This is a genomic window from Brevibacterium sp. UMB1308A (assembly GCF_030230605.1).
Classification (GTDB): Bacteria; Actinomycetota; Actinomycetes; order Actinomycetales; family Brevibacteriaceae; genus Brevibacterium.
Window position 1 is genome coordinate 1 of record NZ_JASPDO010000012.1, and the last position, 57671, is coordinate 57671.

Consider the following 57671-nt stretch of genomic DNA (forward strand, 5'->3'; position numbering starts at 1 on the left):
CGATGATGAAAACAGGCACCCTATACGAGCCCCGCACCCCGGCGGCGGCTTGACAAACACCATAGGGACACCCCCCCGGCGGTGCGTACCTACCAATGCGTAGAAGTGTTCCCCACGCCCGTGGGGATGAGCCCGTGATTTTGAGGCTCATAAGCGTAACATGTTGCGTGTTCCCCACGCCCGTGGGGATGAGGACCTTGCCGTGGCCGTGCCACAGGGTGCCGCGTGTGTGTTCCCCACGCCCGTGGGGATGAGCCCAAAAACAAGACCGTCCAATTCGAATACACACCGTGTTCCCCACGCCCGTGGGGATGAGCCCAAGGTGAAGTTTAACGATTGGTTCTATGGTCGGTGTTCCCCACGCCCGTGGGGATGAGCCCGCTCTACTGGGAATCCCCACTCGACCTTCCCAGTGTTCCCCACGCCCGTGGGGATGAGCCCAAGCCCGGACACGCTTGCTAAGATTCTCCGCGGTGTTCCCCACGCCCGTGGGGATGAGCCTATGCGTGCGAACCGTTTCAACACTTCCACGGCGTGTTCCCCACGCCCGTGGGGATGAGCCCTTCCTCGCCCGTGCCTATCACGGTTCAAACCCGTGTTCCCCACGCCCGTGGGGATGAGCCCGATACCGTAAACAGACTGCGTGCTGACCGTGAGTGTTCCCCACGCCCGTGGGGATGAGCCCAATCACGCTAAGTTAGGGAGTACATGTGGATCGAGTACGTTTCGGGGATTTGAAACCATATGAGGTCGTTGACAGTCTCGACGACTTGAAAGGGCCATTGCACGAGCCTATCCGCCTGCCGATCTGGGTTCGGTGGATTGACGACGGCGACATTGATGTGACTGAGCTCGGCGGAGCGCGCCTCGCCTATCAAGCCCTTCTTGCAGAAGGTACCGCTGAGATCCAGGCGCAACTGATAAACAAAGACAGATTGCTTCAGGTATGGCCACATTTGATTCTCGATTCCCGTGTACGGGACCTTTGGGAAGGGCGCTTCCCTGAGCTGAGGTGCTCCCCACACCCGTGAGGATGAGCCTGGCACTGTATGCACTGCTCTGCATAGTCCTCCGTGTTCCCCACACCCGTGGGGTTGCCCCCACATCGTCGGAATCATCACAGTGGTGAAGTCGTGCTCCCATCGCCTGTGGGGACGAGGTCGCGTTTCTCATGCCAGAGGGGTTTCGGGCGACACCACCAAAATCACCATTGATTAAATTACACATAATTAATTAGAAGTGTTCAACATTCAGGAAATTACACAATAAATGCATCCAGGGTGACGCTATACACAATTATTCCACATTGCACATTTCCAGAATGTTTCAAACGTTTCACAAACGTTTCCGCAGGTCACAGCCCCTCCACTCCAAACCTTTCTCTCAATTTTTATTCGCAAATCTATATACAAGCATCCATTTAGTGCTGTAGTTTTAATCCGTCGACCACGTCGATCAAAAGTATGAAAAGAACCGACGAGACTGGAGGAACAACTATGACACCGGATCAGGTTGCAGCGGCGTCGGGAAACGCGAGCTGGATGCTCATCTCAGCTTCACTTGTGCTTCTAATGACACCCGCCCTAGCACTGTTTTACGGCGGCATGTCACGCCAGAAATCCGTTTTGAACATGATGCTGATGAGCTTTGGAGCAATCGCGGTAGTCAGCATCGTCTACGTGCTGTGGGGCTGGTCAATGTCCTACGGCTCACAATCCATCCTGGGCCTGTTTGCTAACCCCTTTGAGTTCTTTGGACTGCGGAACTCAATCACAGACACTAACGGCAACTTCATCGCGGGAGCCAGTGGTTACGCCAACATTATTGACATTGGCTTCCAGCTGACCTTCGCATCCATTTCCGTTGCACTCATCTCAGGAGCACTAGCCGAACGCGTCAAGTTCAGCACCTGGCTAGGCTTCGTCGTACTGTGGGTGACCTTCGTGTACTTCCCGCTTGCACACATGGTGTGGGGCGGCGGTCTACTGTCACACAGCGCAACCGGGCTTTCTGCGATGCTGTTCGGCTCTAACGGCGAAGAAGCAAACGTCGCCCCCATCGACTTCGCGGGAGGCACAGTCGTCCACATTTCAGCCGGCACCGCCGCCCTGGCGCTTGCCCTCATCGTTGGCAAACGCGCCAACTTCATGAAATCCCCACACCGCCCACACAACGTTCCATTCGTCATGCTGGGTGCAGCCCTACTGTGGTTCGGTTGGTTCGGCTTCAACGGCGGTTCGGCATTTGCCGCCGACGGAGCCGCTGGACTCGCCTGGCTCAACACAACCGTAGCTACCGGCGCCGCCATGTTGGGCTGGCTAGCCTACGAACGCATCACTGAAGGCCAGCCAACCTCACTGGGTGCCGCCTCGGGCGTTGTCGCCGGACTTGTCACCATTACTCCGGCAGCCGGAGACCTCACCCCACTCACCTCAATCACTCTGGGTGTCATCGGTGGCGTACTAGGAGCGTGGGGAGTTGGCCTGAAATACAAGTTCCACTATGACGATTCGCTTGATGTTGTAGGCGTCCACCTGGTCGCAGCCCTCTGGGGGACAATCGGCGTGGGACTCTTTGCCAACGACCGTGGCCTACTGACCGGCGGTGGGATGGAAGGGCTCAAGCTCTTCATCATCCAGGTACTGATTGCAGTCATCGCGATGCTCGTTTCGGGTCTTTTCACCGCACTAATCGCGTTGCTCCTCAAATCAACATCCGGCTGGAGAATTGACCCCAAACAGGAGTTCACCGGCATCGACATCACCACCCACGGCGAGTCCGCCTACGACCGAAGCATCTTATAGGCCGCCCGCTACACCCCCACCTTCATTAAGGAGCTCACATGAAACTCATCACTGCCGTTGTGAAACCGTTCACGGTCACTGAAATCAAAACCGCACTGGAGCAACTAGGCATTCATGGAATGACCGCGTGGGAAGTCCGCGGTTACGGGCAACAACAAGGCCACGTCGAGATTTATCGTGGCGCGGAATACGCCGTCGATTTCGTCGACAAGGTCCGAATCGAGGTCCTCGTTGATGACCCCCAGCTCCAAGGAGCCCTCGAAGCCATCGTGAACACCGCCCGCACCGGAGAAATCGGCGACGGGAAAGTGTGGGTCACCCCCGTTGAAGAAGTCATCCGTGTGCGCACCGGCGAACGCGGAGTTGACGCCGTGTAACGACCACCGTGAGTGTGGGGCAGGGTGCTTACTTGCCCCACATCACGCGGGTGCCCCGCTTCTTGTGGTACACAACTGTTCCGCCTTGGAACTTTTGGCGCACTTCGTCACCTGATTTGTATGGGTCCGTTTTGGGGTAGCCCAGGCGTCCTTGTTCCCATCCTTGTTTGCTCCAGGTGTTTCGAATCGCACCACTCGTGTAGTGCGCACCGGTCTTCTTGGACCAGTGGACGCTTCCGTGTTCAAAGTGCTGGAACGCACCGGGCTTCTTGCCACTGATCTGTTTTTCAGTGCTCACCGGGTTCTTGAGCGTCGCCTTGTTGCGCTCCCAGTTAGACTTCATGCCTCCCCACAGCGGGTGCGTTCCCCGCTTGGAGTGAATAATGGCGCCACCTTCAAAGTTCTGACGCACGCGGTCCCCGCTCTTGAATGGGTCCGAGGTGGGATAACCTAACCGTCCCTGCTCCCACCTGTGTTTACTCCAGGTGTTACGGATCCCGCCGTTCGTGTAGTGCGCACCGGAATTCTTAGACCAGTGAATACTGCCATTCTCAAAGTGCTGGAACGAGCCGGGCTTCTTCCCACTGATCTTCTTTTCAACGCTCACCGGGTACTTCACGGCCCCCTTGCTCCGCTCCCAGTTTGACTGGATCCCGCCCCACACGGGGTAAGTGCCACGCGAATGTTCAATGATCGCGCCACCTTCAAAGCTTTGACGCCACCCGTGACCAAACTTGTAACGGTCCGACTTGGGGAAGCCCAACCGGCCACGTTCCCATCCGTGTTGTGACCAGACTTTACGCATGGGCGCTGAGTACGCAGTGAAGTACACGCCCTGCTTTGACTGGTACACCACGCCGTTCTTGAAGTTCTGCAAAACACCTTTACCGGACTTTCGTTGCGGGTTCTGCGGTGGCCCGGTTTCATCTTTGTGCTTGTTGTAGTACTCCTGAATCCCCTTCGACTCAATAGGCGCCGCGGGTTTCACCGGCTGAGAAATCCGCAACTGTGCCAACTGCCCGTAGAGCCCCGCACCCGGGCAGTCTGTGTTCCCCACGTCCCGGTGTCCAAAAACCCGAGGCAGCGTCCGCACAGTACCCTCTTTGAACTTCGACGTGCCGCCTTTGGACGTCAGTTTCACCGTGGAGCTAGGGTCGTATCCCCACAACTGACCCTGCCAACTCACAATTTTCTTCAGCGAGTTCAGCACCGCTGAGCTCGCCGGCTTGTTGTACGTACCCAGCACGGAAATACCAAACGTACTGGTGTTAAACCCACCAGCGTGTGCACCAATCACCGCATCAGTGAGCCCGCCGGAACGGGCTTCGTAGATGTTGCCCCATTTGTCGACGACCATGTTGTACCCGATGTCGCACCATTTGCGACCGTTCTGGTGGTACCCCTGGATACCGCGCAGAATGGATGGCACCTGCGCTTGGGTGTAGGAATTGGAACCCGCGGTGTGGTGGATGACCACTGCCTTGTTAACTTTGGTTTCTTCCACTGGGCAGCCTTTGCGTGGCTCTTTCGCTCCCCAGTCTTTGCGGGATGTGTAGGTGAATCCGCCAATCTGGGATCCACCTGTAGCATGAGCGGGCGCAGCACCCGCGACGGCCCCACCTGGGCGAACGTTGCCCGTCACTCCGGTTTCTGCAACGTACAGATCAGATTTTTGTTCCGTGCGAATCTCAACAGAGGTGCCCGCTGGCACTACTAGCGGTTCAGTACCCTGTAACGCTTTCCCTGCTTCACCCGTTCCAGCGTCAGGCCCGTCTGCGTCGTCAGCTGGCAACTCTTTCCAAGGACTCCACTGACCGTTGTGATCCTTGGAACGGTATTCGGCTTTTTCAATCCCGGTGTTGCCTTGCCACGTAGCGCCTACTACAGACACTTTGGCTTTAGGCGTTTCCACCTTTTTGATTTGCCCACGTGAAACACTGATTTCACGGGTTTTTGTCTCAGGAGCTTTGGCTTGTGTCACCACTGTTGGTAGCGGTGCAACGACAAGACCAATGGCCAAGGTTACGGATGTAAGAATGCGCGGGAGCGAAGATGGCATAGGTGAAACTTCCTGTCACTCATCACCTAACAACAATTCTTCGATTATTGTAACTTCAGCTCCCGCGCGTTCGCTACGCCGTTTTATGCGCGCGCCAGAATGTTCCGTGCCTGCTGGAGCAACGGTTCGTCAATCATCTGACCCTGGTACGTCCACGCACCGGCATCCGCACTCGAAGCCGCCTGGATCACACCACGCGCCCATTCGAGTTGTTCACCGGAGGGCCTAAACGCGTTCCGCACAACTTCCACGTGCTTGGGGTGGATGAGCGCCTTGGCATCAAAACCGCAGTTGACTGCGTCATCGGCTTCCACGCCGAGGTCGTCCAAGTTGTCAATGTCCGTCCACACCGAGTCGATGGCAAGTTTTCCGTGCGCTTTAGCAGCCATGAGCACCCTGGCGCGGGTGTAGACCGCGGGTGCCCGATAGTCACCGGCCGCCGTGCGGGAGTGGCCGCCACCCAGGGAAGCGAAAAGGTCTTCAGCACCCCACATGAGGCCGGTCACGCCTTCGTGCGCAGCAATGGTATCCACGTTAACGACGCCTTTGACGGTTTCGATCAGCGCGTACACCTTGAGTCCACGGATGTGTTCCAGGGCTTCCGTGTCCTCGACCTTTGGCAGCATGACCGAATAGCCACTGCCCGGCAGCTCAGAAAGTAGCTTGAGGTCCGAGTGGAACCACTCCGATCCCACCGGGTTGATGCGCACCACGGTTTTCGTGGGGTCGAGCGCTTGATCGCTATTCTGAAACTCCAGAAATGCCTTACGCGCGTCAGCTTTGTGGGCAGGTGACACAGCGTCTTCGAGGTCCACGATCACCACGTCTGAGCGTTCTGCGGCCTTGGTGTAACGGTCGTTACGGTCGCCGGGAACAAACAACCAAGCGGGTTTCACTGTTGTGGCCATGTCACTTACCCTTCGTTCTTTTCTGCGTGGTCTGATGTAAACACCATGGTCTGACGCACGGCTTTCGCTACGATTGCGCCGTCCTGGTTACGCCCAATGTGTTCAAGGGTGACAATCCCCTGCCCTGGACGTGACCGCGACAAACGCTTGTCCAGGATCTTGGTTTCCGCATACAGCGTGTCCCCGTGGAACAGCGGTTTGGGGAATGCGACCTCGGAGAACCCTAGGTTCCCCACGATGGTGCCCTGGGTCAGCTGGCTGACAGACAGCCCCACCAGCGTGGCCAGCGTGAACATGGAGTTCACCAACCGCTCACCAAAAGGTTCCGATTCAGCAAAAGCTGCGTCTAAGTGCAACGCTTGCGTGTTCATGGTGACCGCGGTGAACCACGTGTTGTCTGCTTCCGTGATCGTGCGGCCCGGGGCGTGCTTGTAAACCGTGCCCACTTCCATTTCGTCGAACCACAGTCCACGTTGCTGGACCACTGCCGACTCATGTTCTTCATGTGTGTTGTGCGTCATATCTTCACATTACCCGTGCTTAATTGATGACCCCGAATTCGTAGCCCCGCTTCTTCAGCTCCTTGACCAGCGGAGCGATCCCTTCAGCAGTGGCATCGTTATCGCGGAAGTCGTGCATGAGGATGACGGCGACATTCGGGGAATCCGACAAGGTCGACAAAGCTCGCTTGGCCCGACCTTCACCCGTGGAACTCGCCGAATCGGTACCGTCCCCATTTTCAGAGTTCCAGTCGATCCAGTACGAACCCTTCTTTTCAAGGGCTTTATCTGCAGCACCCATTTTGCGCCACCCGTGCCCGCCTGGGTAGCGGTGGCCGTGCACCTCGTAGTCCTCACCCAGCACGTTGCGCACAGATGTGAGGGCCTTGTCGTAGTCCTTTGAGATGTTCTTAGCGTTGGCCTGGCGCCCTGGGTACAGGTACGAGTACTTGTGCGAATAGGTGTGGATGCACACCGAGTTCCCGTCCTCAATGGTCTGCTTGAGGTGTTTATCACCGTCGGGCCCTTCGACCCCCAGTTCACCGGCAATCACGAAGAACGTGGCAGGCGCGCCGGCTTTTTTGAGTTCCTTAAGCACCGTGGGCGTGATGTTCGTGGGACCGTCGTCGAACGTGAGGAAGGCGATCTTCTTCTTAGGGTAGTTGGCCGCCTCGGCTTTCTCCCCGTGCAACCAGTTGTGTACGTCTTTGGCTTCGTATGCGTATTCCGCCGCCTCGTACGAATGGTTGGTTCCCGGCTTCAGCTCGGTGGGGTCGGGAGTGGGCGTTGGGGTTGGGGTGGGCGTGCTTTCGGGGCTCGCCGAGGTGGTTGGGGCTCCCTGCCCGCCTCCCGAGGTGGATTCGGAGCCGTTGGTCCCGCACCCTGACAGGACCAAGGCTCCGACAACTACACTTGAAAAAATTGCGCGTTTCACGCTCTTATTGTTTCCAAAACGGAACGTGCTTTCAAACGCTTATGCCAGGCCCAGTTCGCGAGCAATGAGCATGTACTGGACCTCAGTGGTTCCTTCGCCCACTTCCAGGATCTTGGAGTCGCGGTAGTGGCGGGCAACCAGGTATTCGTTCATGAATCCGTAGCCACCGAAGATCTGGGTGGCGTCACGCGCGTTGTCCATTGCAGCGTCACCTGCGATCAGCTTGGCGACAGCGGCTTCCTTCTTGAACGGAAGGCCAGACTCCATGCGGGAGGCCGCCAGGTAGTACGCAGCGCGGGCAGCTACCACGCGGGCTTCCATGCGCGCGATCTTGAACTGGATGCCCTGGTAGTTGGCGATCGGCTTGCCGAAGGTCACGCGTTCCTTCGCGTACCGCACCGACTCATCTACGCATCCTTGTGCGGCACCCACGGACAGGGCGGCGACTGCGATACGGCCTTCGTCCAGGATGCGCAGGAAGTTGGCGTAACCTCGGCCGCGTTCACCCAGCAGGTTCTCTTCCGGAACACGCACGTTGTCGAAGGTCAGCGGGTGGGTGTCGGAGGAGTTCCAGCCCACCTTGTCGTAGGCAGGTTCAGCGGTGAAACCAGGGGTTCCAGTAGGGATCATAATGGTGGAAATCTCTGGCTTTTCCTTACCGTCGCGACCCGTGCGGATTCCGGTGACGGCGGTAGCGGTGACCAGGCGGGTGATGTCCGTTCCGGAGTTCGTGATGAACTGCTTGGATCCGTTGATGACCCATTCGCCGTTTTCCAAAACAGCCTTCGTCTTGGTGCCGCCGGCGTCGGAGCCGGCCTCGGCCTCGGTCAACCCGAACGCAGCCAACCCAGAGCCATCGGTGAGCTTGGGCAGCCATTCCTGCTTCTGCTCTTCGGTTCCAAAGCGGTAGATGGGCATAGCACCCAGCGAAACCCCGGCCTCCAGCGTGATGGCCAGCGACTGGTTGTTGCGCGCCAGCTCTTCAATAGCCAGGCACAGGGCGAAGTAGTCGCCGCCCATTCCGCCGTACTTTTCATCAAAAGGCAGACCGAACAGTCCCATCTGGCCCATTTTCGCGACCAGCTTGTACGGGAATTCGTGCTTTGCGTCGAGTTCGGCGCTAACAGGTGCGACTTCTTCGTCTGAGAACTTTGCAACCTGCTGACGTAGGGATTCGTATTCTTCCGGCAACTGGCCGGGCATAAATGTGATCATTGTTCTTCCTCTTCAACTACCGTTGCTAAAACTTCGTCCAGGGCCACTTGCGCGCCTGCAACCGTTGACAGTTGCACTACGCCGGTGACCGGTGCACGTAGAACGTGCTCCATCTTCATGGCTTCAAGTACCAGCACTGGCTGGCCTTCTTCCACGGGGTCTCCCTCAGCGACCCGCACCGAGGTCACGGCCCCCGGCATAGGTGCTGTAATCGAGGCGCCTGCACCGGCCGCACCCAGGGTGGTGTCGGCCTGCGGGCGTCCGAACATGAACACACCGCGCGTGCTCGCCACCCACACGTTTGCCGGCGTCGCCCACACGAGCGCCCGGTGGTCGGCCCCGCAGCAGGTGACGACGACCTCGGCGCCGGTTCCTACTGGACGCACCCGCGCGGGCTCCCCCGCGTACACGGCGTCCACGGACTCGCCCTGGTAGGTGAGGTCCACGCGTTCGTTGATGGGGGCGGCGTTGCGCCAGCCGGTGGCGTTCCAGGCTGAAGGTGCCGAGGTGGTTGCCCGCTCCCGCTGCCCTACGCCGTGGGTGACCGCGACCGCTGCGAGCAGGGCGTCGACGGGTTGCGGGGCGTGGGCCAGGTCGTCTTCCGTGAGGCGGTCGATCAGCCCTGTGTCCAGGTCACCTGCGATGACGTCGTCGCGGGTGATGAGCATGCGCAGGAAGTCGATGTTGGTCACGATTCCCGGCACTGCGGAGTGGGCGAGCACGTCGTCTAACTTGGCGAGCGCTTCTTCACGAGTGGGCGCGGTGGTGATGACCTTGGCGATCATGGGGTCGTAGTCGCTCACGATCGTCTGGCCTGGCTCCAGACCGGCGTCGACGCGTAGACCCGTGTCATTGTCGTTGCCGAACACCACGTCGAGCGCGGTACCACCGGTGGGGAGGAAGCCGCGGGCGGGGTCTTCTGCGTAGATACGCGCTTCGATGGAGTGCCCGGTGAGGGTGATGTCCTCCTGCTTCAGAGTGAGTTCCTCACCAGCTCCGATCCGCAGCTGCCATTCCACGAGGTCAATGCCGGTGACTTGTTCGGTCACGGGGTGTTCGACCTGCAGGCGCGTGTTCATCTCCATGAAGAAGAATTCGTCGGGGTTGTCAGCAGATGCGATGAACTCAACGGTTCCCGCTCCCCGGTACCCAACGGAACGTGCGGTTTCGACTGCAGCTTGGCCGATCCGGGCGCGGGTTTCTTCATCGAGCAGCGCACTTGGGGCTTCTTCGATGACTTTTTGGTGCCTGCGTTGGAGTGAACATTCGCGTTCGCCTAAGTGGATGACGTTTCCGTGCTCGTCGGCCAGGACCTGCACCTCAATGTGGCGTGGGGTGGAGATGAGGCGTTCGAGGAACAAGGTGTCGTCACCAAAGGAGCTGGCGGCTTCGCGGCGTGCGGCCTCGAGTGATTCGCGCAGGTCTTCCTGCTTGAACACCGCGTGCATACCTTTTCCACCACCACCGGCAGATGGCTTGATCAGCACCGGCATGCCCACGTCAATTGCCGCCTTTTCCAGCTGGTCGTTACTCAAGCCGGACTCTGCGACACCGGGAACCAGTGGGACACCTCGGGACGCTACGGCCTGCTTGGCCGTGATCTTGTCACCCATGGTGCGAATGGCGCTAGCGGTGGGCCCCAGGAACACGATTCCGGCGTCCTCACAGGCGGCGGCGAACTGCGCGTTTTCGCTCAAGAAGCCGTAGCCGGGGTGGATTGCTTGCGCGCCGGTGGACTGGGCGGCTTCGATCACGCGGTCGATCTTCAGATACGACTCGCTGGCTGCCGCTGGCCCCAAGCGCACGGCTTGGTCGGCGAGTTTGACGTGCGGGGCGTGAGCGTCGGCGTCGGAGTACACAGCCACGGTTTGCACGCCCAAGCGCTGGCACGTGCGGATGACGCGCAGCGCAATTTCACCGCGGTTGGCGATAAGAATTTTGGTAAACATGTCGATGTCACATCCTGAAAACGCCGTAGCCAGCAGAGTTAAGCGGACGCTCGAGTGGGGCGTAGCGTGCGGCTTCGAGGGCCAGTGCTAGCACTTGGCGGGTCTGCGATGGTTCGATGATCCCGTCATCCCACAAGCGAGCGGTTGAGTAGTAGGGGTTTCCTTGGTCTTCGTACTGTTGGAGCACGGGGGCCTTGAACGCGTTTTCTTCTTCGACTGGCCAGTCTTCGCCGCGGGCTTCCATCTGGTCGCGTTTGACGGTTGCCAGAACGCTGGCGGCCTGTTCACCACCCATGACCGAGATGCGCGTGTTGGGCCACATCCACAGGAACCGAGGTGAGTAGGCGCGTCCACACATGGAGTAGTTTCCGGCGCCGTAGGACCCGCCGATGATTACGGTGAACTTGGGCACGCGCGCGGTGGCCACAGCGTTGACCATTTTGGCGCCGTGTTTGGCGATTCCGCCGGCCTCGTAGTCGCGTCCCACCATGAATCCGGTGATGTTTTGGAGGAACACCAGAGGGGTATCGCGCTGGTCGCACAGTTCGATGAAGTGCGCGCCTTTCTGTGCGGATTCCCCGAACAACACGCCGTTGTTGGCGATGATGCCTACTGGGTGGCCGTCAATGCGGGAGAATCCGGTGATGAGGGTGTTGCCGTATTCGGCCTTGAATTCGTGGAACTCGGATCCGTCGACGATGCGGGCGATCACCTGGCGGACGTCGTACGGGGTTCTGAGGTCCGCGGGCACCACCTGAGTGAGTTCGTCCGAGGTGTATTTCGGTTCTTGCGGTTCTGCCCGTTCCCATGCGGGGGCAGGTGTGGCGGGCAGGGTGGCGACGATGTCGCGCATGATTTCGAGTGCGTGGTCGTCGTTGGCGGCGAGGTGGTCGGCAACGCCCGAGGTGCGCGCGTGGAGCGCTCCCCCGCCCAGCTCTTCTGCTGTGACAACTTCACCGGTAGCGGCTTTCACCAAGGGCGGGCCACCGAGGAAGATGGTTCCTTGTTCGTTGACGATGATCGACTCGTCAGCCATGGCAGGCACGTATGCACCACCGGCGGTACACGACCCCATGACTGCGGCGAGCTGTGGGATCCCAGCTGCCGACATGGTGGCCTGGTTGTAGAAGATACGACCAAAGTGTTCACGGTCGGGGAACACGTCGTCTTGGTTGGGGAGGTTCGCTCCCCCGGAGTCCACGAGGTAAATGCACGGGAGTTTGTTTTCACGTGCGATTTCTTGTGCGCGCAGGTGCTTCTTGACGGTCATGGGGTAGTACGTTCCACCCTTGACCGTGGCGTCGTTGGCCACAATCACACAGATGCGTCCGTTGACCAGGCCCATGCCGGTAATGATGCCCGCACCTGGCGAGTCGTCGTTGTACATGCCGTTGGCTGCCAGCGCGGAGAACTCGAGGAAAGGGCTACCCGGGTCGAGTAGACGTTCCACGCGGTCGCGGGGAAGAAGCTTTCCGCGGTCCAGGTGCTTTTGCCTGGATCGTTCCGAACCACCCAGAGCGGTCTGGGCTGTGCGAGCGCGCAGTTCGTCAATGAGCTGGCTGTGCGCGTGCGCGAATTCTTCCGCTGTGCTGGGGTCCGGAGGTGTACCAATGGCGCGCATTGTGAACTCCTGTGTTCTTGTGCCGGCGTTCATCCGGCAATGTTCAGCATTCGACCACTCAGTGAGTGATCATTAACTGAAAGCTATACTAGCTGGCATGGCCACTTCAGACAAGGGAATTTCCCGCCAGCTTGCAAAGGCGCAGCGACGAGAGGCGATCATGGAATCGGCGAAGGTGCTGTTCGCCAGGCACGGCTTCCTGGCGGTGAGCATCGACGACATTGGACACGGTGCTGGCGTGTCTGGGCCTGCGGTCTACCGGCACTTCCCGTCAAAGGAAGCAATCCTGTCGGAGCTGCTGGTGGGGATCTCCAACTACCTCAAAGCAGGTGGTGGGCACATTGTTGAGAACTGGAAGGCTCCCTCGTCCAAAGACATCTTGATTAAGCTGATCGACTTCCACTTGACGTTCGCGGTCACGGAGTCTGAGCTGATTCGGATTCACGACCGCGACTTGGGGAGCCTGCCCCTGGACGGGCAAAACCGGGTGCGGGCGTTACAGAGGGCTTATGTCAACCGGTGGGTGAGCGTGCTGACGTCCATGTCCGACCTGACCCGCGATGAAGCTACTGTGCGGGTCCACGCGATTTTCGGGATGCTCAACTCCACGCCGTACGTGGTGCGACGTAAACCAGAAGAAGTGATTCGCGAACAGTTGAGACGTGCAGCGTTGGCGTCGCTTGAGATCGACCCGGACGAGTGAGGGACTAGCTGTTAGTCGACGATGCGACGGTTGGCCAGACGCGGATCGTCTCGGAAGGACACCAGCATGAGTGAGGTGTTCACTTTGTCGATCACTTGGCTGGCCGTACGGCCCAGCTGAACTGCCATTCCGGCAAACAGACCAAGCCCGCGCTTACCCATGACAAGGAGACGGGCGTTGTCAGACGCTGCGACGAGCACCTCGGCGGCGGGGCCCTGCGCGTACTCAACGGACACGTCCAGACCGGGTACTTCCGAACGCAACCAGGTGAGGTCAAGTTCTGTTTGCGTGTGGGTACGTTCGCTGTCACCCAGCGGGTCGACGCCCACGACCACGCGTAGGGGCAGGCCGGCGTTGACGGCAAAGTCGGCGGCGTCCAGGGCGGCCACGCTGGAGTATTCAGACGTGTCCATGCCTACGACCACGGAATCACCAGCGTCGCCTGGGCGGTAGATGAGCACGGGACACAGCGAGTGGCCGGGGAGTCCGCGGCTGGTGCGTCCGATTCGGCCGGCGAATTTCTGGTCTGCGCCGTGGTGACCGATGACGAGCAAGCCCGCGTCGTCTCCCAGCGTGGCGAGTTGTTCTGCAGGGTCACCTGCCATGACGCGGGTTTTGATGGGCGCCGAGGTGGTTTCTGAGTCCTTGTGCGTGGATTCGAGTTGCGTGCGCAGGTCGTCCAGCATGGCTTCGCATTTCTTGCGGTCTTCTTCGCTGGGTGTTGCTGGCTGAACTGCAGGCAGGGAGCCGGTGTACGGGGTGGTCACGTCACTGGGAGCCGGGAGCACTGGGTGCGCGCCGTCTGGGATCACCGCGACTAACACGATTTCGCGTGCATCTGCGAAGTGGGCTACGGCAAAATGGGCCGCTTCACGTGCGGATTCTGAGTCATCAATACCCACAACTACGCTGTCGCGCGACAGTTTCATGATCCACCTCGAAGTCGAACAACCGGATTATGCCCAGCTTAGCCGAGTGGTGACGATCAAGCTGTGTGGAGTCAAAGAGAGCCCCCTGTCGGAATCGAACCGACGACCTTTTCATTACGAGTGAAACGCTCTGCCGACTGAGCTAAGGAGGCAACCAGACAGATTCTAGTGGGGTGGCTTCGGCTCGTCAAACTTCAGTACCCAACCCAGCCTCGGCGCTCCGCATCCAGCACCTTTGGGTGAAGAAGGGTAGACGCTTCCACGTTCTTCACCGCCCCACGATCACGGTCAGGCGGAAACACAACGGAAGCGCGGGCCACCTCGGGCGTCATAAACGAAAGTCGCGGGGCAACCGCGTCACTGACCTTCACTTCCGGGGCGGCACCCTTAGCAGCCACGAAATACCCCCAGTCCCCAAAACTGGGCACATCCACGTGGTACGGCGTCGTCGCGAACCCGGCCTGCGCAACAGACTCACCTATCCCCCAGTACGCCTCAGGCGCGAAGTACGGGGACCCCGCCTGCACCACCATCCGAGCGCCAGGCGCCATCACGTGCGAAACCAGGTCGTAAAACTCGATCGTGTACAACTTAGCGGTGGGCACATCATCCGGGTCGGGCAAATCCACGATCACCACGTCAAACTCTTGGGATGGCCCGGTGCGCACCCACGAAAACGCGTCCGCATTGGTCACCTGCACCCTCGGATCATTGAGCCCGTCTTGATTGAACTTACGCAACCGCTCGTCGCTCTTAGCCAAATCTGTGACAGCGGGGTCCAGATCAACCAGCGTCACCGAATCCACCTCGGGATACTTGAGTACTTCCCGGGCAGCCAGTCCATCGCCACCACCCAAGATAAGCACCTTTGCGTGCTTCCCGTTCATCACCGGGTGCACCAGAGATTCGTGGTACCGGTGCTCGTCTAGAGATGCGAACTGCAGATCACCGTTGAGGAACAAGCGGGTGTCGGATGTGCGCGGGTCCTTCGTCAGTACGATCTCTTGGTAGTCGCTTCGCTCCGCCGCCACGATCGGGTCCCGGTAGAGTCTTTGCCGTGCGGACACCTCGATCGTGTCCGCCAACGCCCACGCAACCGCCAGAAAACCTAACGCCACCACCAGGCAGATTGAGACCGCAACTTTGGCGCGCCGCACCAGGCTACGCCGAAACAGCCACAGGACGACCACCACACCCGTCAGCGCATTAATCGCACCAGTCACAATGGTGCCCCGCACCAACCCCAGCAGCGGCAAAAGCAGGAACGGGAATGCCAGCCCGCCCAGCAAACCGCCCACGTAGTCCGCCGCAAACAGATCCGCGACGGCACTCGATGCGCGTTGTTTGCGAATGGACTGGACCAACTCCATAAGCAACGGGATTTCTGCACCAATCAGCGCACCAATAATGAACGCACACACCACCAGCGCCACCATATATAGATCCATGTAGGCGAACGCCATGTACAGCAGGAGCACACTCAGCCCACCAATGACGCTGAGCAGGACCTCGATGAGAGCAAACGACACTGCCGCCCACCTGACCAGGCGTTTGGTAGCAACCGAACCCACGCCCATGGCGAACACCATCACGGAAAGGACAATGGACGCTTGAACAATGGTGTTACCCAGCAGGTACGAACCTAACGCGATGAGCGCAAGCTCGTACACCATGCCACATGCGGCACATAGAAACACCGCAAAGAGAACCGTGAACCGCGCCCAGCCCGGTTTTACTGCAATGGGTGGGAAAGTGGGTTCGGGAGACTGCGGCCGTTCAGTAGTCACAAAAGCGCCACGCTAATGATGAGCGCCACCCCGAGGTAGGTCGCAGCTGACACCCACGTGGCAGGGTGAAGTTCAGGGTCGTGCACAATGTCACCCAATTTGCCCGGCGTGAACAGGTCGATCAACAGGAAGCTCACTGCCATCACGACGATGCCCATAACCCCGTACACCAGCGTTGAGACCAGGCCCGCAAGCAGGTCGTGGGCGCTTGCGTAAATCGCTGCACACACAATGATGGACACGCCCAGCGCTTTTGACCCCACAAGCAGGGCCGCGTTCTTCGAGCGTTCTTCCCACAGCAGAGTTCGCAACTTGCCCGGAGTCAGCAGATCAACGATGAAGAATCCCGCCATCATCAGCAGCAACCCAATCACCGCGTACATCGCCACGCCCGCACTGTCGCGGAGTAAGTCAATTACCATAGTTCCTCAATCTCTTTACTTGCAGTCCTTGTAACCTCGGGCTGGTTCTTTCTCCCCTTATTTACCAGTCCCCGGGCCACCACCTCGGTACCCGGAACCGGACCCGGATCCCGAACCGGGGAACCCAAAGAACCAACCACCACGCGCCTTCTTACACCCGACGTAAAAGTAGCTGGTGCCTTCTCTGTCGTATTCGCCTCGGCCTTCGGTGTAGATGTAGCTTCCGTTTTTCAACGTGTAGTCGCCGCACTGGTTTGGGTCGGTTCCAGGCGTAAATATGACCCCAACGGCGACATATGTGGCCACCACGATCACGAGGACAGAAATCCAGATACCTTTCTTTTCCTGTCGGTTGAGGTAATCGGGTAGCAGACGGTAAAGAAAGTTCATCGCATGTGCCCGCTTCCCTGATCGCGGTCCCGGAACAGCTGCGTGTCAAGGCTTAGCACGGACCGTGTTTTCACTACTTCGCCACTTTGCGGGTAGCAGTGCCACGTGCACCATACGACCCCGTTGCGGTTCGTGGCGCATGTCAGAGCCGTAACTGCGCCAGGCTGGCCGGGAAATATCACGCTGCACTGGGCGGGAGAGTCCGCGAGTTGGCTTTCGATCCGGTCGACCTCGCGCAGGAAGTCTGCCGGCTTCACAACAGTGGAGTCGAAGGTGAGCTGGCCACCGTGGGCAACCGCGCAGGAGTCGTTTGCTGGCACCCACGGTTCGCGGTCAGGTAGGCATGCCAGGGTTTCCCGCACCCACTCATACCCAGCACTCCGCACCGTCACTTGGTGTGAACACCCCAGTACGGCGAGTTCAACCTCCAGTGGCACACCCGCGTGAGTAAACGTAAAGTCGCGTGCCAGCACGGGCGTGATCCTGGGCTCGTCGAGAGAATAAACCAGCTGATCAGCCCTAGTGTCAACGAAGTCAATATGAGCAGGGGCCGTGTGTATGCCCGTTGCTTTGCCCGTCGCTCTGCCCGTCACCAAACCTGTCACTGTCATATCAGGACCCCGGGTAAATGGTGAAGCTTCCGCGTGGCAACGGCCGTCCAATGCTCGCTTCCCACGCCCCGTTACCAAACCGCTCAAAGCTCAAGAGCGTCCCGTCGTCCGATTCGTAGTCGGCATACTGTGCGACTCCCGACTCTGGCAGACCCGTGGTTCCTTCTGTTCTGAAGTTCGCCTGCCCCGATTCGTCAAGCCGGAACTGCATATTGTTGTACGTCACCACTGACGCACCAGCTTGTGCGCTTAGACCAGGCGCGTCCTGCCACAGCACCATTTGAAGATCGGGGTCAGCTTCGACCGACAGCCACCGCCGCGTAGCGTTCGCATCCGCCTGAAAGAAGTGTTCATGCCAGGTGTACACACCTTCGGTGAAGTGGATGGAACCGCGAACAAAGTACTTGTCATCACCGAACTGGAGCATGTCCCCGGCCCGGATTTTGAACGGGTCGCCGGTTGTGTCTTGCTCGGTGGCAAAGGGGTCCCGAGGTGTCCGTTGAGTTTCCCCGTATGTCTCCCCGCGGTTCCGAGCCTTTTTCACCGTGGCGACGATGTAAATCACTGCGCCGATGATGAGCGCAATAAGGAAAATGAACGCGAGGAATTTCATGGCTGGCCCGATCCTGTTTGTGGCTGGCTGTTTCATAACCAATTTACTCTGTTGCTTCGTGACTCACCCGCAGGCGAATGTGTCACATTAGGTACAGTAATGATTAATGTCTGCTCATCCGAACCTCTCTACGACCACTGACCTGGAACTATTCATTCACCAGTTCCACCAAGCAGTGGAAACCGAGTCCCCTTCAAACGACAAGGCCGCGCTTCACCGTTCCGCGCGCCTTTTGAGTGCGTTGGGCGAAGGTTTAATGGGCGAGCCCGCACAGATAGATGTCATCGACGGCTTCCCCCACCTGGTGTGGCGCTTTGGAAACGGCCCCCGGCGCGTAGTGCTCATTGGCCACCACGACACTGTGTGGCCACTGGGAACCATCGACGATATGCCTTTCACCATCTCTGGTGGGATCATTCGCGGACCCGGTACCGATGACATGAAAGGTGGCGTGCTCATCGCGATGCACGCACTCAAGAAAGTCAAAGAGCAGCTGGGCACTCTGGACGGTGTCACGCTTTTAGTCACTGCTGATGAAGAGCTAGGATCCCTGACCTCCCGGGACCTCATCGAACACGAATCTGCTCACGCACGCGCGTCCCTGGTTTTTGAATCCGGTGGACCCAACGGTGAGGTCAAGGTAGCCCGCAAGGGTGTGGCCATCTACCACCTCAACGTCACCGGGCGCGCCGCCCACGCTGGCGTTGAACCAGAAAAAGGCATCAACGCCACCGTCGAAGTGGCCTCGCAAGTCGTCAAGATCGCAGGGTTACACAAACCTGAAGCCGGGACGTCCGTGGTCCCTTCCTTTATGCACTCCGGAACCACCACCAACACGGTGCCAGCGAACGCTACCTTGTCGATCGACTCACGGGCCACCTCGGCCCGCGAACAACAACGCGTAGACCAGGCGCTGCGCAGACTGCGCCCTGTCATTCCGGGCGCTCAACTCCGCTTAGACGGCGGGATCAACCGCCCACCGTGGGAACGCAAAGTGTCAGCGCACCTGTTCGCCCGAGCCCGCAAAGTAGCGCAGGAACTGGGACACGACGAACTCAAACCCATCATGGTGGGTGGCGGTTCCGACGGAAACTTCACGGCGGCCTTGGGCACACCCACCCTGGACGGTTTAGGCACTGTGGGCGGCGGATCGCACGCGGTGGACGAACACGCCCGCATCGATTCGATTCTGCCCCGCGTCGACCTCACCGCAGGCCTGGTGGTAGACCTGCTGACTAGCGACCAGTAGCCTGAGCGGCAGGACTCCACGGGCGAGACAATCCAATGAACGCGGCTTCCACGATAAGGAGTGGGGCCGTGTTTGTTTGCAGGCGGGCCCGGGCCAGTTGCAGGACTTCGATCTGTTTGAGCGTGGTCACGGGGTCTGAAGAGTCAGCGATGCTCGAGATTAGCTGTTCATCCCCCACGTTGATGAGGTTTTCTTTTTCGCCCATCCCCCACATGAGGACATCCCGGTAGAGCGCGAGCAACTCGAGGAAGACAGCGTCGAGTTCGTCATTGCGGGCTCGTGAATCGCGGCGCTTTTGTTCGTCTTCGAGCCGTTTGATCTGGGAACGCACGGCCGGTGGCGGGTTCTTTCCCGGTTCAACCCCGAGCGTGCGCAAGAGTTCTTCTTTTTCTTGCGCGTTGCGGTCCTTGGTGCGGTCACTGGCACGTGTTGTTGCTTGCTCGAGCGTTTCGCCAGCGAGCCGAACGGTGGCACCCAAGGAGTCGAACTTGAGTGGGATGCGCAGAATCTGTTCACGTACCTGGCGTGCATCAGCGTTGGTCGCTAAGTATTTGGCACGCCCAATGTGATTCTGGGCAGCCGAGGCCGCCCACGTCGCAACCTCTGGGTCGATACCGTTACGTGTGTTGAGCAGTTGTGCGATCGCTTTGACCGGCGGGATGCGCAGGTTGACGTTACGGCACCGTGAGCGGATGGTCATCAGAACGTCTTGGGGGCTGGGGGCGCACAGGATCCACACGGTCGCCGGCGGGGGCTCTTCAATAGCTTTGAGCAGCACGTTCGATGTACGTTCTGTCATGCGGTCTGCGTCTTCAATGATGACCACACGCCAGTCGGCGTTCACGGGTGCGGCTTGGGCTTTGCCCACAATGTCGCGGACCTCGTCGATTGAGATGACCGACTTTTGGGTGGAGATCACCGTCATGGATTCGTGGTTGCCTGCCAGCGCTCGTTTGGCCTGTGCGCTTAGCGTTGCGCCGTGGTCAGGGGTGAGAAGCGCGGCGGCGAAGGCTTTGGCGGCGTTCGACCTGCCCGACCCAGGCGGCCCTGTGAGCAACCACGCGTGCGTCATGGACTGCGGGTCACTGGCCGCGCGCGCCAAGGTTGCGATCGCTGCGTCCTGACCCACGAGGTCTGCCCACACGGTCCCGGACATTCCGGAGCTTGTCTCAGCCGTCATGAATTCCGTCGCGCATCACGCAGACGTTGACGCGCCTGCTGTTCGATCAAGGACTGCCGCTGTAACTTAGCCCGGTAGGTTTCAGGGTCGGGCTCTGCCGTGTTTGAAGGCTTATCTTGAGTCTCTGACGCTTCTAGCGTTTCTGGCTCTGCCGTAGCGCGAGTTGATCCCTTTGATCCCTCAGGTTTTGGCGCGCCTTCAGCTTTGGGACGTTGCGGCAGAACGGTGGTTGCAGCGTTTTCTGTGTCTTCGGCACTTTCAGCGCCTTCAGCATCTTCAGCGCTGTCCGGGTTGTCTTTATCTTCTGTGCTGTCAACACTTGCTGCGCTGTCAGCGTCTTCAGCACCATCAACTTTGATTGGTTCGGTTAAGAACTGTGGCGGCTCAGCGTATCGGTGTTCTTCGACCGCTTTTTGGGCGTCTTCAGGAGACATCCGTTCTGTGGGAACCCCTTCGAACACACCTCGGGGTGCGATCGGTTCAAAGGTGTCGGCGACGTCTGCTGACTCTTCACCGTCGATCATGGCGTCAACCACGCGCTGAATGTGTTCTGCGACCTCGTTGACTGAGCGTCCCGCTGGAATCACTGCGTACCGGTCAGGCTCAGCTTCTGCCAGCCGGAGGAAACCTGCGCGCACGCGGTCCTTAAACTCAAGACTCTGTTTGTCTAGATGGTTAGCGTCCTCACGGTTCCCCATGCGTTCGGCGGCCACGCGTGGGTCAACGTCCAGAACCAATGTGAGGTTTGGCACCAGCCCCGAGGTCGCCCACCTCGACAAGGCCAGCACATCGTCTTCAGACAGCTCACGGCCTCCGGCCTGGTAGGCAAGCGAAGAGTCAATGTACCGGTCAGTGACAACCGCACCGTCCTGTTCCAGGCTCGGTGCCACGAGGGTCGCAACATGGTGTGCACGGTCAGCTGCGTAAAGGAGCGCTTCTGATTTCTTTGACACCGCTTCACCGTCAAGCAACACGCTGCGAATGGACTTCCCCGCAGGCGTGCCACCGGGTTCGCGGGTCGCAATAACGGGGTCAAAGCCGCGGGATTCTAGGTGTTCGACCAGTTTGCGAATCTGGGTGGTCTTCCCGGCCCCGTCCCCGCCTTCGATCGCGATAAACAGCCCGGTGGAAGGCGTTACGGGTTCTGGAACGGCAAGGGAGTTGGCACCGGCATCCTGGGGTTCGTCCGCCGAGGTGGTCGCCGCTGGCAGCACGCGTGTTTCCTGATCTTCAGCGACTGCGAAGGCTGGTGCTGTGGCTCTAGGCGAGTTGTCGCCGGAAACTTGGAACGCGTTCATGAGGTCGACGCCCATTCCGCGCACACCCATGGGTGAGAAAAAGAAGATTGCCAAGATTCCGGTTGCAAAGGCCAGAAGACCGATCGCACTGAAGGCCACGCCGGATGCGGACAGCACCCACGTGGTTACTGCTGACAGGTGGATGTCGAACGTGAGGTCAAGACCACAGAGCAGAGTAGCCAACAGCGCACCTACAGCGAGGCCCACGCGGCGTGAGAATTCATATTTTTGAGCGCGCACACCCACGCCCACGCAGAACGCGGTGAGTGCCATGAGTACGGCTTTTCCGGAAAGCTCGTCAATCAAGCCAGCGCAGATCATCAACAGCCCCGCTGCGACCAACGCGAACGCGGTAAGGCGTGGACGGGTCATGCCGGGAGCGAAGGTGGGACCGGACTCGTATCCGGCAGCCCAACCCAAAAGAACCGCCGCAGTCATGAGTCCGATAGCACCCTGACCGTATCCCCCATCCACAGTGGCAGGAAGAGGAAGTAAGAACAGTGCGCCCAGTACTGCGAACAGTGCGTAGCAGGCCCACGGAAAAGCGATCGACATGTGACCGCGGGAGCGTTTGATGGCCAGGGTGTGAGGGAACGTGTGAAGGTCATCGATGTCGCGGTCAGACGACAGCGGGAACACCAGTACCATCAGTGCTGCCACAATGAGGAGGATCGCCCCGACAAACAGGAGCCAACGTAACGCGTGAGCACCGGCCGGAACCCCGTGTTCCAGCTCAAAGTAGTACGTGACCAGCAGGAAGATTCCAACCGCCAGGCCACCTGTGCGCCACGGTTTGGTGTGAAGTTCAGGCGCGTGGGCAGCAAGTACGCCCACCAACATGCCCAGCAAAGCGGCCACGATCAGGGTGAGCCAGAAAGTAGGAATGAACACAACGACGACTGACACGCACGCAGTCGCGGCTGCAAAAAGTGTGAGGAGCTGGGAACGGACCGACTCTTTGAGCTGTGTCAGCTTTTTAGGTGGAATGAGGACACCCGCCACCGCGAGCGCAAAGAACGCGAGTAGTCCTGGAACCGCGAAAGATGAGTTGAACCCGCCGTCGCGTTGGATCTGGGTGAGTTCGCCGTAGCGGCTGATGTCCATGGCCCCGCCGAAGCCGTGGATACCCACAATTGCGAAGGCAATCGCCGCTGAGCTCAGCGCGACGAGCCACGCCCCTACTTCGAGCGCAGCGTGGCCAATGGTTCCGGCGTGTGGCTTAGAGAGAACAGTTTGAGTATCCACATGGCTAAGCCTACTCGCCCAGCCCTCGTTACCGCGTAAGGTTAAGCAGTGATGTCACACCACTTGGAATACATAGCGGACACCAGCGAGGGAGCTGTTCGCGACCTCGGCGTTGCCCGGGCCCTTCTTGACGACGTCCGCAACGGAACCCGCGGACCTACCCTGCGGGTCTATCAGCCGCAACCCACGGTGGCGTTTGGTGCCCGCGACCGGTTCGCAGAGGGTTTCCCACAGGCAACCCAGGCGGCCCGCGCTCACGGTTTTACTCCAGCACTGCGGACCCTTGGGGGACGCGCGGCGGCGTACCACCTCGGGAGCTTGGTGCTTGACCACATGGAACCGGCCAGCACGCTGTACGGCAAGACTCAGGAGCGGTTCACTGAGTTTGGTGAGCTGTACGCCTCAGCTTTGCGCACGCTGGGTGTGGATGCGCGCGTTGGTGAGATTCCTGGCGAGTACTGCCCGGGCGAGTTCTCAGTCAACGCGGCCGGGCGCATCAAGATCATTGGGACAGCGCAACGGGTGACCAATAAGGGGTGGTTGTTTTCGTCCTCGGTGATTGTGACGGACCCGCAGCCCATTCGTGCGTGCCTGACCGAGGTCGAAGCCGCCCTGGGTGTGGAGTGGGATCCGCAAACGGGTGGAGCGTTGAGTGAGCTCCACCCGGGGATCACGGTTGAGGACGTCAAAGACGCGTTTTTGACCGCGTACGCAACGGAATGGGACCTGTGCGAAACCGCGCTCACCAGTGAGGTTATCGAAGCCTCCCGCGCATACGACGAGAGGCATCGGCTAGCCTAGTTAGCTCTTCTTGGCGGTGGATTTCTTCGCCGTGGTCTTCGAGGCGGTCGTCTTCCGGGTGGTCGTCTTCTTCGCGGTGGTGCGCTTCTTGGCGGGTCCCTTGGCACGTTTTTCGGCCAGGAGCTGGAACGCGCGTTCTGCGGTGATGGTCTCTACCGAGTCGTCTTTACGCAGGGTCGCGTTGGTGGTGCCGTCGGTGACGTAGGGGCCAAAGCGACCGTCCTTCACAACGACGGGCTTCTTGGTTTCGGGGTCTTCGCCGAACTCCTTGAGCGGAGCCGCCGCTTTGCGCCCGCCGCGCGTCTTGGGTTGCGCGTAGATCGCCAGCGCTTCTTCGACTGTGATGCTGAAAATCTGGTCTTCGGATTCCAGCGACCGCGAGTCGGTTCCCTTCTTCAGGTATGGCCCGTAGCGTCCGTTTTGCGCGGTGATGTCCACGCCTTCTTGGTCCTGGCCAACGACCCGGGGCAGGCTCAGAAGTTTCAGCGCTTCTTCCAGCCCAACGGTCTGCAGGTCCATGGATTTAAACAGCGAGGCGGTGCGTGGCTTGGGCTTCTTGGTGCCGCGTTTGGCGGGGGTGTCTGATTCTGGTAGCACCTCGGTGACGTAGGGGCCAAAGCGCCCGTTCTTGGCAACGATCGTGTGCCCGGTTTCCGGGTCCACGCCAAGTTCGCGGTCGCCGTCGCCCTGGGTTTCGATGAGTTCGCGGGCTTTTTCGGCCGTGAGTTCATCCGGGGCCAGGTCGTCTGGAACTGATACGCGCTTGGGTTTTTCGGGGTCGTCGGTGGGTACTTCAAGGTATGGTCCGTACCGGCCCACGCGCAGGGTCACGTCGTCCGCGATCTGCACGGTGTTGACTTCGCGGGCGTCAATGTCGCCCAGATCGTCCACGGTTGGTTTGAGTCCCGGGTGGTCGCTGGCGGGTTGGTCACCGGTTGGGCCGTCGGTGACTGCGGCTCCGGCGGCACCGGTTCCAAAGTAGAAGTCGGAGAGCCACTGTGTGCGGTCGAGTTCACCTGCTGCGATGTGGTCGAGTTCCGTTTCCAGGTCAGCAGTGAACTGGTAGTCCACGAGTCCGCCGAAGTGCTCTTCAAGCAACCTGACCACGGAGAATGCGAGCCAGCTGGGCACCAGCGCGTTCCCGCGCGGGCGTACGTATCCGCGGTCTTGGATCGTGGAGATGATGGCCGCGTAGGTGGATGGGCGCCCAATTCCCAGTTCTTCGAGCCGTTTGACCAGGCTGGCTTCTGTGTACCGAGGTGGTGGCGCGGTTGTGTGCCCCGCGGCTTCTGCGGAGTGGACGGCGAGTTCTTGGCCTTCGGTGACTTGTGGGAGGCGAGAACCGGCGTCACCGGAGTCGTAGCGGCTTGCGTCGCGGCCTTCTTCGTAGGCGGCAAGGAATCCGCGGAAGGTGATGACCGTTCCCGAGGCGGTCATGCCTGCCGTTGCCCCGTCCCCGAGGTGGGTGCTGAGGTCGGCGCTGATTTTCATGGTGGCGGTGGAGCCTTTTGCGTCGGCCATCTGGGAGGCGACCGTGCGCTTCCAGATCAGGTCGTAGAGTTTGAACTCGTCGCTAGACAGTTTGCCTTGCACTTGGGCGGGCGTGCGGAACGAGTCACCTGCGGGACGGATCGCTTCGTGTGCTTCCTGCGCACCCTTCTGCTTCTTCGCGTAAACCCGCGGGGAGCCGGGGACGTATTCGGGCCCATAGAGTTCGGTGACTTGCTTGCGGGCGGCGGCGACGGCCTCGGCGGACAGGGCCGAGGAGTCCGTACGCATATATGTGATGTACCCGTTTTCGTACAGCGACTGGGCAACGCGCATAGCTTGGCGGGAGCTCATGCGCAGTTTGCGGCCGGCTTCCTGTTGCAGGGTTGAGGTGGTGAACGGGGCGGCGGGCCGGCGTGAGTACGGCTTGGTTTCAAGCCCGGAGACGCTTAAGGGCGCGCCAGCGTTGAGCACGGAGGCGAGTTTGGTGGCGTCGTCCTTACCCAGTACCACGACCTCAGAGCTGGCCTTTTTCAGCTGACCGGCGTCGTCGAAGTCACGGCCGGTGGCCACTTTCTGGCCCAGGTAGGTGGTGAGTTTGGCGGCGAATTCTTCACCGTCGGCGGCATCTGGCAGGGCCAGTGCGAGGTCGAGGTCCCAGTAATCGGCGGGGATGAACTTCATGCGTTCACGTTCACGCTCAACGACCAGGCGGGTGGCAACAGACTGGACGCGACCGGCCGACAGCCCGGCACGGACCTTGCGCCACAGAACCGGCGACACTTCGTAACCGTATAGACGGTCGAGGATGCGACGGGTTTCTTGGGCGTCGACGAGGTTGGTGTCGAGTTCACGCGTGTTTTCTAGGGCGCGGGCGATGGCTTCCGGGGTGATTTCGTGGAAGACCATGCGCTTGACGGGGATTTTTGGTTTGAGCACTTCGATGAGGTGCCACGCGATGGCTTCACCTTCGCGGTCCTCATCGGTTGCGAGGTAGAGTTCGTCGGCGTCCTTGAGGAGCTTCTTAAGTTCAGTGACCTTTTTCTTCTTGCCGGGGTCCACCCGGTAGTAGGGGTCGAAGCCGTTGTCCACGTCCACGGCGAACTTGCCGTAGGGGCCCTTCTTCATGTCGGCCGGGAGCTCTGACGGCTGAGGCAGATCACGGATGTGGCCTACGGACGCTTCCACATCGTAGCCGTCGCCCAAGTATCCAACGATGGTGCGGGCTTTTGTGGGTGACTCCACAATAACGAGGCGACGTGGCTGAGTGGTTGGCACGAGAGTCCTTTCTCACGCAAGTGTGTACGCGTCCACTTGAATGTAGCACTTGTGATGTGTGCGGTTTTATGAGTTGGGGTACAAGATACCACTGACAACCGCTTCACGAACCTGCGCTACGAGTTGCGACGCGAGCATATCAGGCTCCACGTCGAGCAACTGGGCGAGGGCGTGAGCCACGGCCCGCAGGGTGAGGCTGCCGTCAGCAACTCCGATGCAACCGGCGAACGCGGTGTCGACAGTCATTTCGCGGGCGAACCCGGTTCCCACTTCGATGGTGATGGTGGTGGGCGATTCGTCGCCGGGGGTGAAGTGGCGGTGTTCGACAACGCCTTCGTTGCGGATGAACGCGGTGTCGAGCAGTTCGTTGTCGTCTGCCTGGTTGAGCCACTGGATGAGGTCGAAGCGCACATCGAGGAACTGTGCGATTCCACCGGGGTTGGCTCCCAGCGGGCCGGGGCGGGATTCGAAGTGACGGATGGGAGGCGCTGGCGGGTGCCCGTCTGTGGCGGCCTCGGGTTCCTCAGCCCGGGCCCGCACCTGGATCCACCCGAACGCGATCCGGGTGACACCTCGGGAAGCGAAGTCGTCGAGCCACGCGGCCGTGTCTGCGTTCCAGCGGGAGCTGCCGGGCACCACTCCCCCGTCGCGGATCCACGTTTCAGCGTAGTGGGCGGGGGTGAGCTGTTCGCGTTCGATGACGCTGATGTCGACGGTGTTGGGGACCCAGCGGGTGGGGTCTGTGGGGGTTTCGGGGTCTTGGGTGGGGTCTTCGCTAGTGGCGTGCGTGATTTCCCAGTTGCCCAGCAGACATGCCGTGCCCGAGGTGGTCAAGTGGTTTGGCAGCTGGGCGAGCAGGGTGCGCATGAGTTCGTCACCGGTGTGGCCGCCGTCGCGGTATTCCAGTGTGGCCGTGTGGCCTTGTGGCGTGATGACGAAGGGCGGGTTGGAGACGATGAGGTCGAACTGTTCTGGGGTGGGTTCGAAGAGGGAGCCTTCGCGGGTTTCGATGTTGTGGGCGCCGTTGAGCGTGGCGTTGGCGCGGGTGAAGGCGAGCGCGCGGGGCGAGATATCGGTGGCGATGACGTGGTCGCAGTGGCGGGCTAGCGCGATGGCTTGAATGCCACACCCGGTACCCAGGTCAAGCGCGGTATGCACGGGGGTGCGCGGGGTGATGTTGAGGAGGGTGCGCCCGGCACCGCCCACACCTAACACGAAGTCACCGGCGACGGGTTCGTCGCGGACGAGGGTGCCGTGGTCGGAGAAGAGCCAAATGTGTTCGGGGGCGGGGTCAGGGGTGGGTTCGTTTGCGTGGTCGCTTAGCCCTGGGGGCACTTCGACGGCGCGCAGGGCGAAGGGGGCGAGTATGGTTCCGGCGCGTTCGAGTAGAGCGCCGGCTTTGGTTGCCGCGTCGAAAAGGTGGGTGCCTAGGGAGATGCGGACGACCTCGGCGTCCATGGTGGCCGCGCACACGAAAAGGTTCGCCAGCACCGAAAGCGGGTCCGTGCGGCCTGTCAGGAACCAGCGGGCGGGGGCGGCGTTGTTGCGGGTGAGGGCGTCGTCGATGTCTGCGCCCCACAGTTCGTGCAGGCCAGCGGGGGTGAACCGGTGGTGGTTCAGGGCGTGGCGCAGGGTGTTGCCGGTGGTCTGATCAATCGTGAGCACAGGCACTACTCTACGGGCCGGTTTGGGCTGCGGGCTACGGGGTTGTGTTGAGCGTGACCGCTAAGGTTGGGGTGTGCTGATTGATCTGGTGACCGCGTTTGGCGAGCGGGCTGACCGTGTGACGCATGCGCGCAGTTTTCCCGCCCGCGAGGCGCAGTTCGCGGATTGGCCGGAGTGGGTAAGTCCCGAGGTCGTTCACGCGTGGCAGGTCACGGGTATTGAGCGTCCGTGGCGGCACCAGGTGGAGGCGGCGCAGAGGGTGTGGGCAGCCGGGGCTGGTGCGGGTGATGAAGCCGGCGCGGGCGACGAGTCTTGCGTGGACACAGTCATCGCCACGGGCACGGCCAGTGGGAAGAGCCTGGGGTTTTGGTTGCCGGTCACGCAGGCGGCGTTTGAGAGTCGGGATGCGTTGCCTACCAAGGTGGCGACGACTCTTTATATTTCTCCCACGAAGGCGTTGGGGCATGATCAGTTGTCGAAGCTCGTGTCGCTGCCTCTGCAGGGGGTGCGGGCGGGCAGTTTCGATGGGGACACCTCGGAGGCGGACCGGCAGTGGGCCCGGCAGCACGGCAACATCATTTTCACCAACCCCGATATGTTGCACCGCAGTATTTTGCCTGGTCACGAGCGGTTTCGCCGGTGGTTTAAGAACTTGCGGTTTGTGGTTGTTGACGAGGCGCACAGGTACCGAGGCGTGTTTGGGTCGCATGTGGCGTTGGTGTTGCGCCGGTTGTTGCGGGTGGCGGCGTTGTATGGGGCGCGGCCCACGGTGGTGGGGGCGTCTGCGACGATGGCTGACCCGGCCGCCGCGTTTAGCAGGTTTACGGGCCGGGAGGCGTATGCGGTGACGGAAGATACGTCGCCTAAGGCTGCGGGCACGTTTCTTTTGTGGGAGCCGCCGTTGGTGGCTGGTGAGGAGGCGCAGCGCCGGTCGACCATCAGTGAGGCCACGAGCATGTTGGTGGATACGACGTGTGCTGGGGTTCGGTCGATTGCGTTCATTGCGTCTCGTGCGGGAGCCGAGGCGTTGGCGGACTCGGTACGTAGCCAGGTGGGGCGGATAGCGCCGGAGTTGACCACCTCGGTCGCGGCCTACCGGGGCGGGTACTTGCCCGAGGAGCGCCGGGCCTTGGAGACGGGCTTGCGCGGGGGCAAGTTGCGGACGGTGGCCTCGACGAACGCGCTGGAGTTGGGGATCGACATCAGCGGGTTGGACGTGGTGGTGATCGCAGGCTGGCCGGGCACGTTGGCGTCGTTGTGGCAGCAGGCCGGGCGTGCGGGCCGAGCGGGGCAGGAATGGTTGGCGGTGTTGATCGCGCGGGATGACCCGTTGGACACGTATGTGGTGCACAACCCGGAGCATGTGTTTGACGCCCCGGTTGAGGCCGGGGTGATTCACCCGGAGAACCCGTATGTGGTGGCGGGGCATTTGTTGGCGGCGGCTGCTGAGGAGCCGTTGACGGAGGACGACTGCCGGTTGTGGTTTGGTGAGCGGGCCGTTGAGGTAACGCGCGAGTTGGCCGAGGCAAAGTATTTGCGCGCCCGTCCCACGGGGTGGTTTTGGGCGAAGGCAGAGTCGGCGGCGGCGTTGACGGATATTCGCGGGTCTGGTGGCGCGCAGGTGCGGTTGGTGGATCAGGCGACGGGCATGTTGTTGGGCACGGTGGATGATGCGGCTGCGCCCCGGCAGAGTTTTCCGGGTGCGGTGTATGTGCATCAGGGTGAGACGTTTTCGGTGTTGGAGTTGGATTTGGCCGAGCGGGTGGCGTTGGTGGCGCCCGCGACGGTGGATTACACAACGCAGGCGAGGTCGGTGACGGAGATTCGCGTGGTGGGCACCGAGGGGTCGCGTGGGTTGCCCAGCGGGTGCCGGGTGTTTCATGGGGCTGTTGAGGTGACGACCCAGGTGACGGGGTACATCATGCGACAGAACGGCACGGGTGTGGTGTTGGGTGAGCGGCCGTTGGATTTGCCAGCACAGACGTTGCGCACGCATGCGGTGTGGTGGACGGCGCCGGATTCGGTGGTGGAGGACGCCGAGGTGGTTGCCGGCGATCTGCCCGGCGCTGTGCACGCGGCCGAGCATGCGTCAATTGGGCTGTTGCCGTTGTTTGCTGGTTGTGACCGGTGGGACATTGGCGGGGTTTCTACCGCCCGGCACGCCGACACCGGGCAGGCGACGGTGTTTGTGTATGACGGTCAGTCAGGTGGCACCGGGTTTGCCGAGCGTGGGTTTGAAGTTTTTGAGGAGTGGCAGCAGGCGACGCTTGATGCGATTGACGCGTGCGAATGTGCTGCTGGTTGTCCGTCCTGTGTGCAGAGCCCCAAGTGCGGCAACGGCAACGAGCCTCTTGATAAGGACGCGGCGTTGCGGTTGTTGCGTGAGGTGCTGGAGTAAGACTGTTACTTCGGCAGGGGCACGCCACTCAGTTCGCCCTGTCCAGTTCAAAGACAGGGCCCATGTTCGCAGTTCACCATTTACACTCCCCAGCCCGGCACCAAGCTTCCCACCCGACGAGCCTTCGCAACATCAGCTTGTTCTCCAGCTCAGTTTCTTCAGATCCGTCCCGAGATCCGTCCCGGCTGGCCCGACCGTCCTACGGCTAACTGTCTTCCCTGCAGTTGGCCTTTTCTCAAAACGGCGGGAAGTCGCCTACAAGCTCTCCCGACCTCGGATTCCCCTAGCCCAGGTCGCTCAAGTCCTACAGCTGGCGACGCCCGACTGAGGCAAACTGTCTTCTCAGAACTACGGGAGGCCACCAGCCCTGCTTTTACTACCGTCAGAACGTCAGAACGGTGGCGCGTCACCAACCAGTTCTCCCGGCACCGGCGCATACTCCCAAACAGACCGCTCGTCGCACTCAGTTTCACCCTCACGGGTAGCCTGCTCGTCGCCCGGCTCACCCTCAGCGTCAGCCGACTCATCTGCCTCTTCTGTCTCAACGGGCCTAGTGATTTCTTCCTGCGTCACGAACTGCTTCGAAGCCGCAACCCCCGCCTTTGCATGTTCAGCGTCCAGAAAGCCATCCACCGAGCGACTCACATCCAACTTCCCCGCGTCGAAGAACTGGACCAACTGCTCGAACTGCTCCTGATTAATTCTGGACTCCGGCGGATACACCAGCGTCGTGCCGATCCGTGGGAACTCAACCGCCAGTCCTCCGTCGTCACGTGTGGTGATGCTGATGCGCCTGTTGGTTTTCTCCTGGTGATGCTTCTTACACAACGGGTGCAGGTTCTCCAGCACGGTTTGCCCGCCACGCTTAGGGTCCGTATGGTTGAACGGCTCTATGTGGTCCTTCTCGCACACCCGTGCCGGCACCGGACACCATGGCACCGAGCACATCACTGACCGAGCTTCAATCACGCGCTTGAGTGGCGCTGTCACGCGGTACTTTGTGGGGGTTGATTGAAGCACAACACCAGTGTCTGGGTCGGTAAACATCCGATACACCCACGTTGCCCGCGAGATCAGTTCATCAGCAGTCTGGTCATCAATCGGAGTGCGATTATTCACCATCGCGGGCACATTCAGACGTTCCCGTACCAAAACTGGGCGAGCCATGTTCCCGTCATTTTCGCGCGTCGCGGTCTCGTGCGAGCCATCTTCTTCTGGCGGTCCCGCACCTTGGGCATTTTCATTAGGCGCTTTGCCACCTTGCGCACCTTCAGTTCGCGCATCTTCATTCGGCGGATATCCAGCTGGCGGGACTCCACTTAAACCACTTCCATCCGGAGGATCGTCACCTTGTGGTTTACTGTCTGCGTTCATTCCGACTGGTTGCTCTACGCCCGGCGGTTCACCACCCGGATCTGTTCCGCCCGGGGGCCGATCTTCCGTTGCCTGACCGTCACCACTAGGCACTTTCACACCGTTTGCTGCCAGATCCAGCTCAATGAGTCCCGGCATTTGATCCTTGAGGAAGTGGAGCACGGGGACCGTGACGTTGATGTTGGTCTGAGCTTTTAACCATTCCTCGTTGATTGGCATGGAGATGCACAGCTCCATTTCATACACGCGCTGCGCATTGTTGGCTTCCCATTTGTCGTTAAACACGGGAACGCTACTTAGCCCCTTGACTCCTTCACCTGCAGAGTCAACGCTTTCGTCATGCTCCACACTGGCCGGTTTCCGTTGCCCTGTGGGTACGACTTTTGCGTGTACTTCAGTACTGGGAATAGCGCCGACAGCCATGTCGAATAAGAGTTGGTCCATCAACCGGTCGTCGTCGATTTCCACGTCACCCAGGTCACCGACCCGGAGTTTAACCTTTTCACCAGATTCGCCGGGGACAAGGATTTCGCGGTCTTTATCCGAAAGCGTGGCGATGAACGGATCGATATCGTTTTTCTTCACCGCCCGCGCGCAACCACTTAAACGCGCGAAGTACGCGTGCATTACCAGGGTGGGGCCGGTCATCGTCACCGTGGACGTACCGTCTCCGTTGTCCCAGTACCGCACGCACCGGTTTCGCACCGCGTCTTCGTTTCGGCTCTTTGGGGTGGTCAGCATCGCAATGATCTCATTGACGTGTTTTCTAAACGTTTTGAAGGTCACGTCCAGTCGTCGCGACGTGAGAAGCTCATCGAATAGTGGAACACAGATCCCCAAGTGCGACAGCCTTCGGGCGACATATGACACCCGGTCATATCCAACGACACCGGCTTTCGCTAATGCCCACAGCTTGGGCATAAATAGTGCTCCCGTCACCACCCGACGGGTCTCAGTGATCACCTGCGGTCCAGTGCAGTCCATGAACTGCGAAAGCATCCCCACCGTTGGAGAAGGCAACGAGTCCAGCAACTGTTCTACGTCTTTTACTGAAACCACACCACCGTTAGGCGTGGGCACGCATACGACAGTGTCATCAATCGATACCCTGGGTGCTTGTTCGCGCACTTGACCAAACGCATCAACCCGAGTTTCACCAGCGAAACTGGGGACTTGCCCGACGACAGTCGGAGCTGCTCCCGCCTCGGCATCAAAAACTGTGCGTAGCTCCGACGAGTCATCTGTCAATGGGTCGAGGTGAGCAACGACCACAGAAACCAAGGCTTCCGCGCGCTTAATAGTCGCATCGTTGACCTCACACTCAACTTGCCCGAAAGCCTCAAACACCGCATCACTGGGTTCGCGGTAAAGGTCCATGTCTTCCTCTAAGCCTGGATTAAGCATCGTTGCTCACCTCCTTTGTGGTTCTAGCCTACCATCATTCGAACACACATTCAATATCACTTGAAGTTTTTATTTGCTCAACTTCGATATATGTTCTATCTTTCAGCGTAAAGGAAAGTCACTGAGCCACATCGAACTCCCGCGCTCCACTGGGCCGCCGTAGCGCTCATGGCGAACCCGCCCCCCGAGGTCGTTCAAGCTACCGCTCACCACCAACGTCAGGATCCCGGGGCCGTTCGAGTTCCCGCACAATCGGCGCTGTCCATCGGAAGGGCTACCACCTACTTCGCAGCACTCAGGTTTCGCACTCATTTGACGCAGCCTGGTTCGACTTCTTCTCCCTCCCCTCCCCCTCCCAAAAACACTTGAAGTGAAACTCGTATGTGTAGCTAGTTCCAGCGCACAACCCACCCACCAACGCCAACACAGGAAGCACCACAGCAAACTCAGCAGTCACCGTGCCACCTTCACTACTCCGGGCTCTTACCCTGCGTTCACCCGACCCGCACATCCACCTCGTCGAATCCGCGCTCAAGTGGGCGCGCACTCGCGCTTCACAATCTCGCGCCGAACCACCGTCGCCGCTCCCCCAACTGGACTGATGGACCGCGTTCAGCAGACCCTCACAGCAGACCACCCTGAGCACACCAATCCCAGCCTTCTGCGATCTCAGCACTCCCGCACTTCACATCGCGCCCACACACTCAATACCCTTGCGGGTTACCGGCCACCGCGGTCACCTTGATCGCTTTCAGAGGTTTGGGCATCTCAGCTTTCACTTCCACCTTCACCGTGCCCAGATCCGTGCGCGCAACACAGTCGGCCAGGTCGAGCCCCTCACGCTCCACCATCTCCTTGGCCACCTTGCACGGTTCACCAGGCACCTTGCCGCGCACCGCGTCAGCCGCACCCAACGCAGCCAAGTCCGCTGTCCCCTCGGCATGCGCCTTAATCAACGCGCTTCGCCCAGCGAACCCCACCGCGCCCATCAGCACCAACGCACACGCAGTCAACGCAACCGCCATCACCGTCGCGGTCCCCCGCTCGCGCGCGCCATAGTCTCGCTCACGCATGCCATAGTCCCGCTCACGTGCGCCACGCCCCTGTTCGCAAACCCCACACACTCGCGTCACAGAGCCCGCGCTACACACCTCAGCCTCAGCGTCCACCAATCGAACCATCACTTTGACCCTCCGTCCGCGCTTCAGCCGACGCCTCCACATCCTTCATGATCGGATGCAACGCTTTTGGCAACGTCGTCTTCACATGCACCTTCGCAAACGCTCCACCCTGCGACACCGTCACGGTCGAGCCAGGCCCCGCTTTACGCTTAGCCGCCTTCTCAATGTCATGTACGGGCTCGCCTCGGGCAGCTTCCCTGGCACCCGCCCGAGCCGCCTCATACACCCGCACCTGTGCAATCCCAATAACACCCGCACCCACCACGAGGATCAGCACCAACACCAACGCAGGAAGCACCACAGCAAACTCAGCAGTCACCGTGCCACGTTCACTGCTCCGCCCCCTTACCCTGCGTTGGCCAGAGCCTGTTCGGCGCTCACCCGACACACTCCTGCGATCGCCAAGCACACTGACCGACGTCACAGTCCCATGCCCGTCGAACCCAGCACAGCGCCCAATATGTTCAACTCTTTCCTGCACCGATCCCCGCAGTGGAGCGAGCCAACGCATTACTGCCCCATTCTCAAAGCGACTTGCATGAGATCCAGCAGAATGTTGTTGATCGGATCGCTCTTGAGCAACACCACCAACAGCGCCGCAAAACCGCACGCAGCCAGAGTTGTAATCGCGTACTCTGCCGTAGTCGCCCCGGTCTCATCACTCAGATCAATACGAGTAATTTCTTTCGACTCCATCGTCTTTCCTTTCTCTTTGTCTGCGATGGACTTTGAGCGTCTCGCACCGCACTCCCCCTCCGAAAGAGACCCAACCACAACTGTGGAAAACGCCGTTTCATCCACATGCCACCGGCCACTCCAACACGTTCACTGTCCACAGGCTCCGCGCCTCAGCAACAACCCAAACCTCACCGCACAAAAATCGCCGACATGTCGCCCACCAACGTGATCACCACCGGCACCACACCCGTGAGAATCACCGACGGCAAAACGCACACTCCCAAAGGAATCACCAGGTGAACGCCTAGTTTCGCAGCCGCCATCTGTCGACGCCGGCGTTCTGCCCTACGCATATCGGACGCCAGGCCCGATAAAAGCGGCGCCAACGCCACACCCGTGGACCTCGAGAATTCCACCAGCGAAACCACCGTGCGGTGCTCGCCAACCGGATCCTGCACTCCCGCAAACGCGTTATCCACAGACCCAAGTGCCAAAGAACGACCTAACCGACCCAACCCCGACCGGTCCTGCGTAGCCCTCGCCGCCAACTCAAACGCCCTCGGAATCGGCAACCCCGCCCGCAAACAAATCGCCACCAAATCCAAGTCGAACGCCAACTGCTCAACCCGACTCTCCCCCAGCGTGAGCTTCCCAAACGCCCACTTCCACACCCGCACAAACACACTGCTCCGGTGCACCCGCCTCGCCTGCGACAGCTGGCTCAACCTCCCAGACGATCTGGGCCACAACAGCCACACCACGCACCCCGCGCAGACCCCCACAATCAACACAGCCACAGTGCTCACCTCTACCTCGCACTCGACAGCATGGAACGCATCCAAATCCGCCCCGCCACTAAAAGCACCAAACCACCACAAATACTCAGCGCACCCGGTAACGACGTCACCAACTCCACCAAGTCAGCCCCCACCAGCACCGCCAACCCCAACGACATGATCGGTAACCAGCTCAACACCATTACCGTCGAAATCGGCCCCGCCAACGCCACATCGCGCTCCCGCATCGCATCCGCCCGGTCCCTACACGTCGACGCATACGACTCCAGCATCTCGGCCGCCGGCGCACCCGCCTGCTCCGACACAAACCACACCGACGCCATTCCAGTAAGAATCCGCGCGTCCTCATCGCCCAGCTCACCGGCGTACATGCGCAACGCCTGATCCGGCTTCTCACCCAACTCCATGGCCCGCGCCACCTTGCGTAGCACCCGCTCCACCACCTCGTTATCCGGCAGGTCCGCCACCAGCGTCATCGCCCGCGCCGGCTCAATCCCCACCTTCAACAACTGCACCGCCCGGTCAATCACCGCGATCATGGGCGAATCCTCGCTCCCATCGACCGCAACCGCAGCATCGCCCCTACCACGCACCCGCATCACGAACGCGCGCACGCGGTCCCGGAAACGACCTCGGCCCCCTTCAAGAGCCCCACCGCCCCGGCCGGCCCCGCTCCCACCGAAGCCCCCGCGAAAAGCCCCACCAACACTCCCACCAAAAATCCTGCGCACCCGCGCCCCCGCGCCGGGCCCCATAAACAGCCACACTGCAGCCGCCGCGCACAGCCCCGCACCAAACGCCACCACAACAAACACAACAATCACCAAGCCCTAGCCCCTACCGCCAAAACCCACTAACCCCGCAACCGCGCGGCCAAATCCGCCCAGCCGGGACCTCGGCCACTGCCTAACTCCCACGCCGGAACCGTCGAAATCACACCACTGTCCAACACCGGAACCGCCACCTGCGACACCACCCGCCCCCTGGGCCCCCGCGTCACGTGCACAATCACATCCAACGCCGTACTCACCTGCGACGTCACCGACTCCGGCGTCATCCCAGCCAACGCCCCCAGCGCCTCCAACCGGGCAGGCACCGCACTGGCCGCATTCGCGTGAATCGTGGCGCACCCGCCCTCATGCCCCGTGTTCAACGCGGTGAGCATGTCACGAACCTCGGCCCCACGACACTCCCCCACCACCAACCTGTCCGGCCGCATCCGCAACGCGTTCTTCACCAAATCAGCCATGGACACCTCACCCATGCCCTCCACATTCGCCTGCCGTGCCGACAACTGCACCACATGCGGATGCGCCACACTCAACTCCCGCGAATCCTCCACAACCAACAACCTCTGGTCCGGATCCACCTCGGCCAACAACGCCCCCAACAATGCGGTCTTCCCCGACCCCGTCCCACCAGAAATCAAGAAATTTTTCCGCCGTTCCAACACGTGCAACAACAAGTCAGCCACATCCGGCACCACCGTCCCCGCCCCCACCAACTCACTCAACGTGAACCCCCGGTGCCGCGGAATCCTAAACGACAACACCGTCACATCCCCCGACAACGGCGGGATCACCGCGTTCAACCGCACCCCATCGGGCAACCGCACGTCCACCAGCGGCTGTGAGTCATCCAACCGCCGCCCGCCCAACGCCGCCAGCCGCACAGCCAGCGCCCGCACATCCGCCTCGGTCCCCAACGACACCGGCACCCGGCACAGCCCCTCACCGTGGTCGGCCCACACGTCCCGCGGCCCGTTCACAAACACGTCCGTCGTCGACACGTCATCCAACAACGGCTGCAACGGCCCCGCGCCCGCCAACTGTGCGGAAATCTTCGCCACCAGTTCCAGCACCGCCGCGGACCCCAAAACCCTCCCGGATCGCGCAAGCGCGCTCGCCACCGCCGAGGTCGTTACCGGCCCCGGATTTTCCAGCAAGTAGTCGCGGACCTCGGCTACGAGATCGTCATCAAGCCACTCCTTCATGACCACTCACCGCTCCTCCGCGAACACGTCATCAAACAGGTAACTCGCGAACTTCGCCAGGTTCGTGCGCCCGCGGGGCAGCCCTTCACCTCGGTCCAGCTTTTCGCCCAACGCCACGTCATCCCGGAACGTGCCCGCCAGATCCACACCCACCGCTTTGGCAAGCAACTCAGCGTCCACCCCACCGCGGCCGCTTTCCCGCACTGCCACCCGGATCGAGGAGTGCACCTGAGTGAGTCTGCTCGCCACCGCCGCCGTGGCTACCGCGGCCCGCACCCGACCCGGCGTCACCACAGTCATGCTGTGACACGTGGCCGCCCACTCGATCGGCGCATGCCGGGGCAGGTCAATCACCACGAAGTCAAACGCCTGCTGCGACGCCGCGATCACCGCATCGAACACGCCCTCCGTGATCTTCGACGTGTCCTCATCCAACGTGCGATCCCACGACAACACCGACAAGTTCCCCTGCCTGGGCAACGCGTCCTGCAGCGTCGAAGGTCGCAAACGCCCACGTGAACTCGCCAACGCGGGCCACCGCAGTCCCTCGATGTTTTCGCACCCCAGCACCACGTCGAGCCCGCCACCCAACGCATCAGCGTCGACTAGCACCGTGGACACCCCGGACTCCGCACTCTGCCGCGCCACCGCGCACGCCAGCACCGAGGCGCCGGCCCCTCCGGTTCCCCCAATCACCCCGTGGGTCAACGCAGGCGCCCGAGGTGGTTCGACCGCCTGAATCATGCGTTGCGACAACCATTCGGCACCGGCGGGCAGCACCACCACGTTGTCCACCCCCAGCCTGGCGGCTGCCCGCCACACGTCATCCCCGGCCCCTTCGGCTCCCACCAGCACACTGGGTATCCCCGGCGTTGCGGGCGCATGGGTGACGTCCTCGCCTACCAGAATGAGGACGGCGTTTTGCCAGCCACCGCTGTCGGGACTGCGGACTTCCAGAGTCACCCCCACCCCGTCGGCCAGCGCGGAACAGTGTTCGATCAGACTTTGCACGTGCGTGAATAAAACTATTTGCATAGCTTCACTGTGTGACGCCGTACACCTGCGTTCCAGAGCCGGTCACGCATCTGTGGAAAACCGCAGTAACGACCCCTGGCTGTGTACAAAGGTGGTCAACCTGTGTCGCAGAGTTACGCGTGCCCCGGCCCGTAGCGGGTCACCCCCTCACACACGCACACACAAAAGCACCCGCACCGGGAGTTATCCACAGTGCGGGTGCTATGAGTGCGTGTCTACGGGAGGATCACATCGGACACATTGTGCAAAACGCCTTCCTCTTGTTCACTGTTGTGCACAACAAAAGACGTGCCACGGTTCTGAACCGCCAGGAACCATTCACCTGGCGTGACCATAAATACGGTATTCCCCGTGGCCTCATCCACCGCCGGGCGAGGGTCCGGCACCGCAAACCAGAACGCTTCAGACGCCGGCGGCTGAGCCTGCTCTTCGGCTTCCTGTTGCGGCTGCACGGCCTGCGAAAGTTGCGTCTCCTGGTCCGCGGACGCCACCTGCTCACCTGCTGCCCCGTTTGCTCCCTCATTCACCGGTTCGAAGCCCTGCTCCGAGTATTCGTACGGCCGGAAGTACTGCGTGGGCTCGTTGTCATCGACCACTCCGGTTTCCGCGTCACCACGCGCGTCGGGCTCACGGCGCGAGTCACCCTGAGCGCTCGAACCCGCCTCCGAGGTGTCCTTCACCGTGCTCTCACTGCCGGCTTCGGTCGACGCGTCTGGCTTTGCCCACGGGTTCTGCGACTGCGCTGTTCCCGCGCCAGCTGTTCCCTCATCGTTGGCCACGCCTGCTCCAGCTACTCCTGCAGCTACACCGGCGCCTGCGACGCCTGCCGCCACTCCGGTCGCACCAGCGCCGCTGTTACCGCGGCTTTCGTCCGCCCGGTTGGGTTCCGCCGCCGAGGTTGTCTGCCCCGAACCATTCACATCACCCGCGCCTTGCGCCCAGTTGGGCTCCGGTGCAGATTCAGCCTTCTGTGGTTCGTCAGATTTCTTCGGATCGTCTGCCTTCTGCGACGTACCGGCATTCTGCGGTTCTTCCGCTGCGCTACCTGATGCGGACGAGTTCTGCGCCCACGGTCCACCTGGCTGTTCGCTTGCCTGGTTTTCCTTACCACCAGTCACGAACGCCTGAGTGGGCTGGTTTTGGGCGTAGCGAGGTTTCTGCGCACTGTGACGCCCCAGGTACGTCTGTTCGTCATCAGACGTGTGGAACGTGTCATCACTCTTCTGGCCCTGCTCCTGATTCTGCGGCGCACCCGCACCGTGTCCCGTGTTACCGCCCGCGGTCACTGACTGACCACTGGGCGCCGCCCACGGCTGCTCTTGTGCGGAACCAGGCTGCGACGCCGACTCGTGCGCACCAGCACCTGGCTGCGACCCCTGTCCCGGTGCGAACTGTGAACCCGGCTGTGAACCAGGCCCCGCGTGTGTTCCAGGCTGTGAGCCGTGTCCACCAGCAGACTGCGATCCTGCCTGCGTTTGATCAGGAGCTCCAGCCACTGAACCCTGCCCTGGTGCGAACTGTGAACCCGGCTGCGCGCCCTGCCCTGGTGCGAACTGCGAACCCGGCTGCGAACCGTATCCGCCAGCAGGCTGCGAGCCCTGCCCACCGTGATTCTCAACAACGGGTGCCTGTGCTCCCTGCGCCACCTGTGCGGCCGGCACAGCACCGCCCTTGGTGTACGGACGAGCCTTGGGGTGTGCATCAACAGCTGGACGGTGCGCAAACTCTTTGCCAAACACCGGAATAACAGTCAGCGTTCCTACGAGGAAACCAATGATCGAGGCCAGAACACCAAACACGGCACCCACATGGAAATACGTCACCATTGTGGCCAGCAACACCATGTTCATCGCGAGCGCTACCGCGCACAGCACCGAAATCAGCTGATCCACACTCAGCGATCCGATCAACCGAATGCTTCCCGTGAGCTTGTTAACCAAAGTGAGTACAGCGGCCGCCAAAATAGGCAGGACACCCAGCACCACATAACCAATCGTGGCGGCCGACCACCGTTGCACGAACCATTCGGCACCAGCCGAAACTCCCTGCGCACGAATGGCGTACCCCGGCGTGGCCAGCGCTACAAGCGCAAACAAACCGGCCACCAAAAGCAAGATGTCTCGCAGAGTCAACGGTCCAATTAGCCCTGCACCCGGAGCCTTCGACTGCTTTGGTTTTTTAGCTTTCTTGCCCACATTTTCCGGCATGGGCACGCCTGCGTTCGCACCGCCGAAGCCACCTACCTGCTGTGGCGCGCTCCCGTATCCAGGTTGCCCGGGCGCTGATCCAAACCCAGGCTTCTGTGGCGCATTTCCATATCCAGGCTGACCACCCAGCCCCTGGTTGAACTGTCCCTGACCACCCGGTCCGGAGTTCGGCTGGCCCTGGTGCGCAGGCGCGCTACCGTACGCCGGCTGCTGGGGTGCTGACCCTTGGGCCTGCCATGACCCACTGTGCTGTGGTCCTGATCCCGAGGCGCCCCACGGGCTTCCGCCGCCTTGTTGACTCTGCTGGCCTTGCCCTGGCGCCTGTTGCCCAGGAGCCTGCTGGCTGTGACCCGGCGCCGGTTGGCCGTAGTGCCCACCGGGGTATGAAGCGTTGGGCGCGCTACCGAGGTTCGGTTGCCCGCTAGGTTGCCCACCAGGCTGGCCGTGCTGCCCAGGAACCGGGCCACCAGGCTGACCGTACTGCCCGTTCGGCTGCCCGCCCGGCTGTCCTGCGCCGGGATACTGCTGCCCGCCCGGCTGCGGCCCACCAGGTTGCCCACCTGGTTGCGGTGCGCCCGGTTGCTGTCCTTGACCCGGTGCGCCCCACGGGGATGGAGAGTTTGGATGACTCATACAGGGATACTCCTTAATCGGACTTCAGTCTCATACTGTCAGAATTTCGGCGGTCACACTAAGAAATCTTTCAAAAGTTTCGTTATATGGTGACTACGCACGCCCGCATTTGGCCCCATGTATTGTGACTATGCAGGCCCAACTCACCTCAATGACGAAGGAGAAACCAGTGGCAGCGAACGACGACGTTAAGCAGAACACTTCCAGCTTGATGGACGAAACCCGAACCTTCCCGCCTTCGCAACAGACCACCTCGGCCGCGAACGTCACCCAAGACGAATACCAGCGCGCAGAAGCAGACCGACTCAAGTTCTGGGAGGACAACGCGCGCGAACTCGTGTCGTGGGATAAGCCGTTCACAGAAGTCCTCGACTGGTCCAACCCGCCTTTTGCCAAGTGGTTCGCCGACGGCACCCTGAATGTCGCCTACAACTGCCTTGACCGTCACGTGGAGGCCGGCAACGGCGACCGAGTGGCCATCCACTTCGAAGGCGAGCCCGGCGACTCCCGCTCCTACACATACGCTCAGCTCACGGAAGAAGTCTGCAAGACCGCCAACGCGCTCGCCTCCCTGGGTGTCAAAAAAGGTGACCGGGTTGCGGTTTACCTCCCCATGATTCCCGAGGCCGTCATCACCATGCTTGCCTGTGCCCGCCTGGGTGCCGCGCACTCTGTGGTGTTTGGTGGGTTCTCGGCTGACGCTCTGCACTCCCGCATTGAGGACGCCCAGGCCGAGGTGGTTGTCACCGCTGACGGCGGGTTCCGTCGCGGAAAGCCCTCGGACCTCAAGGGCACGGTCGATGCCGCTTTGAGCAAGTCGGAAACTTCCGTCAAGCACGTCCTGGTCGTCAAGCGCACAGGCGAAGACACCAACATGGTTGAGGGCCGCGACCAGTGGTTCCACGACGTCGTGGGCGACCAGCCCACCACTCACACCCCCGAATTTTTCGAAGCCGAGAATCCGCTGTTCGTCCTGTACACCTCGGGCACCACCGGCAAGCCCAAGGGAATTCTGCACACGTCAGGTGGATACCTCACGCAGACCGTGTACACCATGCGCGCTGTATTCGACATCAAACCTGAAACCGACGTCTACTGGTGCACGGCTGACATCGGGTGGATCACGGGCCACACCTACGTCACCTACGGTCCCCTGGCCGCAGGCGCCACACAGGTGATCTACGAAGGCACCCCGGACACCCCACACCAGGGCCGTTGGTGGGAAATCGTGGAGAAGTACAAGGCCACAATCCTGTACGCCGCGCCTACCGCCATCCGCACGTTCATGAAGTGGGGCGAAGAGATCCCGCAGAAGTACGACCTGTCCAGCCTGCGTTTGCTGGGCTCCGTGGGCGAACCCATCAACCCAGAAGCGTGGATGTGGTACCGCCGCGTGATTGGCCGCGACGAACTGCCCATCATGGACACGTGGTGGCAGACCGAAACCGGTGCGCACATGATCGCGCCTCTTCCTGGGGTGACCTCACTTAAGCCCGGTTCCGCACAAACCCCACTTCCCGGAATCACCGTGGAAGTCGTGGATGACAACGGCCAGAAAATCGGACCCAACCAAGTTGGCCTGCTGGTCATCAAGGAACCCTGGCCGTCCATGGCACGTACCGTCTACGGCGATCCTGAACGGTTCAAGGAAACCTACTGGTCCCGTTTCGAAGGCATGTACTTCGCCGGCGACGGCGCCCGCTATGACGACGACGGCGACATCTGGTTCCTGGGCCGCGTCGACGATGTCATGAACGTATCCGGACACCGCTTGTCCACCACAGAAATCGAATCCGCACTCGTCAGCCACCCGTCAGTTGCCGAAGCCGCAGTTGTGGGAGCAACCGACGAAACCACCGGTCAGGCTGTTATCGGGTTCGTGATTCTGCGTGGAAACGTTCAAGACACCGACTCGATCGAACAGGAACTCCGCGCCCACGTAGGCCAGGAGATCGGTCCCATCGCCAAACCCAAGCGCGTGTACATTGTGGACGAACTCCCCAAGACCCGCTCGGGTAAGATCGTGCGCCGACTTTTAAAGAACCTCGCCGAAAACCGCGACGCGGGAGACGCCTCCACCCTGGCCGACGCCTCGGTCATGGACGCGATTGCAGCCTCGGTTAACCGCGACAGAAAGTAAACCGACCATTCACGTTGGTTTCAACACAAAATCAAGCGCGGTTTCACCTCGAGGGTAAATAACGCCTATCCTTGAAAAAGAAACTCTCTAGAAGCCGTCTGCAGGAGGACGCTCCATGACCGAACGGTCCCTGTCTCAGCTCATCCAGGACATCAAGGATGACAGTCAAGCACTTGCGCAAGAGGAAATCGCTCTGGCGAAGACCGAAGCGCAGGCCGGTGCCAAGAACCTGGGAATCGGTGGCGGGCTGGCCGTTGCAGCCCTGTTCCTTCTGTTCCTGTCGAGCTTCATGGCAATTTTTGCTCTGTCCGCGGTATTCCACGAGGTCGCTAACCTGCCTTGGTGGGCTAGCTTCCTGATCGTGTTCGGGATCCTGGTGGTCATTGCCGGAATCATGGTGGGCGTGGCAATTCCGCTTCTCAAGAAGGGCAACCCCACACCTACCGCCGCAATTGACCGTGGAAAGTCTGTCAAGGACGCCATTGTGCGTGCCTTGAAGAACCCCACCGGCCCGCGTTACTGATCATCAAGCAACGCAAAGCGAGCGTGACGGCGCGTTAAATCGCATCGCCACGCTCGCTTTCTTTATGCCGTTTTACACGTCGATGTGCATGTAGGTGCGGTCGTCCCAGTCGGTAGCCCAACCCAGCTCCGTAAACGCAAAGTCCAGTAGCCCGGCCGTAAAACCCCAGACCTTCAGTACGCCCACATCGAACACCGGCGAGGTGTACGCCCGGTTTGCTGGGTAAAAAACCCCACGGTTGGCAGGCGCCACCAGATCCGCGACGGACACTCTGTACACCCGCGTCGACTCCGCCGTATCAACCACTTTGACCGGCCCCGGCTCAGTCCACACACCCACCACAGGCGTGACGTTGTGCCGACTCACAGGCACCGCAATCGGGTCGATCTGCGTCAGCACATCCACCGACCCAGGTTCCACACCCACTTCTTCCTGCGCCTCCCGCAGAGCGGCAGCGACAGCTGAAACGTCCTCGGGATCCTTCCGTCCGCCGGGAAACGCCGGCTGTCCCGCGTGCTGACGCAAGGTCGCCGCGCGTTGCAAGATCAGCACGTCCACATCCCCCACGCCGAGGTCGTCCAACCTGGCGACCTCCCGCTTGCCTGCCAGCGTTCTGGGTTTCTGCCCGCGTGCGAACAGCATGAGGACCGCGGCGTCGCGCAACTCGGACCCGCCTCGGGCCAGGCGGGCGCCCAACCAGTGTGGTTCGGTAATGGTGGTGGGCAGCGCACTCAGCAGCGAACGCAAATGCGTGTCGTCAGTCAAGGTTCCACCCACCTTCGGGGTACTCCAGCCCGTAAGCAAACAGAGACGCGGCCGTCTGCTCGTCAAGCTCACCCTCACCGTAACTAGGGCACAGGCGGGCTATTGGGCACGCGCCACACGCGGGCCTGCGCGCGTGACAGATCCGACGCCCCATGAAGATCAGGCGATGCGACACCAAGGTGAGATCCCGCGGGTCGTAGAGGTCTTGCAGATCAACTTCGACTTTGAGCGGGTCGGTGTGTTTGGTGAAACCCATGCGCCGCGCCAAGCGACCCACGTGCGTGTCAACGGTGAGCCCCGGGGTGTCAAACGCGTTGCCCAACACCACATTCGCGGTCTTCACACCCACTCCGGGAAGCTTGACCAGCTCCTTTTGCGTGCGCGGCACCTCACCGTCATACACCTCCACCAGCTGAACGGCCAGCGCAATGATGTTGGCTGCTTTAGATCGGAAGAAGCCCGTGGGTCGGATGATCGCTTCAACGTCTTCGCGCGTGGCCACCGCAAGTTCGTGCGCACTGGGATAACGCGCAAACAGCGCAGGCGTCACCTGGTTGACGCGCACATCCGTTGTTTGCGCTGAAAGCACCGTGGCAATGAGAAGTTCAAACGGGTTTGTGAAGTCGAGTTCCGCCCGCGCATCCGGAAACACCTGTGCAAGAATCCTGTCGATCTTGCGCGCACGACGCACTTTCGCCAAACGAGTCTCCTGAGCGAACTGGCGTCGTTTTCGGGCAGGGATGACTGGCTTCATTCCTCCAGCTTATGCAATGCGCAGATCAAAGACATGAGACAGGTGCCCCAGCGCCACGCTTTAAACGCTTAAAAGATCGTTACACTTCGTCTGTTGAAGTGTGACAAGCGCCTCAAAACGGGTAGGTTTGTACCAAAGGCATTTTCCCATGGAGGTAGATAGTGGACATCGAAGTCGTCCGCAACGCGACCCTGTTCGCCGGACTAGATGAAGAATCGACCAGCGCCCTCATGAAGTTCATGAAACCGCGCAGTATTCGCCGTGGCACTCCCCTTTTCCACGAAGGTGACAGCGGAGACGAGCTCTACATCGTGTCCACTGGAAAACTCAAAGTAGGTCGCGAATCCTCTGACGGACGCGAAAACCTGCTGTCGGTTGTGGGCCCCGGCGAAATCATTGGTGAGCTCGCACTGTTCGATCCGGGCCCGCGTTCATCCACGGTGACCGCTGTTTCACAGTCGGAGGTTTTGAGCCTCAAGCACGAAGACCTGCTCCGCTGGCTTGAAGAACGCCCGCAGGCCGCTATGAACCTGCTGAAGGCGCTTGCACAGCGACTGCGTCGCACAAACGAAACTGTTGGCGACCTGGTGTTCTCCGACGTTCCTGGCCGCGTTGCTAAAGCCATCCTCGACATGAAGAACCGTTTTGGGAAGCCTGCCCCAGACGGCATTCTGGTGCCCCACGACCTCACCCAGGAAGAACTCGCTCAGCTTGTTGGCGCTTCACGTGAAACCGTGAACAAGGCACTCGCCGATTTCGCTGAACGTCGCTGGATTCGCCTTGAAGGCCGCTCGGTTGTCATCTTGGACCTAGAGCGACTGACACACCGCGCGCACTAAACCCGCGCACGCGCAAACACAGTGGAAGCGCGTCTGGCTTGTGTGCCAGGCGCGCTTCTCGTTATCTCACCCTCGCCTTACCTTCGGGTAACCACACTGTGGACACGAGTTCAGTATTGGTGGACCGCATACGTACCATGAATGCACTTAACGTCCACGTGAGGAGAGAAAGGCAATGGAGCCACATATCCGTGTGACAGCGAATAACCCGTCCCCTATGACGCTTGACGGCACAAACTCGTACATCGTGAAGTCAAGCGATCTGAGTACTGTCGCCTTGATTGACCCGGGCCCTGAGCTCGCGTCGCACAAGCAAGCTCTTGAAAACGCCGTCGATTGCGCCACGCTCACGGCTATCGTGCTCACACACCACCACGCAGACCACTCCGAGATGCTTGGCACCGCGCACGAATGGGCCCCCGGCGTACCTGTTTACGCGGTCGATGAGACCTTTGCACAAGGTGCACCAGCGCTAACGTCACTACAGCCAGAAGGACACGTGGTCGAATTCGGTTCGCACGCAAACGACTGCCTCACGCTCATCCCCACACCTGGGCACACGGCGGACTCCATCAGCGTGCTCCACGGGAACACCCTTTTTTCCGGCGACACGATCCTGGGAGAGGGAACCACCGTCATCATGTACCCGGAAGGTTCAGTGGGACAGTACCTGGACTCCATGCAGCGAATCTCTGATCTGGTCGATCACACCGTTGAGACCATCCAACCTGCTCACGGCCCCACCATCAAAGACCCCCGCGCAGTTGTTGACTACTACATTTCCCACCGCAAGGACCGCCTCAACCAAGTGAGCAAAGTGGTTGAGCAGGTGGGCCAGATCGAAACCGACTCGACCGGAGCAATCTCACAAGAGTACGCCGGCCGAATTGCCGACGTCGCCTACGCTGACGTCCCGCAGAAACTCCGCCCCGCCGTCTTGTCGTCGGTATCCGCACAGCTGGAATACTTACTAAACAGCTGACCCCGCTCACACTTCGCTGGAGGAACTCGACGGGCTGTCGACTTCCTCCAGGTCGGAAGTCAAGGATTGCGGGTCCTCGCCTTCTTCGTCGCCCGAGGTGTCAACCACCTCGGTCTGTCGCGTGCGTCCCCGTTCGGAAGGGTCAGCGCGCGGATCCAGGGATACCCACCAGGTGCCGTCTTTTTTAAACACCTCGGGAGTAATGGGCGTGACGTCGCGGATCTTACACATTGCAGCGGCCACACTTGGCACGCCTAACAGCGATTCGCAAATGAGGCGAACGGGTCCACTGATGGAGTCGCTGGAGTGGTCACCGCACATCGACAAGACTTCCGCTGGGCTCACCCAACCACCCCAGGCGCCTGTGACCGATTCAAAGTTCACGGTCTGGTCTGGTGGCATCACGGCTGTGAAATACACGGTGTCATAGCGCTTGAGCTGCCATTCGGTGTTGACCCAGCGTAACCACGGACGCAACATGTCGGGGCGGAACTCCAAATTGCGAGTTTCCAAAACATCCCCAAACGCCACCTTCTTCTGAAACAGTTTGGCACGCGCGTCACGCACGTAGGTCACGTCAGTTTCGGTTGCGATTGTTCCTTCAGCGGTCTGCGCAACGAGCACGCCGGTGAGCTCTAAAGCAACGCGGCCGGCGGCCACAAAGTACGCGAGTGAACGCGTGACATTGGTTTTCCGTAACATTCGCGCACACCGTTCAGGCGCCACTCCGGCCATAGGCAACCAGCGTGAATCCGACGGGCGCACCTGCCCGCTAGGGAAGTCCCACCGGTTGCGGTCGTCCTGCCCAGGTTCGTCAGCGTTGCGTGTCATGAACATCTGGACGCCGTGTTCCGAATCGCGAATCAGAACGATCGCTGAAGCGGGTAGCGGTTGAGGAGGTGTCAGCGCTCGCTCTCCACCTTCAAACATGTTCAGGATCTTTGTGAGCCCCTGGGATGCGGGGATCGTGTGCGAACGGTGTGGCAGTGGATGTCCTTACGTGTGACTTTACGTGTGTAACTCGGCGCGAATCCTAGATTCGGACTGTGACCTCAACTTCGACCGAGGTGCCAAGAGGTAGCGCTGACACCCCCACTGCCGAACGTGCGTGTTGGCCACGCTCGCCGAACACTTCGCCCAACAGTTCGGACGCTCCGTTGATGACACGTGGCTGCTGGTCGAATCCGGGGGCAGAGGCTACAAACCCCACAACCTTTACCACCTGCTTGACACGGTCCAAGTCGCCCACAACGGACTGGATCGCTGCAAGCGCGTTGATGGCGCACAGCTTCGCCGCGTCATAACCGGCCTCAACCGTAACTGAGTCCCCCAGTACACCGGGGTTGACCAGTTCACCGCCTACAAACGGCAACTGTCCCGAGGTGTACACGTGGTCGCCATCGACCAGGGCTGGAACATACGCACCAGCAGGTGCCGGAACCTCGGGCAGTTCAATGCCGAGTTCCGTAAGCTTCTCCGCGACTGTCACTGTTAGCCCTCCTGCTTAGGACGCTTGAAGTACGCGACCAGTCCCTGACCGTCGGGACCGGGTACAACCTGGACCAGTTCGTAACCATCTTCGCCCCACATGTCCAAGATCTGCTTGGTGTTGTGGATCAGAAGAGGAGCAGTTACGTATTCCCACTTTTGCATGTTGTCACCTTTCATCGCGCACCCTGCGGTGCGCTCAGTTTGCAGGGTTAAGCGGTCCTAGCCGCCGATGGTGTTGACGCCACCGCCACCACCATTGCCGCCGCCTCCGCCGTTATTGCTGGAGCCACCGCCGCCGTTGTTTCCGCCACCACCGTTCTTAGACGGTTTTTTCTTAGGCTTAGGGGCAGGGGCGTTGTTGCTACCTCCGCCGCCACCGCTGTTGCCGGAGCCGCCGCCACTGCCACCGCCGGAGCCCATCATGGAACCGGGTGCGCGGAAACCTTCATTACCCTTGGTGTGTTTGATGGCCTTGTTCATGTATGCCTGCCACGACGGACCAGAAATGGTTCCACCGTAAACGCGTCCGCGGACTTTACCCTTTGAGTTCTTACGCCAGTCGCGCACACCGTCTGGGTCACCTGTCCACACAGCGGTCGACAGGGTAGACGTGAAGCCCAGCAACCATGTGTGACCAACTTCGAAGTTCGTGGTACCGGTTTTGGCACCTGCGGGAGCGCCGATCCTCAAGCGTGAGGTCGTACCTCCGTTGAAGGTCTGCGACAACGCGTACGCCACTGCTTTAGCTACATCAGGCTCGACTGCCTCGTGGCAGTTGGGGTCTGGAGCCTTGACGTCTTTGCCTTCTGCGTCCTTAATGCTGTCGATTGGGGACGGCTTGCAGTACGTACCGCCTGAGGCAAACACCGCATATGCGGCAGCCATGTCGATTGGTGCCACCGGTGTGGTGCCCAGAATCGAAGAAGGCATGGTGGAGATGTAGAGGTTTCGTTCCTTCTTCCAGTTTTCTTGTGGCTCGTCCAGCGGTTCACCGTTTCCGTACTTGAGCCCCAATGCTTGTGCGGTCTTCATGATTCCGCACATGTTGAGCTGGTTACCCATAGCCGCGTATCCCGTGTTCACGGATTTCTTGGTGGCTTGGAGTGCAGTCATCGAACTGGATCCCCCACCGTCACCAGCGTTGTTGGGGTTCCATTTACCACCTGCAGCCGGGCAGCCGTCGTACTTCCACGAACCAGCAGAGTAGGTTCGTTTCGTCGCGTTCACCGTGGTGTTGAGTTTCTTGCCTTCACGTAGCCACTCAGTCAGCACAAAAGGCTTCCACGTCGAACCCACCTGGAACCCACTCGCACCGTTGTGCTTACGGTCCACGTTGTAGTTCAGCTGTGTGTCGACGTTCTTTTTACCTTCAGCCACGGAGTAGTTACGGTTCTGGGCCATCGCCAGGACCTTTCCGGTCCCGGGCTCAACCGTCACAATCGAGTGACCTGCGCCCGATGGGTCCCCCACTGGGATCCGTTTCTTCACGGTGCTATCTGCAGCCTTTTGCATATCCCGGTTGAGCGTCGTCTTGACCGTCAAACCACCTCGGGCAAGGACGTTGGCGCGCTCTTCTTTTGTCTTACCGAAAACCGGGTCATTTTCAATTACACGCTGCACGTAGTCACAGAAGTAGGCAGCGTCCTTAGCCGCGGCACAACCGTTAGGCGTGTTGTGGATTTTCAGTCCCAGTTCAGTTTTGACAGCTTTGTCGTATTCTTCCTGCGAGATGTAGTCGTACTTCAGCATCTGGCCCAGCACAATGTTCCTGCGTTGCAACGCACGGTCAGGGAAACGTTCTGGGTTGTATGCTGCCGGGTTCTTCACCACACCAGCCAGCAACGCCGACTGTTCAATGTTGAGGTCTTTAGCTTTAACGCCCCAGTAGTGGTGAGCGGCAGCTTCCACACCGTACACTCGCGGAGAACCCGAATAGTTGTTGATGTTCAAGTACCGGTTGAGGATTTCAATCTTGGGGTACTTCTTTTCAAGCGCGGTCGCCAACTTAATTTCGCGAAGCTTACGCGCATACCCCGCGGCACCGTCTGCTTCTGTTGCTGCTTCCACGCCCTCTGCGTCATCTTCCGAGTGAGCATTCTCTGACAGCACGTTCTTCACGTACTGCTGTGTCAGCGTGGAACCACCCTGCTTGGAGTTAGAAAACGTGTTGTGCACCAGCGCGCGGAAAATACCCTGAAGGTCCACGCCACCGTGCTCGAAGAAGCGTTCGTCTTCCACCGCAACTGTTGCGTCCTGCATGTGTTGCGAAATGTCGTCGATGTGGACTTCTTTACGGTTCTGCCAGTAGAAGCTCGCAATGAGTGAGCCGTCGGCAGCCAGCATCTTGGACTGTTCTGCCAGAGGACGTTCTTCCAGCTCTGCTGGGAGCGAGTTGAAGATATCGGCAGCGTTCTTAGCACCGACCGAGGCGACACCCACTGACGGGATCGCCAAACCGGCACCCACAATCCCAGCGATTGCACTGACTGCGATGAACTGCAGGAGCAGAGATAAGCGGTTGGGTTTTTTGTTGGACGCAGAAGACACCATGGCAACATTGTACCGATGGCCGCAAGCCACAGGTTCAGCAGAAACTGAGTATCCGCTCAGGATTCGCGGGTCACGAGCTTCACAAGTGTTACTTCGGGCGGGCAGGCGAATCTCACCGGCGCAAAAATTGAGAACCCCAGCCCTGCGCTGACGTGAACAGGTACACCTAATCGGGTGAACAGGCCGCGTGCTTCGTCCCGAGGTCGGTCACAGTTGGTGACGGGCGCCCCGTATCCGGGAATGCGGATCTGGCCGCCGTGGGTGTGGCCTGCGAACACAATGTGGGCTCCCGCGTCGATTAGGGCGTCGACCGAGGCGGAATAGGGTGAGTGGGTAACGCCCACGTTGAGATCGGCGCCGGGTTGGAAGCTGGGGTGTTGTGCGCTCAAGTGAGCATTGTTCATGTGCGCATCCCCCACGCCCGAGGCGCGAACTGTCAGACCGTTTGCCTCAACGGTTGCGTTGCGATTGTCCACAAAGTTCCAACCGCGCAACGTCAGTGCCCGGCGCAGGTCGTCAGCGGGCAGATCCGGTTCACTCTCTTTCACCTCACTGGGCCCCATGAGATACCTGGCCGGGTTCTTCACAGCTGGGCCGTGGAAGTCATTCGACCCAAAAACAAAGATCCCGGGAAACGCGGTGAGTGGATTCAGCGTATGAATAACGGTTTCGAGCGAGTTGAACCCAAAATTGTCGCCGGTGTTAATCACCAAATCTGGCTGGAGTTGTGCAAGCGAACGGACCCAGTTGATCTTGTGCTTTTGCCACGGCGCAACGTGCAGGTCACTAATATGCAAAACGCGTAGTGGCCTACTGCCGGGAGGCAGAACCGGGCACGTCTGGTGTCGCACAGTAAAAAGGTGCGGCTCAATACACGCGCCCCACACACCAGCTGCGACAGCACCCGTTACCCCCGCACCGGCAATCACGCGAAGAATCTTCTTTGTGTCCACCCTTTTACGCTACCGTGAAACACACGCTTCCACGACAAGCTCGGCGTGTTCTTACACGCGGTGTTCCACATCGAGCTCAGCCAACCGACGGTTGCGCTGACGGGCGTACCGCTTTTCGCGACTACGGCCAATGAGCCGGCACACCGCATAAATGAGGAAGCTGATGGTCGTGACAAACGGACTGATAGGCACCACAGGCGAGCCAAGAGCAATCAGCACACCGCCCACCGAGGACACCGTGGCAAAAACCACTGACAGAACCGGCACCAGGTACGGGTTCGCAGAAATCTGCGTGGCTGCCGCTGCCGGGGTGACCAACAGCGCCATCACCAGCAACACGCCCACAACCTGCACGCTCAACGCCACAGCCAAACCCAACACCAGCATGAAGGTGATCGTCAGAAAGCCGATCGGGACACCTCGGGCGCGGGCGACCTCGGCGTCAATCGAAGCGAAAGCCAACGGACGCCACATCACTGCCAAAGCAACAACCACAACAGCGGCACACACCATAAGAACTTTGAGCTGGCCAGGGTTGACCGCCACAATCTGACCGGTAAGCAAGCCGAACTTGTTAGCCGCCCGGCCCTCATACAGCGCCAAGAACAGGATCCCCAGGCCCAACCCAAACGGCATAAGAACACCAATGATCGAGTTCTTATCAGACGCGCGAACGCCTCCAGCCCCAATGAGAAACGCGGCGATCAGCGACCCAATAATGGACCCAAACACCACGTCGAAACCCACCAATAGCGCGAATGCTGCACCTGCGAAAGACAGTTCCGCAACACCGTGCACAGCAAACGGGATATCGCGGATGATGACGAAGTAGCCCACCAGGCCACCCACCATTCCCAGTACGGCCGAGGCCAGAATGGAGTTGCGCAGAAGAACCACGAGTTCGCCGTAGTCTTCGAACGTAAAAAGTTGAGTCAACTGTTCCACTACTGTTTGGCGCTTTCTGGTTCCGGGTGATGGTGCTGTTCATCGCCACCAACAACAACTAAACGTCCGCCTATTTTGAGCACTTCGACCTTGCTGTCGAACAAGTGCGAAAGGGCCTCAGAGTTCATCACTTCGCTAGGCGTACCCACTAAGAAGTGTCCGCCCACAATGTAGATGATGCGGTCTACGTAGGGAAGAATCGGGTTGATTTCGTGAGTGACAAACAGGATTGCGGTGTCATTTGCTTTGCGTTCTTTGTCCAGCAACGAGGCAACCAAATGCTGGTGTGGGATGTCCAAACTCAGAAGAGGTTCGTCGCACAGAAGCAAGCGCGGACTGCTGGCCAACGCGTGCGCCAAACGCAGGCGCTGCATCTCGCCACCGGAAAGGGTGCCTACCGGTGCGTCTGCGTAGTCCCCAGCTCCCACAAGGTCAAGCAGGTGATCGATACGTTTCTTAAACTTCGACGACGGCAGGCGTAGCCCCCAGCGGTGCCCGTCTACCCCCAGGGCCACGATGTCGCGGGCGCGCAACGGTGTAGCCGGGTCAACGGATCGTTGTTGAGGCACATAGCCAATGTCTGGGTCGCCTTTGCGCACGCCGTGGTCGCCCACACGGATCGAGCCACCAGACAGTTTGTACTGTCCGAGTAGCACTTTGAGCAGGGAGGTTTTGCCACTGCCGTTTGGCCCTAGAACGGCGATGAACTCCCCCGGCTCTACTTCGAGGTTGAGGTCATGCCACAGGACGCGCTCGCCAAATTTGAGGAGCCCGTCGCGAATCTCTAAGACAGAGTTTCGCGACGGACTTTCATGCTTATTTGAGGGCACTGTTTACTTCATCGACGTAGCCAGAAATCCAGTCGACATAGTTGGAATCTTTGGGCATGGTTTCTGCCATGTCCACGACAGGAATGCCGGCGTCGTCCGCTGCCTTCTTCAGAGATTCGGCCTGTTCGTTCGTTGCCTGCGTGTTGTAGCCAAGGATGGCAACTTCTTTGTTCTTCAGCTGGTCTTGAGCTTTTTTGAACACCAGGGGAGGCGCGTCGTTACCTTCTTCAATCGCCGACAAGAACTCTGGCGGGGTCACTGGTTCGAGCCCCATGTCTTCAAACAGCCACAGTGGGACTGGCTCAGTTGCGGCCGCCTTTTTGCCTTTGTTCTGTGACTGCGCGTCAGTGATTTTCTTGTTCAGCTCTTCAAGCTTGCCACGCAAGTCGTCAGCGTTCTTTGTGAACTCGTCTTTGTGCTCAGGCGACTTCTCGCTCATGGTTTCGGCGACTTCGTCAACCAGTTTGATCATGGTAGGCACGGAGTACCACACGTGCTCGTTAAACGCACCGTGGTCGTGGCCTTCGTGGCTTTCCTCGCCATGCTCGTGGTCGTGACCTTCGTGGCCCTCTTCGCCATGGTCGTGACCTTCGTGGCCTTCTTCGCCATGCTCATGGTCATGACCTTCGTGGCCATCTTCGCCATGCTCATGGTCGTGGCCCTCGTGACCTTCTTCACCGTGATCGTGGTCGTGACCTTCGTGGCCCTCTTCGCCATGCTCGTGACCGTGGTCGTGAGGCTCGTTGCCCAGTCCTTCCGAACCAGGGAGGCCGGAGATCGAAACCGCGTCAACCACCTCGGGCTTGGAGTCAGAAGCCTCCAACAGCGTGGTCATGAAAGCGTCGTAGCCGCCACCGTTTTGCACAACCACATCTGCCTTGGACAGTTTCAGCTGGTCTTGTGAGGTCGCCTCATAGGAGTGAGGGTCCTTCGACGGGTCGTCAATAATCGGCGTGACATCTACAGCGTCACCGCCAACCGTCTGAGCAATGTCAGCATAGACGTTGGTCGATGTCACCACATTGAGCTTGTCTCCACCGGAATCACCAGACTGAGATCCACACGCGGACAAAACGAGGGCACCAGCTGCACAAACGGCAACAGAAGCCATGCGAAGCGACTTCATAGAAGACCTTTCTAGCTAAACGAAACAACCAGAAAGTATCTGCGCACCGCAATTATTGACAAATAGTTATATAAGCATTTCTCTATGCGTGGGACTCTATTTGCGCTGGTCAAGCAGAGCCGCAATCTGCACAGTGTTCAAGGCAGCACCCTTGCGCAGATTGTCGTTCGACACGAACAACACCAAGCCTCGGTTCCCTGGAACTGACTGGTCTCGCCTGATTCGGCCCACCAAGCTTGTGTTACCACCGGCGGCCTTGAGCGGCGTAGGCACGTCTTCCAGTTCCACGCCTGGGGCCTGGGCCAAAATCTGGGTCGCCTCATCAGGTGTAATGTCGCGGTCAAATTCCGCGTTGATGGACAGCGAGTGACCGGTAACAACCGGAACGCGCACGCACGTACCTGACACCAACAGTTCAGGAATGCTCAGAATCTTGCGGGATTCGTTACGCAGTTTCTTCTCTTCAACAGTTTCGCCTTCACCGTCGTCCACCATGTCACCAGCGAGCGCAAGAACGTTAAACGCGATGGGTTCGGTGTACACAGTTGCTTTCGAGCCGGCTGCCTTACCGTCCAGAGCTAAACCACGTGCGTTGGGAACGGCGGCCTCGGCTTCACTCACTAGGCCGTCCACACCAGCAACTCCCGAACCCGATACCGCCTGGTACGTGCTGATGATCAGACGGGACAAACCAGCCGCATCGTGCAGGGGTTTGAGTACGGGCATAGCCGCCATGGTGGTGCAGTTTGGGTTGGCCACGATCCCCTTAGGGATACGGTCCAGTGCGTCTGGGTTCACTTCCGAAACCACCAGGGGCACATCGTCGTCAGACCGCCATGCGGACGAATTGTCGACAACCGTGACCCCAGCTTCTGCAAAGCGAGGTGCGTGAGCTTTAGAAGTCGCGCCCCCGGCTGAGAACAGAGCTACGTCCAAACCTGACGGATCAGCAGTCGCAGTGTCTTCAACGACGATCGAGCGACCGTTGAATTCCAGCTCGCTGCCAGCTGAACGTGCAGATGCGAAGAATCGGATGTCGTCAATGTCGAATCCGGGGTCGTTGGCCAAGAGTTCGCGCATGACGCGCCCTACCTGACCGGTTGCGCCGACTACACCAACTTTGAGGCTCATCGTCCGGTACCTCCGTAAACAATCGCTTCGTTTGAGTCACTGTCCAGGCCATATGCCGTGTGCGCGGCCTTGACTGCTGCATCCAGCAGATCTGCCCGGGTGACAACACTGATCCGAATTTCTGATGTGGAAATCATGTCGATGTTGATGTGAGCTTCCGACAGTGCATTAAAGAGCGTGGCAGTGACTCCCGGGTGGGAACGCATTCCTGCTCCAACCACTGACAGCTTTCCGATCTGGTCGTCATAGCGCAGGTGATCAAATCCGATGCTTTCTTGCACATCGTTGAGTACTCGTGTGGCAGTCGCACCGTCAGTCATAGGCAGGGTGAAGGAAATGTCCGTGCGGCCTGGGTCGCGTGTGGAAATGTTCTGCACGATCATGTCGATGTTGATTTCGTTTTCCGCGATGACTCGGAAAATTTCTGCCGCCTTGCCCGGGATATCGGGAACGCCCACCACGGTGAGTTTCGCTTCTTGTCGGTCGTGGGCAACACCGGAGATTACAGCCTGTTCCATGCTTGTTTCCTCTTCTTCAGGAGCGAATGTAGGGGGAATGGGCGAGTCACTGACCCAGGTTCCGCGGTTGTGGCTAAAGGATGAACGCACGTGCAGTGGCACATCGTATTGGCGAGCGTATTCGACGGCTCGCAGGTGCAAGATTTTCGCACCCGAAGCTGCCATTTCGAGCATTTCTTCGTAGCTCAAGTGGTTGATGCGGCGGGCAGTTGGCACGATCCGCGGGTCGGCGGTGAACACTCCGTCGACGTCGGTGTAGATTTCGCACACATCCGCGTCGAGCGATGCGGCGAGCGCAACAGCGGTCGTGTCCGAACCACCTCGGCCCAGGGTGGTGATGTTTTTGGTGGCGTGCGAGACCCCTTGGAACCCGGCAACGATTGCGATGTTGCCGTTTT

At 60.1% G+C, this 57671-nt stretch carries 49 protein-coding genes, 1 tRNA gene and 1 CRISPR repeat array (1 of these 51 running past the window's edge); of the genes, 11 read left to right on the forward strand and 39 right to left on the reverse strand.

From position 1 onward, the window contains the following. The first annotated feature begins 105 nt into the window (after positions 1–105). A CRISPR array of direct repeats spans positions 106–685; the repeat unit is 29 nt; unit sequence GTGTTCCCCACGCCCGTGGGGATGAGCCC. 25 nt (positions 686–710) lie between these two features. The 3 genes from QP868_RS06615 to QP868_RS06625 all read left to right on the forward strand — a co-directional run bounded on the left by QP868_RS06615 (position 711) and on the right by QP868_RS06625 (position 3181). Continuing rightward, positions 711–1031: a transcriptional regulator gene (locus QP868_RS06615; protein ID WP_284925810.1), complete on the forward strand. Its 321-nt coding sequence runs from the start codon at positions 711–713 to the stop codon at positions 1029–1031. 465 nt (positions 1032–1496) lie between these two features. Beyond that, positions 1497–2804 (forward strand): ammonium transporter, encoded by a 1308-nt coding sequence (locus tag QP868_RS06620; protein WP_284925811.1) that lies wholly within the window; start codon positions 1497–1499, stop codon positions 2802–2804. A gap of 38 nt (positions 2805–2842) precedes the next feature. Further along, positions 2843–3181 carry a P-II family nitrogen regulator gene (locus tag QP868_RS06625; protein ID WP_284925812.1) on the forward strand — a complete coding sequence of 113 codons (339 nt, stop codon included), beginning with the start codon at positions 2843–2845 and terminating at the stop codon, positions 3179–3181. A 28-nt stretch (positions 3182–3209) separates the two neighbouring features. Here QP868_RS06625 and QP868_RS06630 read toward each other — a convergent pair whose 3' ends face one another. From QP868_RS06630 to QP868_RS06660, 7 genes are all read right to left on the reverse strand, one after another. After that, entirely contained in the window at positions 3210–5240 is a 2031-nt protein-coding gene (locus QP868_RS06630) for an N-acetylmuramoyl-L-alanine amidase (RefSeq protein WP_284925813.1), read from the reverse strand. A gap of 83 nt (positions 5241–5323) precedes the next feature. Next, positions 5324–6148, reverse strand: a complete 825-nt coding sequence (locus QP868_RS06635) for an HpcH/HpaI aldolase/citrate lyase family protein (protein WP_284925814.1) — start codon at positions 6146–6148, stop codon at positions 5324–5326. 5 nt (positions 6149–6153) lie between these two features. Continuing rightward, positions 6154–6669: a MaoC family dehydratase gene (locus QP868_RS06640; protein WP_284925815.1), complete on the reverse strand. Its 516-nt coding sequence runs from the start codon at positions 6667–6669 to the stop codon at positions 6154–6156. 19 nt (positions 6670–6688) lie between these two features. Continuing rightward, positions 6689–7582: a polysaccharide deacetylase family protein gene (locus QP868_RS06645; RefSeq protein WP_284925816.1), complete on the reverse strand. Its 894-nt coding sequence runs from the start codon at positions 7580–7582 to the stop codon at positions 6689–6691. A gap of 39 nt (positions 7583–7621) precedes the next feature. Further along, entirely contained in the window at positions 7622–8797 is a 1176-nt protein-coding gene (locus QP868_RS06650; protein ID WP_284925817.1) for an acyl-CoA dehydrogenase family protein, read from the reverse strand. Further along, complete coding sequence (locus QP868_RS06655; protein ID WP_284925818.1) at positions 8794–10746, reverse strand: acetyl/propionyl/methylcrotonyl-CoA carboxylase subunit alpha; 1953 nt, start codon at positions 10744–10746, stop codon at positions 8794–8796. Before QP868_RS06655 ends, QP868_RS06650 begins: the two co-directional genes overlap by 4 nt. 7 nt (positions 10747–10753) lie before the next feature. Further along, on the reverse strand, positions 10754–12367 hold the full coding sequence (locus QP868_RS06660) for a carboxyl transferase domain-containing protein (RefSeq protein WP_284925819.1): 1614 nt from the start codon (positions 12365–12367) through the stop codon (positions 10754–10756). Positions 12368–12464: 97 nt separating this feature from the next. Between QP868_RS06660 and QP868_RS06665 the strand changes: the two genes are divergently transcribed. After that, positions 12465–13070 carry a TetR/AcrR family transcriptional regulator gene (locus QP868_RS06665; protein WP_005883954.1) on the forward strand — a complete coding sequence of 202 codons (606 nt, stop codon included), beginning with the start codon at positions 12465–12467 and terminating at the stop codon, positions 13068–13070. Positions 13071–13081: 11 nt separating this feature from the next. Here the strand turns inward: QP868_RS06665 and QP868_RS06670 are convergent, their stop codons facing one another. From QP868_RS06670 to QP868_RS06700, 7 genes are all read right to left on the reverse strand, one after another. Continuing rightward, on the reverse strand, positions 13082–13999 hold the full coding sequence (locus QP868_RS06670) for a universal stress protein (RefSeq protein ID WP_284925820.1): 918 nt from the start codon (positions 13997–13999) through the stop codon (positions 13082–13084). A gap of 79 nt (positions 14000–14078) precedes the next feature. Continuing rightward, positions 14079–14151, reverse strand: a tRNA-Thr gene (locus QP868_RS06675). Between the two features lie 42 nt (positions 14152–14193). After that, positions 14194–15786, reverse strand: coding sequence for a polyamine aminopropyltransferase (locus QP868_RS06680; RefSeq protein WP_284925821.1), 1593 nt, complete (start codon positions 15784–15786; stop codon positions 14194–14196). Continuing rightward, positions 15783–16208, reverse strand: a complete 426-nt coding sequence (locus QP868_RS06685) for a DUF350 domain-containing protein (RefSeq protein ID WP_284925822.1) — start codon at positions 16206–16208, stop codon at positions 15783–15785. The genes QP868_RS06680 and QP868_RS06685 overlap by 4 nt, the downstream gene beginning before the upstream one ends. A 57-nt stretch (positions 16209–16265) precedes the next feature. Continuing rightward, positions 16266–16598, reverse strand: a complete 333-nt coding sequence (locus QP868_RS06690) for a hypothetical protein (protein ID WP_284925823.1) — start codon at positions 16596–16598, stop codon at positions 16266–16268. After that, a complete protein-coding gene (locus QP868_RS06695) occupies positions 16595–17209 on the reverse strand; it encodes a DUF2617 family protein (protein WP_284925824.1) in 615 nt (204 codons plus the stop codon). The genes QP868_RS06690 and QP868_RS06695 overlap by 4 nt, the downstream gene beginning before the upstream one ends. Before the next feature lies 1 nt (position 17210). Next, positions 17211–17858 carry a DUF4178 domain-containing protein gene (locus QP868_RS06700; protein ID WP_284925825.1) on the reverse strand — a complete coding sequence of 216 codons (648 nt, stop codon included), beginning with the start codon at positions 17856–17858 and terminating at the stop codon, positions 17211–17213. A gap of 70 nt (positions 17859–17928) precedes the next feature. Between QP868_RS06700 and QP868_RS06705 the strand changes: the two genes are divergently transcribed. Continuing rightward, positions 17929–19071, forward strand: coding sequence for a M20 family metallopeptidase (locus QP868_RS06705; protein ID WP_284925826.1), 1143 nt, complete (start codon positions 17929–17931; stop codon positions 19069–19071). Here the strand turns inward: QP868_RS06705 and QP868_RS06710 are convergent. Both QP868_RS06710 and tmk read right to left on the reverse strand, forming a co-directional pair. Further along, on the reverse strand, positions 19058–20251 hold the full coding sequence (locus QP868_RS06710) for a DNA polymerase III subunit delta' (RefSeq protein ID WP_284925827.1): 1194 nt from the start codon (positions 20249–20251) through the stop codon (positions 19058–19060). The genes QP868_RS06705 and QP868_RS06710 overlap by 14 nt on opposite strands. Beyond that, positions 20248–22794, reverse strand: coding sequence for a dTMP kinase (tmk, locus tag QP868_RS06715; protein WP_284925828.1), 2547 nt, complete (start codon positions 22792–22794; stop codon positions 20248–20250). Before tmk ends, QP868_RS06710 begins: the two co-directional genes overlap by 4 nt. A 51-nt stretch (positions 22795–22845) precedes the next feature. Here tmk and QP868_RS06720 point away from each other — a divergent pair, with 51 nt between their 5' ends. Next, entirely contained in the window at positions 22846–23595 is a 750-nt protein-coding gene (locus QP868_RS06720; protein ID WP_284925867.1) for a lipoate--protein ligase family protein, read from the forward strand. Here the strand turns inward: QP868_RS06720 and topA are convergent, their stop codons facing one another. Both topA and QP868_RS06730 read right to left on the reverse strand, forming a co-directional pair. Then, positions 23596–26361: a type I DNA topoisomerase gene (gene topA / locus QP868_RS06725; protein ID WP_284925829.1), complete on the reverse strand. Its 2766-nt coding sequence runs from the start codon at positions 26359–26361 to the stop codon at positions 23596–23598. It lies immediately after the preceding gene. Positions 26362–26427: 66 nt separating this feature from the next. After that, positions 26428–28026 (reverse strand): N5-glutamine methyltransferase family protein, encoded by a 1599-nt coding sequence (locus QP868_RS06730; protein ID WP_284925830.1) that lies wholly within the window; start codon positions 28024–28026, stop codon positions 26428–26430. Between the two features lie 73 nt (positions 28027–28099). Between QP868_RS06730 and QP868_RS06735 the strand changes: the two genes are divergently transcribed. Beyond that, complete coding sequence (locus tag QP868_RS06735; protein ID WP_284925831.1) at positions 28100–30424, forward strand: DEAD/DEAH box helicase; 2325 nt, start codon at positions 28100–28102, stop codon at positions 30422–30424. Positions 30425–30814: 390 nt separating this feature from the next. On the opposite strand, the gene QP868_RS06740 is transcribed toward QP868_RS06735, so the two are convergent. The 9 genes from QP868_RS06740 to QP868_RS06780 all read right to left on the reverse strand — a co-directional run bounded on the left by QP868_RS06740 (position 30815) and on the right by QP868_RS06780 (position 41726). Continuing rightward, a complete protein-coding gene (locus QP868_RS06740) occupies positions 30815–33202 on the reverse strand; it encodes an HNH endonuclease (protein WP_284925832.1) in 2388 nt (795 codons plus the stop codon). 704 nt (positions 33203–33906) lie between these two features. Beyond that, the gene (locus QP868_RS06745; protein ID WP_284925833.1) at positions 33907–34275 is read right to left on the reverse strand and encodes an Rv3654c family TadE-like protein; all 369 of its coding nucleotides are present in this window, start codon (positions 34273–34275) and stop codon (positions 33907–33909) included. Positions 34276–34360: 85 nt separating this feature from the next. After that, the gene (locus tag QP868_RS06750) at positions 34361–34702 is read right to left on the reverse strand and encodes a TadE family type IV pilus minor pilin (protein ID WP_284925834.1); all 342 of its coding nucleotides are present in this window, start codon (positions 34700–34702) and stop codon (positions 34361–34363) included. A gap of 191 nt (positions 34703–34893) precedes the next feature. Further along, positions 34894–35079 (reverse strand): DUF4244 domain-containing protein, encoded by a 186-nt coding sequence (locus tag QP868_RS06755; RefSeq protein ID WP_284925835.1) that lies wholly within the window; start codon positions 35077–35079, stop codon positions 34894–34896. 170 nt (positions 35080–35249) lie between these two features. Beyond that, positions 35250–35858: a type II secretion system F family protein gene (locus QP868_RS06760; protein ID WP_284925836.1), complete on the reverse strand. Its 609-nt coding sequence runs from the start codon at positions 35856–35858 to the stop codon at positions 35250–35252. An 11-nt stretch (positions 35859–35869) separates the two neighbouring features. Beyond that, positions 35870–36682 (reverse strand): type II secretion system F family protein, encoded by an 813-nt coding sequence (locus QP868_RS06765; protein ID WP_284925868.1) that lies wholly within the window; start codon positions 36680–36682, stop codon positions 35870–35872. Between the two features lie 29 nt (positions 36683–36711). After that, positions 36712–37851, reverse strand: a complete 1140-nt coding sequence (locus QP868_RS06770) for a TadA family conjugal transfer-associated ATPase (protein WP_284925837.1) — start codon at positions 37849–37851, stop codon at positions 36712–36714. 6 nt (positions 37852–37857) lie between these two features. Beyond that, on the reverse strand, positions 37858–38886 hold the full coding sequence (ssd, locus tag QP868_RS06775) for a septum site-determining protein Ssd (RefSeq protein ID WP_284925838.1): 1029 nt from the start codon (positions 38884–38886) through the stop codon (positions 37858–37860). Between the two features lie 215 nt (positions 38887–39101). After that, positions 39102–41726, reverse strand: a complete 2625-nt coding sequence (locus QP868_RS06780; RefSeq protein WP_284925839.1) for a hypothetical protein — start codon at positions 41724–41726, stop codon at positions 39102–39104. Between the two features lie 151 nt (positions 41727–41877). Between QP868_RS06780 and acs the strand changes: the two genes are divergently transcribed. Together acs and QP868_RS06790 are read left to right on the forward strand one after the other, a co-directional pair. Beyond that, positions 41878–43866, forward strand: coding sequence for an acetate--CoA ligase (gene acs / locus QP868_RS06785; protein ID WP_473964634.1), 1989 nt, complete (start codon positions 41878–41880; stop codon positions 43864–43866). A gap of 115 nt (positions 43867–43981) precedes the next feature. After that, positions 43982–44389, forward strand: a complete 408-nt coding sequence (locus tag QP868_RS06790; protein ID WP_284925840.1) for a phage holin family protein — start codon at positions 43982–43984, stop codon at positions 44387–44389. Positions 44390–44461: 72 nt separating this feature from the next. Here the strand turns inward: QP868_RS06790 and QP868_RS06795 are convergent, their stop codons facing one another. Beyond that, positions 44462–45154 (reverse strand): NUDIX hydrolase, encoded by a 693-nt coding sequence (locus QP868_RS06795; RefSeq protein ID WP_284925841.1) that lies wholly within the window; start codon positions 45152–45154, stop codon positions 44462–44464. Continuing rightward, positions 45147–45908 (reverse strand): endonuclease III, encoded by a 762-nt coding sequence (gene nth / locus QP868_RS06800; RefSeq protein WP_284925842.1) that lies wholly within the window; start codon positions 45906–45908, stop codon positions 45147–45149. Before nth ends, QP868_RS06795 begins: the two co-directional genes overlap by 8 nt. A gap of 161 nt (positions 45909–46069) precedes the next feature. Here nth and QP868_RS06805 point away from each other — a divergent pair, with 161 nt between their 5' ends. Both QP868_RS06805 and QP868_RS06810 read left to right on the forward strand, forming a co-directional pair. After that, complete coding sequence (locus QP868_RS06805; protein ID WP_284925843.1) at positions 46070–46747, forward strand: Crp/Fnr family transcriptional regulator; 678 nt, start codon at positions 46070–46072, stop codon at positions 46745–46747. 175 nt (positions 46748–46922) lie between these two features. Next, complete coding sequence (locus tag QP868_RS06810; protein WP_284925844.1) at positions 46923–47729, forward strand: MBL fold metallo-hydrolase; 807 nt, start codon at positions 46923–46925, stop codon at positions 47727–47729. A gap of 6 nt (positions 47730–47735) precedes the next feature. Here QP868_RS06810 and QP868_RS06815 read toward each other — a convergent pair whose 3' ends face one another. The 10 genes from QP868_RS06815 to QP868_RS06860 form a co-directional block, all read right to left on the reverse strand. Continuing rightward, entirely contained in the window at positions 47736–48659 is a 924-nt protein-coding gene (locus tag QP868_RS06815) for an NUDIX hydrolase (protein ID WP_284925845.1), read from the reverse strand. 103 nt (positions 48660–48762) lie between these two features. Next, positions 48763–49218, reverse strand: a complete 456-nt coding sequence (locus QP868_RS06820) for a RidA family protein (protein ID WP_284925846.1) — start codon at positions 49216–49218, stop codon at positions 48763–48765. Positions 49219–49220: 2 nt separating this feature from the next. Beyond that, entirely contained in the window at positions 49221–49382 is a 162-nt protein-coding gene (locus QP868_RS06825; RefSeq protein WP_284925847.1) for a Sp36 family protein, read from the reverse strand. 57 nt (positions 49383–49439) lie between these two features. Beyond that, the gene (locus QP868_RS06830) at positions 49440–51770 is read right to left on the reverse strand and encodes a transglycosylase domain-containing protein (protein WP_284925848.1); all 2331 of its coding nucleotides are present in this window, start codon (positions 51768–51770) and stop codon (positions 49440–49442) included. A 56-nt stretch (positions 51771–51826) separates the two neighbouring features. Further along, entirely contained in the window at positions 51827–52723 is an 897-nt protein-coding gene (locus tag QP868_RS06835) for a metallophosphoesterase (protein ID WP_284925849.1), read from the reverse strand. Positions 52724–52774: 51 nt separating this feature from the next. Further along, positions 52775–53668, reverse strand: coding sequence for a metal ABC transporter permease (locus QP868_RS06840; protein ID WP_284925850.1), 894 nt, complete (start codon positions 53666–53668; stop codon positions 52775–52777). Then, positions 53668–54498, reverse strand: coding sequence for a metal ABC transporter ATP-binding protein (locus QP868_RS06845; protein WP_284925851.1), 831 nt, complete (start codon positions 54496–54498; stop codon positions 53668–53670). Before QP868_RS06845 ends, QP868_RS06840 begins: the two co-directional genes overlap by 1 nt. Next, positions 54485–55624 (reverse strand): metal ABC transporter solute-binding protein, Zn/Mn family, encoded by a 1140-nt coding sequence (locus QP868_RS06850; protein WP_284925852.1) that lies wholly within the window; start codon positions 55622–55624, stop codon positions 54485–54487. The genes QP868_RS06845 and QP868_RS06850 overlap by 14 nt, the downstream gene beginning before the upstream one ends. Positions 55625–55720: 96 nt before the next feature. Continuing rightward, positions 55721–56755: an aspartate-semialdehyde dehydrogenase gene (locus QP868_RS06855; protein WP_284925853.1), complete on the reverse strand. Its 1035-nt coding sequence runs from the start codon at positions 56753–56755 to the stop codon at positions 55721–55723. Further along, positions 56752–57671: the 3' portion of an aspartate kinase gene (locus QP868_RS06860; protein WP_284925854.1), read on the reverse strand. It continues 376 nt past the right edge of the window; the window shows 920 of its 1296 coding nt (coding positions 377–1296); the start codon falls outside the window, past its right edge; the stop codon is at positions 56752–56754. Before QP868_RS06860 ends, QP868_RS06855 begins: the two co-directional genes overlap by 4 nt.

What these genes read in the sequence shown, in the direction of transcription:
- QP868_RS06620 (WP_284925811.1), top strand. Translation starts at nt 1,497, where the DNA reads ATGACACCGGATCAGGTTGCAGCGGCGTCGGGAAACGCGAGCTGGATG.
- QP868_RS06625 (WP_284925812.1), top strand. Translation starts at nt 2,843, where the DNA reads ATGAAACTCATCACTGCCGTTGTGAAACCGTTCACGGTCACTGAAATC.
- QP868_RS06630 (WP_284925813.1), bottom strand. Translation starts at nt 5,240, where the DNA reads ATGCCATCTTCGCTCCCGCGCATTCTTACATCCGTAACCTTGGCCATT.
- QP868_RS06635 (WP_284925814.1), bottom strand. Translation starts at nt 6,148, where the DNA reads ATGGCCACAACAGTGAAACCCGCTTGGTTGTTTGTTCCCGGCGACCGT.
- QP868_RS06640 (WP_284925815.1), bottom strand. Translation starts at nt 6,669, where the DNA reads ATGACGCACAACACACATGAAGAACATGAGTCGGCAGTGGTCCAGCAA.
- QP868_RS06650 (WP_284925817.1), bottom strand. Translation starts at nt 8,797, where the DNA reads ATGATCACATTTATGCCCGGCCAGTTGCCGGAAGAATACGAATCCCTA.
- QP868_RS06655 (WP_284925818.1), bottom strand. Translation starts at nt 10,746, where the DNA reads ATGTTTACCAAAATTCTTATCGCCAACCGCGGTGAAATTGCGCTGCGC.
- QP868_RS06660 (WP_284925819.1), bottom strand. Translation starts at nt 12,367, where the DNA reads ATGCGCGCCATTGGTACACCTCCGGACCCCAGCACAGCGGAAGAATTC.
- QP868_RS06665 (WP_005883954.1), top strand. Translation starts at nt 12,465, where the DNA reads ATGGCCACTTCAGACAAGGGAATTTCCCGCCAGCTTGCAAAGGCGCAG.
- QP868_RS06670 (WP_284925820.1), bottom strand. Translation starts at nt 13,999, where the DNA reads ATGAAACTGTCGCGCGACAGCGTAGTTGTGGGTATTGATGACTCAGAA.
- QP868_RS06685 (WP_284925822.1), bottom strand. Translation starts at nt 16,208, where the DNA reads ATGGTAATTGACTTACTCCGCGACAGTGCGGGCGTGGCGATGTACGCG.
- QP868_RS06690 (WP_284925823.1), bottom strand. Translation starts at nt 16,598, where the DNA reads ATGAACTTTCTTTACCGTCTGCTACCCGATTACCTCAACCGACAGGAA.
- QP868_RS06695 (WP_284925824.1), bottom strand. Translation starts at nt 17,209, where the DNA reads ATGACAGTGACAGGTTTGGTGACGGGCAGAGCGACGGGCAAAGCAACG.
- QP868_RS06700 (WP_284925825.1), bottom strand. Translation starts at nt 17,858, where the DNA reads ATGAAACAGCCAGCCACAAACAGGATCGGGCCAGCCATGAAATTCCTC.
- QP868_RS06705 (WP_284925826.1), top strand. Translation starts at nt 17,929, where the DNA reads ATGTCTGCTCATCCGAACCTCTCTACGACCACTGACCTGGAACTATTC.
- QP868_RS06710 (WP_284925827.1), bottom strand. Translation starts at nt 20,251, where the DNA reads ATGACGGCTGAGACAAGCTCCGGAATGTCCGGGACCGTGTGGGCAGAC.
- QP868_RS06720 (WP_284925867.1), top strand. Translation starts at nt 22,846, where the DNA reads ATGTCACACCACTTGGAATACATAGCGGACACCAGCGAGGGAGCTGTT.
- QP868_RS06740 (WP_284925832.1), bottom strand. Translation starts at nt 33,202, where the DNA reads ATGCTTAATCCAGGCTTAGAGGAAGACATGGACCTTTACCGCGAACCC.
- QP868_RS06745 (WP_284925833.1), bottom strand. Translation starts at nt 34,275, where the DNA reads ATGCGTGAGCGAGACTATGGCGCGCGCGAGCGGGGGACCGCGACGGTG.
- QP868_RS06755 (WP_284925835.1), bottom strand. Translation starts at nt 35,079, where the DNA reads ATGGAGTCGAAAGAAATTACTCGTATTGATCTGAGTGATGAGACCGGG.
- QP868_RS06770 (WP_284925837.1), bottom strand. Translation starts at nt 37,851, where the DNA reads ATGAAGGAGTGGCTTGATGACGATCTCGTAGCCGAGGTCCGCGACTAC.
- ssd (WP_284925838.1), bottom strand. Translation starts at nt 38,886, where the DNA reads ATGCAAATAGTTTTATTCACGCACGTGCAAAGTCTGATCGAACACTGT.
- QP868_RS06780 (WP_284925839.1), bottom strand. Translation starts at nt 41,726, where the DNA reads ATGAGTCATCCAAACTCTCCATCCCCGTGGGGCGCACCGGGTCAAGGA.
- acs (WP_473964634.1), top strand. Translation starts at nt 41,878, where the DNA reads ATGACGAAGGAGAAACCAGTGGCAGCGAACGACGACGTTAAGCAGAAC.
- QP868_RS06790 (WP_284925840.1), top strand. Translation starts at nt 43,982, where the DNA reads ATGACCGAACGGTCCCTGTCTCAGCTCATCCAGGACATCAAGGATGAC.
- nth (WP_284925842.1), bottom strand. Translation starts at nt 45,908, where the DNA reads ATGAAGCCAGTCATCCCTGCCCGAAAACGACGCCAGTTCGCTCAGGAG.
- QP868_RS06810 (WP_284925844.1), top strand. Translation starts at nt 46,923, where the DNA reads ATGGAGCCACATATCCGTGTGACAGCGAATAACCCGTCCCCTATGACG.
- QP868_RS06815 (WP_284925845.1), bottom strand. Translation starts at nt 48,659, where the DNA reads ATGTTTGAAGGTGGAGAGCGAGCGCTGACACCTCCTCAACCGCTACCC.
- QP868_RS06825 (WP_284925847.1), bottom strand. Translation starts at nt 49,382, where the DNA reads ATGCAAAAGTGGGAATACGTAACTGCTCCTCTTCTGATCCACAACACC.
- QP868_RS06830 (WP_284925848.1), bottom strand. Translation starts at nt 51,770, where the DNA reads ATGGTGTCTTCTGCGTCCAACAAAAAACCCAACCGCTTATCTCTGCTC.
- QP868_RS06850 (WP_284925852.1), bottom strand. Translation starts at nt 55,624, where the DNA reads ATGAAGTCGCTTCGCATGGCTTCTGTTGCCGTTTGTGCAGCTGGTGCC.
- QP868_RS06855 (WP_284925853.1), bottom strand. Translation starts at nt 56,755, where the DNA reads ATGAGCCTCAAAGTTGGTGTAGTCGGCGCAACCGGTCAGGTAGGGCGC.